The sequence below is a fragment of the Castellaniella sp. genome (genome assembly GCF_049651205.1).
In the GTDB taxonomy this organism is placed as follows: Bacteria; Pseudomonadota; Gammaproteobacteria; order Burkholderiales; family Burkholderiaceae_B; genus Castellaniella.
On sequence record NZ_JBASBR010000017.1, the window covers coordinates 1 to 47,193 of the forward strand.

Annotated in this window: 41 protein-coding genes, 1 tRNA gene and 3 pseudogenes; 35 read left to right on the forward strand and 10 right to left on the reverse strand. The window is 57.0% G+C overall.

Going from position 1 to position 47,193, the window contains the following annotated elements:
• The 7 genes and pseudogenes from WA928_RS11245 to WA928_RS11275 all read left to right on the forward strand — a co-directional run.
• Positions 1-501: OB-fold nucleic acid binding domain-containing protein (locus tag WA928_RS11245; protein WP_424303509.1), on the forward strand; the 501-nt coding region annotated here is incomplete at its 5' end.
• A gap of 189 nt (positions 502-690) precedes the next feature.
• Positions 691-2,175: a nucleobase:cation symporter-2 family protein gene (locus WA928_RS11250; protein WP_424303512.1), complete on the forward strand. Its 1,485-nt coding sequence runs from the start codon at positions 691-693 to the stop codon at positions 2,173-2,175.
• Positions 2,176-2,373: 198 nt separating this feature from the next.
• Entirely contained in the window at positions 2,374-2,946 is a 573-nt protein-coding gene (locus WA928_RS11255; protein WP_350380961.1) for a Panacea domain-containing protein, read from the forward strand.
• A gap of 3 nt (positions 2,947-2,949) precedes the next feature.
• Positions 2,950-3,144, forward strand: a complete 195-nt coding sequence (locus WA928_RS11260) for a hypothetical protein (protein ID WP_424303515.1) — start codon at positions 2,950-2,952, stop codon at positions 3,142-3,144.
• A gap of 3 nt (positions 3,145-3,147) precedes the next feature.
• Positions 3,148-3,654, forward strand: a complete 507-nt coding sequence (nusG, locus tag WA928_RS11265; protein WP_424303518.1) for a transcription termination/antitermination protein NusG — start codon at positions 3,148-3,150, stop codon at positions 3,652-3,654.
• Positions 3,655-3,823: 169 nt separating this feature from the next.
• Positions 3,824-4,165, forward strand: coding sequence for a type II toxin-antitoxin system HicB family antitoxin (locus tag WA928_RS11270; protein WP_417277144.1), 342 nt, complete (start codon positions 3,824-3,826; stop codon positions 4,163-4,165).
• Positions 4,166-4,425: 260 nt separating this feature from the next.
• A pseudogene (locus WA928_RS11275) lies at positions 4,426-4,809 on the forward strand (hypothetical protein); the annotation flags it as partial.
• Between the two features lie 454 nt (positions 4,810-5,263).
• Here the strand turns inward: WA928_RS11275 and WA928_RS11280 are convergent.
• A tRNA-Asn gene (locus tag WA928_RS11280) sits at positions 5,264-5,364 on the reverse strand.
• 123 nt (positions 5,365-5,487) lie between these two features.
• Between WA928_RS11280 and WA928_RS11285 the strand changes: the two genes are divergently transcribed.
• On the forward strand, positions 5,488-6,681 hold the full coding sequence (locus WA928_RS11285; protein WP_424303612.1) for an autotransporter outer membrane beta-barrel domain-containing protein: 1,194 nt from the start codon (positions 5,488-5,490) through the stop codon (positions 6,679-6,681).
• Here WA928_RS11285 and WA928_RS11290 read toward each other — a convergent pair.
• Positions 6,678-7,943, reverse strand: coding sequence for an O-antigen ligase family protein (locus tag WA928_RS11290; RefSeq protein ID WP_424303521.1), 1,266 nt, complete (start codon positions 7,941-7,943; stop codon positions 6,678-6,680). The two genes, WA928_RS11285 and WA928_RS11290, sit on opposite strands and share 4 nt — an antisense overlap.
• A 277-nt stretch (positions 7,944-8,220) precedes the next feature.
• Between WA928_RS11290 and wbpD the strand changes: the two genes are divergently transcribed.
• From wbpD to WA928_RS11395, 21 genes and pseudogenes are all read left to right on the forward strand, one after another.
• The gene (gene wbpD, locus WA928_RS11295) at positions 8,221-8,796 is read left to right on the forward strand and encodes a UDP-2-acetamido-3-amino-2,3-dideoxy-D-glucuronate N-acetyltransferase (RefSeq protein WP_424303524.1); all 576 of its coding nucleotides are present in this window, start codon (positions 8,221-8,223) and stop codon (positions 8,794-8,796) included.
• Positions 8,797-8,814: 18 nt separating this feature from the next.
• Positions 8,815-9,906, forward strand: coding sequence for a DegT/DnrJ/EryC1/StrS family aminotransferase (locus WA928_RS11300; protein ID WP_424303527.1), 1,092 nt, complete (start codon positions 8,815-8,817; stop codon positions 9,904-9,906).
• 37 nt (positions 9,907-9,943) lie between these two features.
• Positions 9,944-10,888: a Gfo/Idh/MocA family protein gene (locus tag WA928_RS11305; RefSeq protein ID WP_424303530.1), complete on the forward strand. Its 945-nt coding sequence runs from the start codon at positions 9,944-9,946 to the stop codon at positions 10,886-10,888.
• Positions 10,885-11,217, forward strand: a complete 333-nt coding sequence (locus WA928_RS11310; protein WP_424303533.1) for a MarR family EPS-associated transcriptional regulator — start codon at positions 10,885-10,887, stop codon at positions 11,215-11,217. The genes WA928_RS11305 and WA928_RS11310 overlap by 4 nt, the downstream gene beginning before the upstream one ends.
• 13 nt (positions 11,218-11,230) lie before the next feature.
• Positions 11,231-13,123: an acyltransferase family protein gene (locus WA928_RS11315; protein WP_424303536.1), complete on the forward strand. Its 1,893-nt coding sequence runs from the start codon at positions 11,231-11,233 to the stop codon at positions 13,121-13,123.
• Between the two features lie 209 nt (positions 13,124-13,332).
• Positions 13,333-14,574: a lipopolysaccharide biosynthesis protein gene (locus WA928_RS11320; RefSeq protein WP_424303539.1), complete on the forward strand. Its 1,242-nt coding sequence runs from the start codon at positions 13,333-13,335 to the stop codon at positions 14,572-14,574.
• Positions 14,575-14,631: 57 nt separating this feature from the next.
• Positions 14,632-15,909, forward strand: a complete 1,278-nt coding sequence (locus WA928_RS11325) for a hypothetical protein (RefSeq protein ID WP_424303542.1) — start codon at positions 14,632-14,634, stop codon at positions 15,907-15,909.
• A 60-nt stretch (positions 15,910-15,969) separates the two neighbouring features.
• Positions 15,970-17,526, forward strand: a pseudogene (locus tag WA928_RS11330) (IS3 family transposase).
• 197 nt (positions 17,527-17,723) lie between these two features.
• Positions 17,724-18,917, forward strand: a complete 1,194-nt coding sequence (locus WA928_RS11335) for a D-glucuronyl C5-epimerase family protein (RefSeq protein ID WP_424303545.1) — start codon at positions 17,724-17,726, stop codon at positions 18,915-18,917.
• A gap of 122 nt (positions 18,918-19,039) precedes the next feature.
• The gene (locus WA928_RS11340) at positions 19,040-19,402 is read left to right on the forward strand and encodes a hypothetical protein (protein WP_424303548.1); all 363 of its coding nucleotides are present in this window, start codon (positions 19,040-19,042) and stop codon (positions 19,400-19,402) included.
• Between the two features lie 126 nt (positions 19,403-19,528).
• A complete protein-coding gene (hisH, locus tag WA928_RS11345) occupies positions 19,529-20,137 on the forward strand; it encodes an imidazole glycerol phosphate synthase subunit HisH (RefSeq protein WP_424303551.1) in 609 nt (202 codons plus the stop codon).
• Between the two features lie 2 nt (positions 20,138-20,139).
• A complete protein-coding gene (locus WA928_RS11350) occupies positions 20,140-20,907 on the forward strand; it encodes an AglZ/HisF2 family acetamidino modification protein (protein WP_424303555.1) in 768 nt (255 codons plus the stop codon).
• A complete protein-coding gene (locus WA928_RS11355) occupies positions 20,904-22,049 on the forward strand; it encodes an N-acetyl sugar amidotransferase (RefSeq protein WP_424303558.1) in 1,146 nt (381 codons plus the stop codon). The genes WA928_RS11350 and WA928_RS11355 overlap by 4 nt, the downstream gene beginning before the upstream one ends.
• Positions 21,965-23,188: a glycosyltransferase family 4 protein gene (locus WA928_RS11360; RefSeq protein WP_424303561.1), complete on the forward strand. Its 1,224-nt coding sequence runs from the start codon at positions 21,965-21,967 to the stop codon at positions 23,186-23,188. The genes WA928_RS11355 and WA928_RS11360 overlap by 85 nt, the downstream gene beginning before the upstream one ends.
• Positions 23,189-23,205: 17 nt before the next feature.
• Entirely contained in the window at positions 23,206-24,300 is a 1,095-nt protein-coding gene (gene wecB, locus WA928_RS11365) for a non-hydrolyzing UDP-N-acetylglucosamine 2-epimerase (RefSeq protein WP_424303564.1), read from the forward strand.
• The gene (locus WA928_RS11370; RefSeq protein ID WP_424303567.1) at positions 24,300-25,526 is read left to right on the forward strand and encodes a glycosyltransferase family 4 protein; all 1,227 of its coding nucleotides are present in this window, start codon (positions 24,300-24,302) and stop codon (positions 25,524-25,526) included. The genes wecB and WA928_RS11370 overlap by 1 nt, the downstream gene beginning before the upstream one ends.
• An 11-nt stretch (positions 25,527-25,537) precedes the next feature.
• Positions 25,538-26,131 (forward strand): sugar transferase, encoded by a 594-nt coding sequence (locus tag WA928_RS11375; protein ID WP_424303570.1) that lies wholly within the window; start codon positions 25,538-25,540, stop codon positions 26,129-26,131.
• A gap of 5 nt (positions 26,132-26,136) precedes the next feature.
• Complete coding sequence (locus WA928_RS11380) at positions 26,137-26,763, forward strand: acetyltransferase (RefSeq protein WP_424303615.1); 627 nt, start codon at positions 26,137-26,139, stop codon at positions 26,761-26,763.
• A gap of 12 nt (positions 26,764-26,775) precedes the next feature.
• Complete coding sequence (locus WA928_RS11385; RefSeq protein ID WP_424303573.1) at positions 26,776-27,951, forward strand: DegT/DnrJ/EryC1/StrS family aminotransferase; 1,176 nt, start codon at positions 26,776-26,778, stop codon at positions 27,949-27,951.
• A gap of 19 nt (positions 27,952-27,970) precedes the next feature.
• Positions 27,971-29,788 (forward strand): polysaccharide biosynthesis protein, encoded by a 1,818-nt coding sequence (locus tag WA928_RS11390; protein WP_424303576.1) that lies wholly within the window; start codon positions 27,971-27,973, stop codon positions 29,786-29,788.
• A gap of 44 nt (positions 29,789-29,832) precedes the next feature.
• A complete protein-coding gene (locus WA928_RS11395) occupies positions 29,833-30,897 on the forward strand; it encodes a Wzz/FepE/Etk N-terminal domain-containing protein (RefSeq protein ID WP_424303579.1) in 1,065 nt (354 codons plus the stop codon).
• Positions 30,898-31,083: 186 nt separating this feature from the next.
• On the opposite strand, the gene WA928_RS11400 is transcribed toward WA928_RS11395, so the two are convergent.
• Together WA928_RS11400 and WA928_RS11405 are read right to left on the reverse strand one after the other, a co-directional pair.
• Positions 31,084-31,431 carry a GFA family protein gene (locus tag WA928_RS11400; RefSeq protein ID WP_424303582.1) on the reverse strand — a complete coding sequence of 116 codons (348 nt, stop codon included), beginning with the start codon at positions 31,429-31,431 and terminating at the stop codon, positions 31,084-31,086.
• 206 nt (positions 31,432-31,637) lie between these two features.
• On the reverse strand, positions 31,638-32,489 hold the full coding sequence (locus WA928_RS11405; protein ID WP_424303585.1) for an SDR family oxidoreductase: 852 nt from the start codon (positions 32,487-32,489) through the stop codon (positions 31,638-31,640).
• A gap of 89 nt (positions 32,490-32,578) precedes the next feature.
• Here WA928_RS11405 and WA928_RS11410 point away from each other — a divergent pair, with 89 nt between their 5' ends.
• The 3 genes from WA928_RS11410 (at position 32,579) to WA928_RS11420 (ending at position 34,413) form a co-directional block, all read left to right on the forward strand.
• On the forward strand, positions 32,579-32,992 hold the full coding sequence (locus tag WA928_RS11410) for a winged helix-turn-helix transcriptional regulator (RefSeq protein WP_424303588.1): 414 nt from the start codon (positions 32,579-32,581) through the stop codon (positions 32,990-32,992).
• Between the two features lie 212 nt (positions 32,993-33,204).
• Positions 33,205-33,381: a hypothetical protein gene (locus WA928_RS11415; RefSeq protein WP_424303591.1), complete on the forward strand. Its 177-nt coding sequence runs from the start codon at positions 33,205-33,207 to the stop codon at positions 33,379-33,381.
• A 54-nt stretch (positions 33,382-33,435) separates the two neighbouring features.
• Positions 33,436-34,413, forward strand: a complete 978-nt coding sequence (locus tag WA928_RS11420; RefSeq protein ID WP_424303594.1) for an Rpn family recombination-promoting nuclease/putative transposase — start codon at positions 33,436-33,438, stop codon at positions 34,411-34,413.
• Between the two features lie 555 nt (positions 34,414-34,968).
• On the opposite strand, the gene WA928_RS11425 is transcribed toward WA928_RS11420, so the two are convergent.
• The gene (locus WA928_RS11425) at positions 34,969-36,141 is read right to left on the reverse strand and encodes a type II toxin-antitoxin system HipA family toxin (RefSeq protein WP_417277379.1); all 1,173 of its coding nucleotides are present in this window, start codon (positions 36,139-36,141) and stop codon (positions 34,969-34,971) included.
• A complete protein-coding gene (locus tag WA928_RS11430; protein WP_424303597.1) occupies positions 36,138-36,407 on the reverse strand; it encodes a helix-turn-helix domain-containing protein in 270 nt (89 codons plus the stop codon). Before WA928_RS11430 ends, WA928_RS11425 begins: the two co-directional genes overlap by 4 nt.
• A gap of 100 nt (positions 36,408-36,507) precedes the next feature.
• Here WA928_RS11430 and WA928_RS11435 point away from each other — a divergent pair, with 100 nt between their 5' ends.
• A complete protein-coding gene (locus WA928_RS11435) occupies positions 36,508-37,680 on the forward strand; it encodes a hypothetical protein (protein WP_424303600.1) in 1,173 nt (390 codons plus the stop codon).
• 2 nt (positions 37,681-37,682) lie between these two features.
• Here WA928_RS11435 and WA928_RS11440 read toward each other — a convergent pair whose 3' ends face one another.
• Both WA928_RS11440 and WA928_RS11445 read right to left on the reverse strand, forming a co-directional pair.
• Entirely contained in the window at positions 37,683-38,180 is a 498-nt protein-coding gene (locus tag WA928_RS11440) for a DUF1854 domain-containing protein (protein WP_417277382.1), read from the reverse strand.
• Positions 38,177-40,450: an ABC transporter ATP-binding protein gene (locus WA928_RS11445; RefSeq protein ID WP_424303603.1), complete on the reverse strand. Its 2,274-nt coding sequence runs from the start codon at positions 40,448-40,450 to the stop codon at positions 38,177-38,179. Before WA928_RS11445 ends, WA928_RS11440 begins: the two co-directional genes overlap by 4 nt.
• A gap of 228 nt (positions 40,451-40,678) precedes the next feature.
• On the opposite strand from WA928_RS11445, the pseudogene cphA (WA928_RS11450) reads away from it, so the two are divergent.
• Positions 40,679-42,826: pseudogene (gene cphA, locus WA928_RS11450) on the forward strand (cyanophycin synthetase); the annotation flags it as partial.
• Positions 42,827-42,948: 122 nt separating this feature from the next.
• Positions 42,949-45,531, forward strand: coding sequence for a cyanophycin synthetase (gene cphA, locus WA928_RS11455; protein ID WP_424303606.1), 2,583 nt, complete (start codon positions 42,949-42,951; stop codon positions 45,529-45,531).
• A gap of 18 nt (positions 45,532-45,549) precedes the next feature.
• On the opposite strand, the gene WA928_RS11460 is transcribed toward cphA (WA928_RS11455), so the two are convergent.
• Complete coding sequence (locus WA928_RS11460; RefSeq protein WP_424303609.1) at positions 45,550-46,809, reverse strand: type II toxin-antitoxin system HipA family toxin; 1,260 nt, start codon at positions 46,807-46,809, stop codon at positions 45,550-45,552.
• Positions 46,810-46,814: 5 nt separating this feature from the next.
• Complete coding sequence (locus WA928_RS11465) at positions 46,815-47,060, reverse strand: transcriptional regulator (protein ID WP_417277386.1); 246 nt, start codon at positions 47,058-47,060, stop codon at positions 46,815-46,817.
• Positions 47,061-47,193 lie beyond the last annotated feature (133 nt).

Consider the following 47,193-nt stretch of genomic DNA (forward strand, 5'->3'; position numbering starts at 1 on the left):
GCCGTGCCCCCGCAAGGCTTGCTGCGCGACGCCCTGCAAGACGATCCCATTCCCACCTTGCCCGAAGCCACCGAAGGGCAGGGCATTGCCAGCGATTACCGCGCCCTGGGCCTAAGCCTGGGCCGCCATCCCGTGGCCTTGTTGCGTGCCCGCCTGCAGGCCGGCCAACTGCTAAGCGCCGCGCAGCTGGCGGGCCTGCGCAACCGCCAGCTGGCGCGCGCCTGTGGTTTGGTCACTGTGCGCCAACGTCCGCAAACCGCCAAGGGCGTGGTGTTTATCACGCTGGAAGATGAAACCGGCCCGGTAAACGTGGTGATTTGGCCGGATGTTTTTGCGCGCCAGCGCCAGCCCGCGCTGCAGGCCACCTTGCTGGCGGTATATGGCGTCTGGCAAACCGATGGCCGGGTGCATCACCTGATTGCCCGCCGCCTGGTGGATCGCAGCGATTGGCTGGCCCAGGCGCTGGATGGTCTCACTGTGGGATCCCGGGATTTCTGTTGATCCATCCATGCGTGCAAAAAGCGCTTGGGCAGCCCCGTGTTTACCCTGATTAGCCGCCCCGGCACCCGTCTCCTTCAAGGGTTATCCCGGAATTATGCGTGAAGCTGAAACCGCCTTATGGGAGATTTCCTATAGCCCTTGCCCGTGCGCTTCTGTACATTGCCACACAGAACTATTCTGGAGACAACCATGAACAATGCCGTCGCCCCAGTAGATGAGATGTTGCCCATGGGCAAACTTACTGCGCTGGGTTTGCAACACGTGCTGGTGATGTATGCGGGCGCCGTGGCCGTGCCGCTGATCATCGGGCGCGCGCTTAACCTGGATGCCCACGAGGTCTCGCTGCTGATTGCGGCCGACCTCTTTGCTTGCGGCCTGGCCACGATTATTCAATCGCTGGGGGCCACGCAGTGGTTTGGCATCAAGCTGCCCGTGATCATGGGCGTCAGCTTTGCACCCGTGGGCCCGATGATCCACATCGCCACCACCAACCCCGGGCACGAAGGCGCCCAGTTATTATTTGGCACCATTATCGCGGCGGGGATCATCACCATCATCATCGCCCCGTGGATCAGCCGGCTGTTAAGGTTTTTCCCGCCCGTGGTTACCGGCACCATCATTGCCATCATCGGCATCACCCTGATGCGCGTGGGCATCAACTGGATCTTTGGCAACCCCTTTGGCCCCACCGCGCCATCCACGGTAGACCCCAGCTATGTCGAGTGGCTTAAAAGCGCACAGGTAGCGGCCTCGGCGCCGGGTTCGCCCCTGGCCACCGTGCCCCAGGGCTTGTCGATTATGCCCACCGTGCCCAACCCCCGGTATGCCAACCTTACCGGCGTGGGCATCGCCGCCATCGTGCTGGTGTCCATCCTGCTGATTGCCAAATTCAGCAAGGGCTTTTTGGGCAATATCGCCGTGTTGCTGGGCATTGTGGTGGGCGCCATCGTGGCCACCAGCATGGGCATCATGAACTTCGACAAAGTGGCCAAGGCCGCCTGGGTGGACGTGGTGCTGCCATTTCACTTCGGCATGCCCAAGTTTGATTTCTGGATGATTCTCACCATGACTCTCGTGATGATCGTCATCCTGATCGAATCCACGGGGATGTTTTTGGCCTTGTCGGACATGACCGGCAAGAAGATCAGCCAAAAAGACCTGGCCCGTGGCCTGCGCACCGATGGCCTGGGCACCCTGATTGGCGGCATCTTCAATACGTTTCCGTATTCCAGCTTCTCGCAAAACGTAGGCCTGGTGGCCGTAACCGGCGTGCGCAGCCGCTTTGTGTGCGTGGCCAGCGGGGTCATCCTGCTGATTTTGGGTCTGCTGCCCAAGCTGGCCGCCTTGGTAGAATCCTTGCCCACCGTGGTGCTGGGCGGCGCCGGCATCGTGATGTTTGGCATGGTTACCGCCACCGGCATCCGCATCCTTAGCGGCGTGGATTTCAAAGACAACCGCCACAACGCCATCATCGTCGCTATTGCCATCGGCATGGGCATGATCCCCATGGTGGCCCCGCACTTCATGCAATGGATGCCCAAGGCCATCCACCCGCTGATCGAATCCGGCATCTTGCTTACCTCCTTGTCGGCCGTGCTGCTTAACCTGTTCTTTAACGGCGCCCCGCACGACACCCAAGGCGCGGTAGAAGCCGCCAAACACGCCGAAGCGTGATCTGGCAGCCGGGCTCTGCCTCTCTAAAAAAGAGACGAGTTCCGGCTAATCGTTTATTGGAAACCATCGCCTGAAGCATCGGCGGTGGTTTTTTGGATGTGATTGAATTGCCCACGTAATGTCGTGCTCAGGGTGGTGCCTTTCGAGAGCAGATGCGATAATGTGTATCTCTGGTTTCTGCACAGAGAGGCCCTTTAGATGATCCACAGACGACGCCTACTCAACGCAATCGTGTTCTTTGCTCAGAACACTCAGTATTGCGGAAAAATCAAACTCTTCAAACTGCTGTATCTGCTCGATTTCGAGCATTTCCGGCAAACAGGCAAGAGCGTAACCGGCTATGCCTATCAAGCCTGGAAATTCGGCCCAGTTCCTGTCGATCTCATGGAAGAATGGGAGCAACTGGAAGCCGATTTAAGCGCTGTGATCGAGATTGTTCCAGAAATCGTCATTGATTATGTGCGCCAAACCGTAAAACCGCGCAATGGTGTCGCGTTTGATGATCAGGATTTTTCCCCACGTCAGCTGCGCATCATGCAGCGCCTTGTCGACCAATACCACGATACGCAGTCTCCTCCCATGATCGATGTTACGCATACTCAAAATGGCGCGTGGGATCGGGTGTGGCGTGGTGGCGCGGGCGATCGTGATCTCATCCCCTACGAATTAGGGATCCCGGATGATGATCCCAATAAGCCGGCCATTTTGGACATTGCACGAGAGCAAGCCATGTTCCAGGCAGCTCGTCATCCCGATCTCCAAGTCGGCTGATCCGTGCCGCGTTTTCAGGCCAACACCTTATGGCGGGATGCTCACTACTATCGGCATCCTGAAACGGGTGCATTCATGCCAAAATATGTGTTGATCCTGGCGGCCAGCCTTGATGCTGAGGATGCTGTAACGGCAGTGCTGACATCAAAGCCAAATGGTTTGCGCGAAAGCCCACCTTGTCAGCTTGGGGAAGCCTGAGATATGGCGCAATCCGGCCCCTGGTACGTGGCCCACACCAAACCGCGTCAAGAATCCACCGCCTGCCAGCAACTGCTGCGCCAGGATTTCGAGGTGTACCTGCCGCTGTTCAAAGTGTTTAAAAAGCGGCGGGGTGATGCGCTCACCGCCCACGAGCCCATGTTTCCCCGCTATCTGTTTTTGCGCCCCACGCGCGCCACGCAATCCTTATCCGTGGTGCGCTCTACCGTGGGCATCAGCCGCCTGGTGATGTTTGGCAACCAGCCCGCCACCCTGGCCGATACCGCCGTGCAGGCCATCCGCCAGGCCGAGGCCCTGCGCGAAACAGCCAACGATGGCCAGGTAAGCCCCTTTAAACCCGGCATGCCTGTGCAGATCCAGGATTCTCCCCTGGCGGGCCTGCAGGCCCTGGTGCAGGCGGTATCCAAAGACCGCGTCACCTTGCTGCTTACCATCCTGGGCCGGCCCCAAACCGTGCAAGTCGGGCTGGGGCAGATTATGCCCCTGTGATAAAACCGCCTATCCGTAGAACATCGTCTGTACCGGTTTGGACGCTGCCTCCAAAGTAGTGCCTCATTCTCGAGCTCATATTCGAGTGCATGGCATTAGCAACTAAACATTAGTTGCTAATACTAAAAAACTGAGGCAAGATTCATAGGCTGAAAGAATGGGGGTTTCTATGAGTAATGTCCTGGAATACAAAGGATACCTGGGCACTGTCGAGTTCAGTGTTGAGGACAACTGCCTGTGCGGCAAGGTCGAGTTCATCAACGATCTGATTCTGTTTGAAGGCACCTCTATCAAAGAAATCCAGCAGGCGTTTCGGGACGCCATAGATCATTATTTGCAATCTTGTGCGGCACGCCAAGTGCCGCCAGAGCATCCTTTCAAGGGCAGTTTCAATGTTCGGGTGGGCCGCGATCTGCACCAAAAAGCCGCCTACGAAGCCCGCCGCCGAGGCGTTGCCCTGAACGAACTGATCATCCAGGCACTAAAAAACGAAATGCGCGTCAGCGGTTAACGATTAAAGCTCATCTGGCGTTACCGTCACAGGCTGCTGTCCTTTGCCGGTTTGAGCGTGCGTCATCACGTATCACCCGGGCTAGTGTCAATCAAACAAAAATCAAATTTTCAATAAATTGCTTTAAAAATCAACTAATTGCCAGGTAAAAAAATCCCCCAAATCTGCTATTTCTGACAGTTACAAATTAGGCACAGCTCCTGTAAAAAGCACATAGGTCAAATGTGACCAGATAAAACTACAGGAGACAGAACATGTCGATGTCCATCCGACAAACTGCTGTGTTGTGTGCTTGTTTAGGTTTACCGCCCCCCGCCGCGCTGGCGGCGCCACCCGAGGCACCGTGGGATTCGTCCCCGGTGCCTTTTATTTTGTCTGGCGATCTCTACACGCCCGGCACCAGCCTTGCCACCGCCCGCAAACAAATCCTGCAGGCCACCAGCGGCTTTAGCGTGGCGCCGGGCCTTACCCTGCAGCTGCAAGGCCCTATCTGCCCCGCTGGCAGTACCAGCAGCCAGGCTGGGCAGTGCCTGGACCCCGCCAGCCCGCCGCCGCCTTATGCGCCCACCGCCTTGATCAAACTGGGGCAAGGCCACTTGCAGCTATCCGGGGCCAATGCCTGGCAAGGCAGCCTCTTGCTGGCCGAAGGCAGCCTGGGCCTGGCCGATGGGCAATCGCTGGGGCATGCCCAAAACACCCTGAACATGGCCCCCGGCACACGCCTGCAACTGGCCGATGGCCTATTGGCCGACCAAAGCCTGCAGGTGCAGCCCTTTGCCGCCGTGGCCGCCGCGGTGGCAACTGTGCCTGCCGCCTGGGGCGTGCCGCCCCTGATGCCCAGCGGCCCCGAGGCCATCTTTGATGTACCCGGCGGCGTGGCCAGCTGGCGCGAGCTGATTACCGCCATGGCCCCCCTGCGCAAAACCGGTGCCGGTACCTTGCGTTTGCTGGGCACCAGCTATGCCTTTGGCCAAACCTTTACCCTGCAAGAAGGTGGCCTGCAGGTGGGTGACGGCACCGCACCCCTGGGCCAGTTCTGGTTTGGCGATATCAACGTATTGCCAGGCACCGTGCTCTCGGGCATTGGCCTGATGGATGTGGCCCGGGTGGCCGGCCAGCTACAGCCCGGCACCCCCACGCAAACCGGCACCCTGCTGTTTAACAGCCAGCTGCTGCTGGCCGATAGCGCCCACACCCGCATCCGCATCGATGCCCAGGGCCAGGCCGATAAGCTGTGGTCTTTTGGCACCGCGCGCCTGGCAGGCAGCCTGCTGGTAAGCCCCACACCCGGGCAATGGGCCCCCAGCCAGCGCTGGACAATCGTGCAGGCGGACGGCGGCCTGGACACCACCTTGCTCAAGCCAGGAGACCCAGCCGCCACCACCCCCGTGGGCCTAAGCACCGGCCTTGGGCGCTTTAGCCATGTGGCCAGCATCTTGCCCTATCTGGATCCCGTGCTGCAATACAGCGCCACCACCGTTACCCTGGGCCTGAGATACAACGACCGCGGCCTGAACACGGCCGACGCCAGCTGGCGCAGCGCCTTGCTGGAAGACAGCCGCTTTGCGCGAGAATCCGCCCTGCAGCACACCGGCAGCGGCCAGGGCTGGGTGCAAACCTGGGCCGCCAATACCCAGCGCCACAGCCAGCACGGCCTGCCAGGGGATGACCGCGACACCCAGGGCCTGCAGCTGGGCATCAGCCGGGCGCTGGGGGCAGGGGCCGATGCGCCGGGTGCCACCGGCCTTGCGGCCAAGCGCGCAGTGTCCCGCCTCTATCTGGCCGCTTTTGCCGGTATCCAAAGCACCCGCCAGCACACCCAAAACGGCGCCATACCAGTATCCCCATCTGCACAACAATACGATGTGCATGATGAGTCGGCCCATTTTGGTTTGGCGGCCGAAGCCCATCTGCGGGATATCGTGCTAAGTGTTGGCGCAGCGCAGTCTGCCCATCGGGCACAACTGACGCGCCCGCTGCCCTGGGGCGAGGCTGCCTTGCACAGCCGCGCCCGTGCCCGCCTAAGCCAGCTTTGGCTGCAACTGCGCCCCAGCCAAGGCTGGGCGCTGGGCGATTGGGAAATAGCCCCCTGGGGCCGCCTGGTGTGGCTACGCTTAAACCGGGGTGCCTACACCGAGACCGGTGGCCTGGCTGCCACGCAGCTGCCCGCCACCACCGTATCGCGCACCCTTGGCCAGCTGGGCCTGCGTGCCCAGCGCTTGTGGCCGGGGCCTTATGGCGATGCGCAGATGTTTGCGCAAGCAAGCCTGCGTACCCTGTGGGGTGACACCACAGTAAGCAGCCCCCAGGCCTATCGGGCCGAGCCCGATGTGCTGCGCCAGGCCAGCGGCCTGCCACTTGCCCGCCATGCCTGGCAGCTGGATCTGGGTGTGCAGGCGCCGATCTCCCAAAGAGCCACGGTAAATCTGGCGTATACCGGGCAGCGCGGGGCAGGGGTGTGGCAGCATGGGGTTTGGTTGGGGGTAAGGGTAGCGCTGGATGGCAAGCTGCGCTAGGTAGGTGAGGAAGATGCGGCGTTGGCCTCGGCCTGCCGCATCGTTGCCCACCAGATGGCCAGCGAGATCAGGAAGAACATCACGCCGTTGTTACGGCCCAAAATTACCTGTGTAAGGCCAAAGGCCGCAAACCCCGCAGGCAGGCTGGCCCCACAGCAGGCCAGCACCCGTACGGTGATGTCGGCGTGGAACAACCGTTGGGCAAAATACCAAAAGCTGGTGATGAGCAGTGCCAAAAATGCGATAAGGCCCAAAGTGCCCTGGTGTAGCCAGATCTCGATAAACTGGTTATGCGTATTCGCCAGCGTGGCCACAAAAGGGGGGGTTTGGCCGGTGCTTACCAGCTCTTTTAACTGCGCATCGTAATCTGCGTGCCCCCAGCCTAATAAAGGTTTTTTGGGGATGCTAATAAGGGCGGCTTTCCAGGCCTCAAGGCGTGACCCCACGTTATTGGTGGCATCGCCTTGCTGGCTGTAGGCCTGCCATTCGGCAAAGGCCTCGTTTACGCGGCGCTCGGCTATCTGCCCAGCGGGCAGCAAGGCCACCACAAATACAAGGGCGGCAAGTAGTACTACCAGTGCCGGTATCAGGGTGCGGGCATGCTGCCGGCGCACCAAACACAGCCCTGCCAATACTAACAATACGGGCACGGCCACCAACCCTCCGCGGGTGGCAGCCGCTGCAAACGCGTACACGCCTGCTGTAGCCCCCAGCAGCAGCAGGGCTGCCCAGATCCAGCGCTGTTGGGCCGTAAACAAGGCGGCCCCCAGCACACACCAAAACCCCAGCAGCAGGGCGATGTCGCCAAACGGAATGGCGCTGGTGAGAAAGCCTGCTGCCCGGGGGATCCCCCAAACATGCAACTGCCACCAAGCCACGGCGGCTGCTCCCAGGCATCCAGCGACAAGCCCCAGCCACAACCAGTGTTGGCGTAGCCGCACTTGTCGTAGTCCCCAAAGCACAGGGATGGCCAGCAAGTACCGCGCGCCTTGATCCAGATACTTACCAGAATCTGCGTGCCAGACCACCGCCACCGCATTAAGCAAAAACACAGCCAGAAACAGCGTGGTTAAGGTTTTATCCTGCACATCCCAATGGCTGGTGTGGGCTGAAGCGGTATTTCCATTCCAGTGTGATCGATTGCAAAACCGCATTGCCAGCCAGCAACCAGCTCCGCCCAGCAGCAACAGGCCGCCGCCCCAAGAGTAGCCGCCAGGCACAGACAGCGTTAACGCAAAAAAAAGTGCTGCGCAGGCAGACATCCATAAAGATGCTGGATGCGTAAGGGTTGGCGTATGGTGCACGAGAGGATATGGATAAAGGAACTAAACGGTGTATTTTACGGTGCCAATTTGCTGGCAAAGCACTGAATTACGCGGGTAAATCTGCGTGCTGTATTGTGAATGGTGTTATTTCGTCGGCCTACCCTTTTAGGGATCACCTTCGATGGTGTATTATCGCGTTCACGCCTTGAACATCAACAAAGCGCTTGCTGACCGTGTCACAGCACGGCGGTAGCGTGTCTGAAGATCTCGAACAATGTCCCATACCCAACACGAAACCGCCATCGTCGATCCCGGCGCGCAGATTGGCGAAGGATCCCGCGTCTGGCATTTTGTCCACGTCTGCGGCGGCGCTCGAATCGGCGCCGGGGTGTCCCTGGGCCAGAACGTCTTTGTCGGCAACAAGGTCGTGATCGGCGACCGCTGCAAGATTCAGAACAACGTCTCCGTCTACGATAACGTTACCCTGGAAGAGGGCGTGTTCTGCGGCCCCAGCATGGTGTTCACCAACGTATACAACCCCCGATCCCTGATCGAGCGCAAGGACGAGTACCGCGACACCCTGGTCAAAAAGGGCGCCACCCTGGGCGCCAACTGTACCGTCGTGTGCGGCGTCACCATTGGGGAATATGCGTTCGTTGGGGCGGGCGCTGTCGTCAATAAAGACGTCAAGCCCTACGCCCTGATGGTTGGCGTGCCCGCCCGCCAGATCGGCTGGATGAGCGAACACGGCGAACAACTGGCCCTGCCCCTGAGCGGCGATGGCGAAGCCATCTGCACTCATACCGGCGCCACCTACCGTCTGACCGACGGCCGCTGCGCCCGCCTTTGAACCCACTAAAGCGAAACCATGCAATTCGTCGACCTGCACGCCCAGTATCAACGCCTGAAATCCGATATCGATGCCGGCATCCAGCGTGTGCTGGCGCACGGCCAGTTCATCCTGGGGCCGGAAGTGGCACAACTGGAAGAACACTTGGCCAACTACACCGGCACCAAGCACTGCATCACCGTCGCCAACGGCACCGATGCCCTGCAGATCGCCCAGATGGCGCTGGGCATCAGCCCGGGCGACGAGGTCATCACCCCGGGCTTCACCTACATCGCCACCGCCGAGACCGTCGCACTGCTGGGCGCCAAGCCTGTCTACGTCGACATCGACCCGCGCACCTACACCCTGGATCCAGCCAAACTGGAAGCCGTCATCACCCCCCGCACCCGCGCCATCATCCCCGTGTCTCTGTACGGCCAGTGCGCCGACATGGATGCCATCAACGCGGTTGCCGCCAAACACGGTTTGACGGTCATCGAGGATGCGGCTCAAAGCCTGGGTGGCAGCTACAAAGGCCGCAAGAGCGGTAATCTATCCACGATTGCTTGTACCAGCTTTTTCCCCAGCAAGCCCCTGGGCTGCTACGGCGATGGCGGTGCGATCTTCACCAACGATGATGCCCTGGCCACCGTGCTGCGCCAGATTGCTCGCCACGGCCAGGATCGTCGCTATCACCACATCCGCGTCGGCGTGAACAGCCGCCTGGACACCCTGCAGGCCGCCATCCTGTTGCCGAAGCTGACCGTGCTGGATGACGAGATCGCCGCCCGCCAGCGCGTGGCGGACACCTACACCCGGCTGTTCAATGCGGCAGGTGTCCAGGCCACACCGGTCATCGAAGCCCACAACGTCTGCGCCTGGGCGCAGTACACCGTGCAGATCGATCAGCGCGATGCCGTGCAGGCCGCGCTGAAAGCCGCCGGTATCCCCACCGCAGTGCATTACCCCATCCCCCTCAATCGCCAGCCTGCCGTGGCGGACGACAGCGCCTCGCTGCCTGTCGGTGATGCTGTCGCCGAACGCGTCATGAGCCTGCCGATGCATCCGTATCTAGACGATGATGCCATCAGTCGCGTCGTCGATGCCGTGGCACAGTGCCTATCGGCCTGAGCTGGAATCCCTTTTTCATCCAACCTAAACGAGAGACATGAAGAACTTCGCTCTGATCGGCGCCGCCGGCTATATCGCCCCGCGCCATATGAAAGCTATTAAAGACACCGGTAATCGCCTGGTGGCGGCCCTGGATCCCAATGATTCCGTAGGAATTATTGACAGCCACTTCCCGGATGCGGAGTTTTTCACGGAATTCGAGCGCTTCGACCGCCATATCGACAAGATGCGCCGGTCCGATAAGTCGGAAAACATTGATTATGTCTCCATCTGTTCGCCCAACTACCTGCACGATTCGCACATGCGTTTCGCCCTGCGATCCGGGGCGGATGCCATCTGCGAAAAGCCGCTGGTCCTGAATTCCTGGAACATCGATGGTCTGCAGGATATCGAGCGCGACACGGGCCGCAAGGTCAATACCATCCTGCAATTGCGGGTGCACCCGGCCATCGTGGCGCTGCGAAACCAGGTGGCCGCCCAGAAAAAGGATGCCAAACACGAGGTCGACCTGACCTATATCACGTCTCGCGGTCATTGGTACCTGCAGTCCTGGAAGGGCGATGTGAAGAAATCCGGCGGCATTGCCACCAATATTGGCGTGCACTTCTTCGATATGCTGCATTACATCTTCGGCGAACTGCAAGCCAATGTGGTCCACGCTAATGCGGAAACCCATGCGGCCGGCTATCTGGAATATGAACACGCACGGGTGCGCTGGTTCCTGTCCGTGGATTATGCGGATGTACCGGAAGCGCAAAGGGCTGTGGGCCAGCGCACGTACCGGTCCATCACTGTGGATGGCCAGGAAATCGAGTTCTCGGGCGGTTTCACCGACCTGCATACGCGCAGCTACGAGGAAATTCTGGCTGGTCGTGGCTTCGGGCTGGAGGAAAACCGCACGGCCATTGAAACCGTATCGGCGATCCGCAATGCGTCGTTGGCTCCCTTGACAGGGGACTATCACCCCTTCCTGAAAAAATGACTGCCGGCGTCTACGAAGAAAGCCACCTGAAAGTTCTGCGTCTCCTGGAATCCGACCCGGGATTGAGCCAGCGCGACTTGTCCCAGGCGCTGGGCATCAGCCTGGGCAAGACCAATTACTGCGTGCGCGCCCTGTTGGACAAAGGTCTGATCAAGATGCAGAACTTTCGCAATAGTGACAGGAAGCTGGGGTATGCTTACTTGCTGACCCCGGCTGGCATCGCAGCCAAAGCGGATCTGACCCGGAGCTTCCTGAAAATCAAGATGCAGGAATATGAAGCTCTGAAGCAGGAAATCGAGCAATTGAAGTCCGAAGCCGAACACTATTGAAGCGGCCGAAGACGTGAATCACCAGGTCATAAGATACCGGGCGGACATTGATGGGCTGCGTGCCGTCGCTGTCCTGTCCGTCCTGTTGTTTCATATCAACTTCAACTGGGTGCCAGGAGGGTACACCGGCGTCGATATTTTCTTCGTCATTTCCGGTTATCTGATCACCGGGATCATCGGACGAGAAATCGAGCAGGGTCGATTTTCCCTGCGGGCATTCTACGTTCGCCGGATCCGCCGCATTCTGCCGGTGTTCTACGTGGTGTTGGCCTGCTCTGCCGCGGCGGGGGCAGTCCTGTTGCTGCCAGCGGATCTTCATGCGTTCCTGGCATCTCTTCGACGCGCCTTGTACTTCACGGCGAACGTCTATTTTTCGAAGGATAGGGGATACTTCGACATCGCGGCAGATGAAAAGCCATTGCTGCACACTTGGTCTCTGTCGATCGAGGAGCAGTTCTATTTCATCTGGCCTTTGACCCTGCTGCTGTTCTATGCAATAGGTACACGGTTTTTCAAGCAGCGCAGGGTAGTGAACCAATCGGCGACGATTGCGCTGACCGCTTGTCTGGCCGTGGCGGGGATCGCCTATGCGCAGTGGATGCTGGTTCAGCATCCCGGCGAGACGCGCTGGTATTTCCTGCTGCAGACGCGATTCAGTGAATTGATGATAGGTGCGCTGATAGCTATCGTGCCTTTCAGATCGTCCAGCGCTGCATGGCGGCGAGCCATGGCTTGGTTGGGTGGTTTGCTAATCGCGCTGGGTTTGTTCGCTTTGACGAAGAATTCCTTGTTTCCGGGGCTCAATGCGCTGTTGCCATGCACTGGGGCTGCTCTGCTGATCTATTCCGGCCAAGGTGTGGAGACGCCGACGTGGCCGCACGAGCTGCTGGCGCACCGGGCCATGGCCGGCCTGGGCCTGTTATCCTATTCCATGTACCTGTGGCACTGGCCTGTTCTGGCCTATATGCGGTATGTCTATGGCAGCTATGCTTTGCCATGGCTGTGGGTGGTGGGCGTCGTCGCGTCGACCATCGCGTTGTCGCTGCTTTCCTACCAATATGTGGAATGCCGCACCAAATCTCTGGCAGTGACGTTTCCCAGGGCATTTCTTGGAATCTTCCTGATTCCAGCTGCATTGCTGGCCGCATGCACCTATTGGGTGCAGGCTGTCAGGCCTGTCACGCCGCAGCCTGCGGAGCTGACCTCGTATGGAACTGACGTCTGCCATGGGAACTTCAGCAAGCGTTGTGTGCGGGGGGCTCCCGGAAAACAGCCGACCGTGCTGGTCATCGGGGATTCGCACGCAGCCGCCTTAAACGAGTTCATCGATGTGGTGGGACGCCATGAAGGCTGGGCTGCCCGAGTGCTGACCGCCAGCTCCTGTTCTCCAATGTTTGGTTATGACGAGAAAGTATTGCCATCGTGGGCGCAAAAGCCATGTGTCGATCTGAAGGCATATGTCTCCGACCACTATGCGGAGTATGACGCTGTCGTCATCGCATCGTTCTGGGCGTATCAGCTTGGGATGACGGAAATCCAGGCAGATCCGCATTACTTGGATAGGTTGACGGAAACACTGCACAAGATATCGGTGTCAGTACCTGTGTATGTGGTTTCGGATGTGCCCAGACTGTCTGTGTCGCCATTCAGAGAGATATATTTTCAGCGGTTAGGGCTGAATGTGAAAAGGCCGTCTTCGAGAGTGACTATGCGCGCCAACAGCATCGTTCGTAACGTTGTTGAGAAGGTGGCAAATACACGGTGGATCGATTTGGGATCCACATTGGCCAATTTTCAGCGAGGGGGCTATCAGGGCAAACCCACGTATTTCGATGAGCAGCATTTGAATGTATATGGGGCAAGGGAGTTGGGCGCACTATTTGTTAAAGATCATCGATTATTCTGACGTAGCGATCACACCTTTCAAGTCAGGCGCCAGTGTGCTCCAAGGCCGCGCGCTAGGTGCAGGCGGTGAGTAGTGCTGTTGTAGCCTTTGATGTCAGTGAATGCGGCTCGGAAACAGCCCTTTTCGGTTCGCTCGTTTTGGGTAATCGGAGCATCACTAAATCTATGCCTGAACTTGGTTTCTGAAAAATTAGTAAAGGATGAATGATCTTGGAAGCTGTTGGGAAGAGCTATTGGCGCCAAGTTACATCAGTCTTCATGGGCGCCGCTGCAGCGCAAACAGTGCCGCTCGCTGGCTCCCTGGTTATTGCTCGCCTCTATGCTCCAAATGAGTTCGGGCTATATTCCACTTGGCTGGGTATTTCCTTAATACTGACAGTATGTGTTACTTGTCGCTTTGAGCATGCACTTGGTCTAGAACCTGATGGGGCTCCGCGCGAGAAGCTGGTTGTCTCAGCGCTATTTTTGATAGTTGCAACGGCATTAGTGTTCCTACTAATAGCTACGCTACTCGCCACTTCTGGAAATGTGCCATATTGGAAGTTGCCTGCAGGGCTTACATTGCTGCTGGTTCCTATGACCATGGGTGCTGGGTTCTCATCGGTATGGCAATCGTGGGCTGCGAACAATGGCGACGTCCGTAGCCTTTCCTATATTCGTATCTGGCTTGCTATCTGCGTTACTGTGCTGCAGATTGTGGTGGGTTGGCTCAGGCCAGACGCGACGGCGTTGGCGGCAGCCCAGGTTCTAGGCACTTGGGTAGCCGGTGTAATAAGCTATCGCCGCCTTTCTATTCGGCATGGATTTCCTCGTAGCGCATCTCAAGCTTATTTGTGGATCGCCCGTTCGTTCAGACGCTATAAGAGATTCGCAATGTTATCGCTTCCCGCAGATCTCATCAGCGCGGCCTCCGCACAGCTACCTGTCATTGTCTTAACGAGCCGATTTGGCCCGGAGATTGCTGGGTTTTATGCATTAGCTGCCCGTATGATGGGGGCGCCAGTTTCAACATTGGGCGGTGCTATAAGAGATGTCTTCAAGCGTTTTGCCAATGAAGAATATCGGTTGAGTGGTAATTGCAGGGGTACTTATTCGAGAACGTTTTTCTTGTTGTTGGTAGCGTCGGTGTTGATGGTGTTGGTTCTCTATCCTTTTTCTGAGGATTTGTTTTCAATTTTTTTTGGTGATAATTGGCGCATGGCAGGTACTGTGGTGACTTGGCTGCTGCCAATGTTTGCGTTGAGATTTATTTCCAGTCCGCTAAGTTATACATTTTATATTGTCCAAAAACAGAACGTAGATTTGATCTGGCAAATTTGTCTATTTTCGATGACGGTTAGTGCATTGACGTCTTTTGATGGCTATAAGGATTCTTTGATTTATTATAGTGTCGGATATAGTGTTTTATATATATTCTATGTAGGATTATCCAAAAAATACAGTAAGGGCTAATTCTTTCTTGTGCCTTATTAGTGAAATATAAGTTGCTTAATGACTATATATAAATTCATGGCGCGATATCTGTTGATTTCTTCAGCTGGCGGCTTGTTGTTTTTTTTGTATGTGAGTTTTATCCAGCCTAATAATTCTTACATGGGTATGGTGCCGCTTTCGTTGGATGCCCCATGGGTTTTCTTATGGACACTATGGAATGCGATTACGGCAATGCTCATGCCACATCGTTTGCGTAAACCATCAGACTGTTTTCCAATGATTTATTCATTGTTTGTGCTGATGACTGGTGCGGTGACATGGGGTGCCTCCGGAGTATTAAGTATTGAGGATGGAGTGATACTTCTGACCTTTCTCGTGGCCTCGATAGTAGTGTATAAATTGTTTGTTGTTGGATGTGGCTATTTTATAAAAACCTGTTTTCCCATACCCTATCTTGCAAATATATCATCGTATGCTGTTCCCGCGTTCGTGTTGCTGATGATTGGGGTTATGGCGGGCATTGCCTCCGGTCAGGTTGGTTCGTTTGGAATACAAGATTCATACGCACGGAGAATTTTAGGAAGAGAGAATTTTCCTGTTGGGGCTCCAGTTTCATACATATTCACAATGGTTTTAAATGGTGTAGCTCCATTTATCGCATTTTTTGGTGCCAGTAAAAAGAGATATTGGCTTCTGCTGCCAGCCTTTGCCTTCAGCATATATGCATACTGGTTGATTGGTACAAAAGCACCCGTATTGTCGGTGGCCTTGTTGGCCTATGTGGGCTATTATTTTCGCACATCGAGTAGGAGTCGCATTCCTATGGGGGTGCTATTATGCATATTTTTATTGTTCCTAGTCGCTTCTGCGGAATATGTAATTACTGGCTATTCTTACATTGCAGACTATTTCGTCCGCCGGGCCTTTGCTGTCACGGGTCAGTTGCAGGGTGTTTATGCCAACTATATATTGCATAGTATGGATTTCGCCGAGTGGATGATTGGATCTTCCTCATTGAAAGGCCAGGCGGTTAGTTTGTTCATTGGTCAGCTGTATTTTAGGAATGAATATACAAATGCCAATACAAACATGCTGCTATATACGCTGGTTCAGCAGGGGGTGATAGGCTGGGCAGTGGCGTTGTTATTTATCGCCGTGGTTTTTTCTATACTTGATCGTCTTTATATCGTACGAAATGCGCGTGAGGCGATGGGGGTTGGATTCCTTTATGCTCTCTTGTTAGCAGAGCAGAGTTATTCCACTGCTTTTGTAAGTTCCGGTGTAGGTGTAATTCTGGTGTTGATAATTTTTTTCCGATTAAAAAAGAAGGGATTCCCCTCTCTGTCAGCATAGTTGGAACCTTTACTGATGTTAGAGTTTGAAGACCAACCCTGGGGCAGACAGAAGGTTCCCATGAAATACCCACCAGAACGCCGCGAGGCGATCCTTGCCAAGCTTGAAGCGCCCTACAACCGCACCGTGAATGATGTAGTTGCCGAAGAAGGCATCTCCACGGCCACCCTGTACGACTGGCGCAAGAGCGCCCGTGGCCGTGGTCGGTTGCGGCCAAACGCCGCACCGACCCCCGAGGGCTGGAATTCCCAAGAGAAGTTCCTGGCTGTCCTGGAGACAGCAGCCATGACCGAAGAAGACCTGGCTGAGTACTGTCGTCGTCTTGGCCTGTATCCGGAGCAGATCCGTCGCTGGCGAGCGAGCTGCGAACAGGCCAATGATCGTAGCGATATGGCCGAGGCTCGCACAAACACAGTCTCCAAGGCCGAACGCAAACGCATCAAGGAGTTGGGGCGTGAGTTGCGCCGCAAGGATGCCGCGCTTGCCGAGACCACGGCGCTGCTGGTCTTAAGAAAAAAAGTCCAGGCGATCTGGGGGGGGGCGAGGAAAAATGACCAATGCCACAGATCGCCGCCGAATCCTTGAATTGGCCAACGGAGCATTGGAGGCAGGCGCACGCCTGCGCAGCATCTGCGCCGAGCTTGGGATTGGCCAGAACACTTACCGGCGCTGGACGCAGGGTGGCTGTGATGGCCGCCCACAGGCTGCCCGCCCAGTCCCGGTCCACGCGCTGACACCCGCAAAGCGCCAGGCCGTGCTCCAAGTTTGCCACCGACCACAGTTCGCCAGTGTGCCACCCGCACAGATCGTGGCCCGACTCCTGGATGATGAGCGGTTGTATCTGGCCAGCGAATCGAGCTTCTACCGCATTCTGCATCAGGCCGGGGAACAACGGCGCCGTGGCCGTCAGGCTGCGCTCCGCCATAAGGAGCCGCCACGGCGCCACCAAGCTGATCGTCCCAATATGTGCTGGACATGGGACGTGACCTACCTGCCCACCCAGGTGCGCGGTCAGTTCTTCTATCTGCATCTGATCGTGGATATCTACAGCCGCAAGGTCGTGGGCTACGAGGTGTTCGACATCGAAAACATGGCCAATAGCGCCGCCATCATACAGCGTGCCGTCTTGCGTGAGCAGTGCGGCCATCGTCCTCTGGTGCTGCATGCCGATAATGGTTCGACCATGAAGGGATCGACCATCCACATCAAGCTCGAAGAGCTGGGCATCACCGCGCATCGCATAGCCGACCCAGGGTGTCGAACGACAATGTCTACTCCGAGACACTGTTCAGAACCTGCAAATACCGGCCCGAGTATCCCGCCGATGGCTTCGCCGATATGACGGCCGCCCGCCGCTGGGTAGCGTCCTTCGTTCATTGGTACAACGATATCCATCGTCACAGCGAGATCCACTGTGTCACGCCGGCACAGCGCCACGTCGGGCTTGATGGCGAGATTCTGCGCAGGCGCCATCACGTGCTCTCTGAGGCCAAGGCTCGCCATCCCGCCCGCTGGTCGGGTGCTGTACGCAACTGCCAGCCCGTCGGTGCTGTATGGCTCATTCCTGATAAGGACATGCTCGCCAGTCATGACCAAAAAGAGTTAGAAGCAGCATGACTCATGTTCCAACTACCTTGACAGACACCGATTCTCCGTTCGTAATGTATAAATTAATCCTATGATTGCATAAATTTGAGAACATAAAGCTTCCTAAGAATGTGCTGATTTTAATGATGTTCATTATTGAATATCATTGGATGTTCATTTAATTAAATATGTTTTCATGAACAAATAATTTTTGTTAGAGCCAAAGAATGAACGACCTTGTCTGTAAAGCCCCTTGTGTGGTTGAAATAAAAAAATGTGCGATCATATCTGTTTTTTTCTATTTGACTATAGGGGCTTCTGTTGTTTACGCTGATACCTGTGTGAAATATTCTATTGCGCCACGAACTATTAGTGCCCCTGCTTCATCGTATGCCTCATCTGGAATGTTCAGCTTGGATGAGAAGGGTATATTGGTATATGACTATGGTATAGCTTATGGTGATCTTGGAAAATTTAGAAATCCATACTTTATATCCAACTATGCTAATGCGCTATATCGAGATTTTATAAATAGTGATTGTAAGAATGAGAGCTATAAGAGGGCCTTTTTAAAGCAAGCAGACTATTTGGTCAGATCTGCTGACTATGAGAACGGGATAGCTTCTTGGCGCTATCCATTTCGCAATGAAGTCTTTGATTTGCCTCCGGGATGGATCTCAGGAATTGGGCAAGCGCGTATTGCTGCGGTTCTGTTGCGAGCCTGGGGACTCACGGGGAACGAGCTATACAGAGGGGTTGCTCATGATGGGATGGAAGCTTATAAACATACCTTAGTGGAGGGAGGGGTCATAACAAAAGATAATGATGTGACTTGGATCGAAGAGGCTCCTAGCCATGATGGACGGAGCTATAAGATCCTGAATGGACATATCACTGCTTTGTCCGGCATCATTGATTATGGGGGACTAACTGGGGATCAGCAATGGGGTGATCTGGTTCGTCGTGCTGTGGCTGCTGTGAGGCGAGATCTACCGAAGTTTGATGCTGGCTTTACTTCCTATTATTCTCTTGGGCAGCCTGGCCCGGATCGTATTATTGCTCCGCGTGAGGACTATAATGCACTTCATGTGGAGCAGCTGCTCTGGCTATACGATCAAACTAGCGATAGCGAGTTCCTGGTATGGGCGAGTAGGTTTCAGGCGTATGAGCTTAATGGCTATAAATATGCTGCTAAAGGATCTGTGGATCCGATTAATCATGGGCCCGATCAAGCAGCAGGGCTTTATGGAAGTCGCTATTGGTCCCATGCGGATTTTCCAACGTGGGTTGAAGTAGATCTAGTTGAAGCTAAGCCTGTGTCGGGCGTTTGGATTGATGGGAATAGTCAGAAAGCCTCACCTAGAAGCTATTCTGTTGATGCGTTTGTGGGGGGGGGCATTGGGAGAGGGTTTATGGTATAAATGATGACGCTAAGAAGCGAAAAATCATAATTTTTGACAGACCAATAGTAACTGACAGAATTCGATTAAATATATATCAAGATAATGGCAATAAAAACACCGCCTTGCAAGCAGTGATTCCCATGCTTGTTAATCCTGAGTATGCGCCTATTACTAATGCATGTAATTATAGGATAAGAGGTAATTTCGATTATAACGTTAGTTCCGTTTCGGATGGGGATCCTTCGACAGGTATGAATGTGTACTGTTCAGGTTGGGTCATTTTTACAAACCCAAAGAAAAACACTCGCCTGTCAGTGAAATATAAAAAATCAAATGATACGGGAATCAAAATAGAATATGCCCAAAAAATTGGACATTGGAATCTCTTGGGAAATTTCTCCGAGCAAGAGATAAGTGATTTATATGTTCCGCCGAGCTTGTTTGTGAGAGTGAGCTTTAATAAAGATATTCAAGAAATAAACGAAATTTCAATGACACATTAAACTCGTCATCTATTGAAAAAAGAAGGCTTGCTTGTTCCTTTTTCTCGTTCCTCTTCCTCGATTTCCTCGCTGGAAAAGTAATGATTTTCGATGGTGCTTCATAAGTGAGGAGAGAAGGATAGTTTCATGATCGGTATTATTGACTATGATATAGGAAATATCGGAGCGGTTGCTAATATGCTAAAGCGACTCGGGTTTCCTTGCGGGATTGCGACTACTGCGGAGGATGTAGAGCAGGCTGATCATATTATTCTCCCTGGTAACGGCGCATTCGATGCATGTATGAGGAACTTGCATGCTAGTGGCTTGATTCCCGTATTGGAGCAGCAAGTGCTGAAGCGGGGTGTGCCATTATTGGGTATCTGCGTAGGAGCACAAATGCTGGGGGTGGGTAGTGCTGAAGGGGCAGAACGCGGGTTAGGGTGGGTGAACATGCAGGTCAAACGCTTCCCACACATGCCAGGCTTGCGCGTGCCTCATATGGGCTGGAATAGAGTCTACCCAGCGATGCCCAAACATCCATTAGTTCAAGAGATGGCACCTGATGCTCGGTTTTATTTTGTCCATAGTTATTACATGATGACAAATGACCCGCATGATGTACTCTTATCATCAGATTACGGTGTAGAGTTTGCGGCTGGAATCGTGAAAGATAATGTTGTTGGCGTCCAGTTTCATCCTGAAAAAAGCCACCGCTTTGGTAAGCAATTTCTAGCTGCTTTTGTGCGAGGATAGCGATGTACCAACCTCGTGTTATACCTTGCCTACTAGTGAGGGGCAATGGTTTGGTTAAAACGAAGAAATATAAGAATGCCGTGTATATTGGAGATCCTGTCAATGCGGTCAGGATATTCAGTGAGAAAGAAGCGGATGAGATTATTGTTCTAGATATCGATGCATCTCGTTTAGGAAGAGAGCCTAATTATGGCCTGGTGGCAGAAATGGCCGGCGAGGCTTTTATGCCTATGGCATATGGGGGAGGAATACGTAGTGTGTCTGAGATCCGGAAGTTGATCCGATCGGGGGTTGAGAAGGTGGTGATCAATACGGAGTTGACGAAGTCTGTCGATGTGGTTCGAGCTGCTGTGGATATATTTGGTAGTCAAGCTATCGTAGGCGCAGTCGATGTCAAACGTAAGTTATTTGGCGGCTATAGCGTAATGGCTCAATCCGCCACTGTGGAAACGGGGATCGATTTAAAAAGACACATTGATAATCTCGTGCAGGCTGGCGTGGGAGAGGTGTTTATTAATGATGTGGACCGCGATGGTGTGATGGAGGGGTATGATCTGAGCTTGGTACGCAGTGTGGTTCAGCAAACTCCCGTGCCAGTAGTAATATGTGGTGGGGCCGGCTCCATGGAACATCTTGTACAGGCTATAAATGATGGCGGTGCGTCAGCGGTGGCTGCGGGCAGTATGTTCGTATTTCATGGGAAACATCGTGCCGTATTGATTAGTTATCCCAAGGCTGTGGAATTGAAAAGAGCGTTTTCTAAATCATGAATCAAAATAGTTACCAATGTTGTGCGCGATGCGTGATGGATACCTCGGATCCTGAAATTATTTTTGATGAGGGTGGTGTGTGTAATCATTGTCATCAATTTGATGAGCGGGCGGGCCGAGAGTGGTTCCCAAACGAAAGTGGACGCCATCAATGGGAGGATATAGTAAAGAAGATTAAAGGGCACGGTCGAGGACAAGAATACGATTGCATCTTAGGATTGAGTGGTGGGGTAGATAGTTCCTATCTGGCTATCAAGGCACATGAATGGGGGTTGCGGCCATTAGTCATGCATGTGGATGCCGGTTGGAATAGCGAGCTTGCAGTCTCCAATATTGAGTCTATTGTTCGGCATTGTGGCTATGATCTCCACACTCACGTAGTGGACTGGGAGGAAATGCGCGATTTGCACTTGGCGTATTTGCGCGCTGGAGTAGCGAATCAAGATGTTCCTCAGGACCATATCTTTTTCGCTAGTTTGTATCATTTCGCCACGCATAATGGCATTCGCTATATCCTGTCTGGCGGGAATTTAGCCACTGAGGGTATTTTCCCCTCGTCATGGCATGGTAGCGCTATGGATGCGATCAACTTGAAGGCTATTCATAGTAAATATGGTAATGATCGGTTATCGCAATACCGCACCATAAGCTTCTTTGATTATTATGTGTGGTATCCATTCTTTAAGAAGATGCGTACATTGAGGCCGTTAAATTACATGCCTTATGATAAGGGAGCAGCTTTGATCGAGCTGGAAGATAGAGTTGGATATAAACCTTATCCTCGCAAGCATGGTGAGTCTCTGTTCACGAAGCTTTTCCAGAACTATTATTTGCCTACTAAATTCGAAATGGATAAGCGTCGTCCACATTTTTCCAGTCTTATCGCCTCCGGGCAGATGGATCGCGATGAGGCGTTGAGGAAATTGGAAGAGCCGCTATATGATCCGATCGAATTGGAAACGGATATTTCCTATTTTTGTAAAAAACTCCGCATTTCCCGTTCTGAGTTCGAGCAATTTATTGACGCACCCATACATCGCTACGATGATTTTCCCAATTGGGACAGCCGCCGCGCTTTGCTGAAGCGCGTTCAATCCTTGGTGGCAAGAAGCCTTGGCCGTACTATCAAGGTGTATTCCTAATTTGTCGATTGGCTCACGAGTTTCATATTTTTTTATCGATGAAAATTACACATCTGACCTCTGTTCATTCGCGGTACGATACCCGTATTTTTCTTAAGGAATGCTCATCGTTATCCAGCCACGGCCATGTCGTGAGCTTGGTTGTGGCCGATGGTAAAGGTGACGAAATTAAAAATGGAGTCGCGATTCATGATGTCGGTGCCTCTCGGGGGCGGCTTGCTCGAATTAGATATGCGCCTGGGAGAGTGTTGAGGAAGGCGCTGGAATTAGATTCCGACGTATACCATATGCATGATCCAGAGCTGCTGCCTATCGGTACCAAGCTTAAAAAGCGTGGTAAAGCAGTGATTTTTGACGCTCACGAGGATGTGCCCAAGCAGTTGTTGAGTAAGCCATATTTAAATCGAATTGCCAGATGGGGGCTATCGCACGCTTTTGCCGCATACGAGCGATCAGTATGCGGAAAGCTGGATGCGATAGTAGCTGCTACGCCATATATTCGTGATAAGTTCTTGGCTATGGGCATGCGCTGTGTGGATGTTAATAATTATCCCCTGCTGGGGGAGCTGTCTATAGATGCATTGGATTGGTCGGTGAAGCGCTGCCAAGTGTGTTACGTGGGCGGCATTGGCCGTATCCGAGGCATTTTGGAAGTAGTGCAGGCGATGGAAAAGGTGACTTGTGGGGCGCGTCTACAACTAGTTGGCCGCTTCTCTGAACCGGCTGTGCAAGCTCGGGTAGGTGCTGACGCAGGCTGGAGTCAGGTGGATGAGCTCGGCTTTCTCGACAGGCGAAAGGTGGCTGAGGTGTTGGCAATGGCAATAGGTGGAATCGTGACTTTCTTACCTCTGCCCAATCATATAGATGCGCAGCCTAATAAGATGTTTGAATATATGAGTGCGGGCGTGCCAGTGATTGCCTCGAATTTCCCTCTATGGCGGCAGATTGTCGAGGGCAATGAATGTGGGCTGTGCGTGGACCCGTTAGACCCAGCAGCGATCGCCCAGGCTATTGACTACCTAGTGGCCAACCCTGTAGATGCAGAACGTATGGGGCACAATGGCCAGAAGGCCGTGCAAGCCTCTTATAACTGGGGCGTTGAAGAGCAAAAATTATTGCAACTTTATGCATCCATATAAGCCATTATCTTAGTGCTATGAAAAAAATCTTGACTGTTTTGGGTGCACGCCCGCAATTTATTAAGGCGAGTGTGGTCTCGCATGCTATTGCCAAGCGACAAGGCCTGACGGAAGTGCTTGTCCATACCGGCCAACACTTCGATGCCAATATGTCAGATGTGTTTTTTGCCGAACTTGGCATGAGCAAACCTGATTATTTTCTCGATATTCACGGGAGCAGTCATGGCGTCATGACGGGCCGGATGCTAGCCGAGGTCGAGAGCGTTCTACTGCGGGAGAAACCCGATGCCGTGCTGGTCTATGGTGATACCAATTCCACTCTGGCTGGCGCACTGGCTGCTGTCAAGCTGCACATCCCAGTGGCGCATGTCGAAGCGGGCCTGCGCAGCTTTAATATGGAGATGCCCGAAGAGGTGAATCGCATTCTTACCGACCGGATTTCGCGTTGGTTATTTACTCCTACGCGGGTCGCTGCTCAGCATTTGACGCGCGAGGGGTTTGCATCCGAACATCTTATAACCGTGGGTGATGTTATGTTTGATGTCGCGTTGCACCATGGCGCTCGCATACAGGCTGGATGTGGGTTGATGAGCCGGCTTGGCTTGCAGCAGAAGAATTATCTGTTGGCTACCGTCCATCGTGCTGAGAACACGGATCATCCTCAGCGTTTGAACGCCATTGTCGACGCACTTGTCGCTACTGCGCGTCGCTTGCCTGTTGTGTGGCCACTTCATCCGCGTACCCGTGCTGTTCTGGAGAAATGTGGACGTCTGGAACAATTGGCGAAGCAGGTGTGCTTGATTGATCCGGTCGGGTACCTGGATATGGTGCAACTGGAGAAATTTGCAGCATTGATTACCACCGATTCGGGTGGAGTGCAGAAAGAGGCTTTCTTTTATCAGGTGCCTTGTGTCACTCTGCGTGATGAAACTGAATGGGTGGAACTGGTGACGGCGGGATGGAATCGCCTTGCCCCACCTGTCGACGATGGTAGCGTAGCACGGGCCATTGATGCTGCCTTGGGAAGCCATGGGGAGGCTTTGCAGCCGTATGGGTCGGGGGATGCAGCGCAGCGGATTGTAGAGCGGCTGGCCAAGGATTTAGGCGTCTGATGAAACAGGTCTGGATACTGAATCACTATGCCAAAGACCCAGGTGGGGCTGGCGGCACACGGCATTTTCACTTGGCAGAGCATTTGCAGGCCTATGGTTGGCAAGCCAGCATCATTGCGGCTAGTGTGGACCACGCCTCGGGCCTGCAGCGTCTGGCTGCGGATGAGACTCAACGCCTAGAAACATTGCAGGGCGTACCGTTTCTGTGGATCCAGACACCGGCTTATAGCGGGAATGGCGGCGCTCGCGTGCGCAATATGTTGGCTTATACGTGGGCCGTGCTTCGTCGGCACACCACGGCTAAGTTGCCGCGTCCAGACGTGGTGATCGGATCCAGTGTGCATCCTTTCGCTGCTGTGGCCGGGGCGCTGTTGGCGCGACGCTATCGGGTGCCATTCATTTTCGAAGTGCGTGACCTGTGGCCGCAAACTTTGGTGGATATGGGACGTTTGAGTGAAAAGTCGCTGTTGACGTGGGGGCTGCGCAAGTTGGAGCGCTGGCTCTACCGTCAAGCGGCGCGCACTATCGTGCTGTTGCCTCGTGCTTGGGAATATATCGTGCCCCTTGGCGTGGCGCGTGAGCGTGTAGTGTGGATTCCTAACGGAGTGGATCTGTCACTGTTTGATCAGATCGCCCCCGCTGGCGAATTGGGTGATGATGGCTTCACGCTGATGTATTTTGGTGCGCATGGGCAGGCCAATGGCTTGGACAATGTGCTGCAGGCTATGGCGTTGGTGGAGCGTATGCCTGATGCACCTCCAGTTCGCTTGCGATTGATAGGGGATGGGCCGCTTAAATCTGCCTTGCAAGAGCAGGCGCGGGCGCTGGGTTTGGGCTGGGTGCGGTTTGAGGCGCCTGTGCCCAAAAGCCGGATACCAGCCTTGGCTGCGCAGGCGGATGCCTTTGTATTCAATCTGATTGATGCCCCCGTCTTTCGCTATGGCATCAGTTCCAATAAGCTATTTGATTTTATGGCAGGCGCCCGCCCGATCATTTTCAGTTGTGATGCGTCAAATAATCCCGTTGAAGATGCACAGGCGGGTCTGACCGTGGCGCCGGGCCATCCCCGTGATCTGGCAGAAGCCATCGTGCGAATTGCCAGTATCCCGTTGGCTGAGCGCCAGCGCATGGGCTGCGCTGGGCGCGCATATGTGGAGAGCCATCACAGTTTTGTACAGTTAGCTCAGCGGTTGGCACAGACGCTGGATGATGTGTGCGCCGGATAGAAGCGACAAGAATGAAACGCCTCTTTGATTTCATGGTGGCCTTGGTAAGCTTGGTCGTGTTGGCATTGCCTCTGCTGATGCTGATGATTCTGGTGCGTTTCAAATTTGGCAGCCCAGTGTTTTTTCGTCAGACGCGCCCTGGGCTGCATGGCCGATCGTTTCAGATGATTAAATTTCGCACTATGACGGATGCTTGCGGGCCAGATGGCGAATTGCTGCCGGATGCCGAGCGCCTGACTCCTTTTGGTCGTTTTTTGCGTGCGACTAGCCTGGATGAATTACCCGAATTCTGGAATGTCCTGAAGGGAGAGATGAGCCTGGTGGGGCCGCGCCCCTTGTTGATGGAATACATGCCCTTGTATACGGCTGAGCAGGCCCGGCGCCATGAGGTGCGCCCGGGTGTTACGGGGTGGGCGCAGGTTAATGGTCGTAACGCGATCAGTTGGGAAGAAAAATTTGCCCTGGATGCCTGGTATGTGGACCATCAATCATTTTGGCTGGATGTCAAGATCTTGTGCCTGACGGTTTTGCGTGTCGTCAACCGCCGTGACATCAGTGCGGCAGGTGAACCAACCATGTCCAAATTTACCGGGAGCAAGCGTTGAAGCGCTTGGGAGTCCTGGGAGCCAGCGGTCATGGGAAAGTGGTGGCTGAGACCGCCTTGGCTGCTGGATGGGAGTCCGTGATCTTCTATGATGATGCCTGGCCCCATAAATCGGCTATTGGTCGTTGGGCCATTGTCGGCGATGGAGATGCTTTGCTTGCGGCACTGGGAGATCTTGATGGGGTGATTGTGGCCATTGGACGCAATGAGATACGGCTTAGCCTGCTGGATCGGCTACGATCAGCAGGTGCTTCTGTGTCCACCATCATCCATCCCGCTGCGGTGGTATCCGGTTCCGTCAGCTTGGGCGCTGGCTCTGTCGTCATGCCTGGCGCTATAGTCAACGCGGATGCACGGATTGGCGACGGTTCCATTTTGAATACGGGGTGCAGCATCGATCACGATTGTGTATTGGGGAATGCGGTTCATGTCAGCCCGGGGGCGCGTCTGGCTGGCGGAGTGTCCGTCGGCGACCGGTCCTGGATCGGCATTGGTGCCGTGGTTCGGCAAGGCCAATGCATTGGCCAGGATGTCGTGGTGGGCGCTGGCGCTGCAGTTGTCTCTGATTTGCCCGATGGTGTCGTTGCTGTGGGCGTGCCCGCCCGACCTTTATCTACTTGTCGTTCGAAATAATCAGGTTTAACTGTGCTGAATACCTCTTTTCCCTGCTGGCCCTCTTTTACGGCTGAAGAAGCCGACGCTGCGCGCGACGTCATTTTGTCCAATAAAGTCAACTATTGGACGGGGCAGGAATGTCGACGTTTTGAAGAAGAATTCGCTGCATGGGCAGGGACCGATCATGCCATCGCGCTGGCGAATGGTACGGTGGCCCTGGATCTGGTACTGAAGGGGCTAGGGATCGGCCCCGGGGACGAAGTGATCGTGACGTCGCGCACCTTTCTGGCATCGGCGTCCTGTATTGTCAATGCGGGGGCGTCGCCTGTCTTCGCTGACGTTGATCCAGATTCTCAGAACGTCACCGCCGATACGATCCGCGCCGTGCTGACTCCGCGTACTCGGGCAGTGATCTGTGTGCACCTGGCAGGCTGGCCCTGCGATATGGATCCCATTATGGATCTGGCGCACGATCAGAACTTGTATGTGATCGAAGACTGCGCCCAGGCGCATGGCGCCAGGTACAAGGGCCACCAGATGGGCTCCATCGGCCATGTCGGCGCTTGGTCTTTCTGCCAAGACAAGATCATGACTACGGGGGGCGAAGGCGGCATGGTCACGGTGAACGACACGGCTCTGTGGAAGCGGATGTGGGCGTACAAGGATCACGGCAAATCCTGGGATGCCGTGTACGAGCGCGAACACCCCCCCGGTTACCGCTGGCTGCATGAGTCTTTCGGTACCAATTGGCGCATGCTGGAAGTCCAGGCCGCCATCGGGCGGATCCAGCTACGGCGGCTGCCGGATTGGCATGCGGCGCGTGCGCGGAACGCCAGCCGTATCTGGGACTGTGCCCGTGCATTACCGGGTCTGCGTGTGCCTGCGGTGCCGGACGGAATCGATCATGCTGCGTATAAATGTTATGTGTTCGTCCGCCCGGAGGCGCTGGCATCCGGCTGGTCGCGGGATCGGATTCAGCAGGCTATTCTGGATCAGGGTGTGCCGGCGTATTCCGGATCCTGTTCCGAGGTCTATCTGGAAAAGGCGTTCGATGGCACGGAGTTCCGGCCGTCCCAACGTCTTCCAGTTGCGCAGGAGTTGGGCGATACCAGCCTGATGTTCCTGGTGCATCCAACCCTGCGGGACGAGCATATCGATCAGACCTGTCGGGCGCTGACTACCGTCATGGCGCAAGCTGCACGTTAAGGGGTGGCCTGTGATCAATGTGCGTTCACTGTTGGTCTTTGCCTTCGACCTGCTGGCCGTGTTGGTGGCGTGGGCGGGGGCGTACCTGATTCGCTTCAATCTGACTTGGCCGCAGACGTTCCATCAGGACATGGTGTATGGGCTCTTGGTGCTGCTGGCGGTTCAACTGATCGCCTGCCGCTGGGCAGGGCTGTATCGCGGTATGTGGAGCTTCGCCAGCCTGCCTGATCTGCGCCGTCTGGTTCGCGCAGTGATGGTCTCTGTTGTGGCTATTTTGGCGCTGGCTCTATTCAGCAAATCCTGGCTGTTGATTCCTCGATCCGTCGTGGTCATATATCCCTTGCTACTGCTGGTGGTGATGGGGGGCGGGCGCATCGCCTGGCGCATCTGGCGGGAGTCCCGGCTGTCTCCAGTCTCGGACGCGGAACGTAAGCCGGTGGTGGTTGTAGGGGCTGGTACGGCGGGGGCGATGCTGGTGCGCGAACTGGCTCGCAGTCCGCAGTGGCAGGTGGTGGCATTGGTCGATGATGACCGGCATAAACGGGGGCTGGAACTGAGCGGCTGCCGGGTTGAAGGCGCCTCGGTGGATTTGCCTGCTGTGCTGCGGCGCCATCAGGCTCGCCATGTGGTTCTGGCCATGCCGTCAGCCCCGGCCGAGGCCCTCCAGGCCGTAACCCATTTGGCCACCCAGGCGGGCGCCACCCTGTTCACCATCCCTGGGCTGGCGGAACTGATGAGCGGCCGGGTGGCCATCAATGTCATGCGCCCGGTCAAGATCGAGGATCTGCTGGGACGCAAATCCGTGCGGATCGATAACGATAATGTGAAGACCATGCTGCACGGCAAGCGTATCTTGGTGACGGGCGCTGGGGGATCCATCGGCAGCGAATTGTGCCGGCAGTTGTCGCGATTCCAGCCGGAATGTATCGTGTTGTTGGAGGCCAGCGAATTCGCTCTGTACATGATCGAGCAATGGTTCGGTGAACACCAACCGGATCTGCCCATCGTGCGCTTGGCGGGTGACGTCAAGGATCCTGCCCGCATGGCCCAGGTTTTTGCGCTGCATCATCCTCAGGTGGTGTTCCATGCTGCAGCCTACAAGCATGTGCCGTTGATGGAAATCGGCAATGCTTGGCAGGCGGTACGCAATAATATCGCTGGTACGCTGACAGTGGCCCGAGCCGCCCGGGACGCGGGCGCGGAGCGGTTCGTGCTGATTTCCACGGATAAGGCCGTCAACCCCACCAATGTCATGGGGGCGACCAAGCGGGTGGCGGAAATGGTCTGTGAAGTCATGCAGAACGGGCCCGGTACAACGCGATTTCATATCGTACGGTTCGGCAATGTGCTGGGCAGCACAGGCAGCGTGATTCCGAAATTTCAGTCCCAGATCGCCCAAGGCGGGCCAGTGACTGTGACGCATCCGGAGATCAACCGCTATTTCATGTCTATCCCTGAAGCGGCCCAACTAGTGCTGCAGGCCGCTGCAATGGGGCAGGGGGGGGAGATCTTTGTCCTGGACATGGGGCAGCCAGTTAGAATCGCCGATCTGGCACGTAATATGATCCGCCTGTCGGGCTATACAGAATCTGAGATCCGGATTGAGTATACGGGCCTGCGTCCTGGCGAAAAGTTGTACGAGGAATTGCTGGCCGATGCGGAGGAAACGCTGCCGACGCCACACGAAAAATTGCGCATCGCCCGACCGCGCTCTGTGCCGGATGGGTTGTATGAAGCGTTGATCGTGTGGCTGGCCCAGGCCCCGCAGGATGACGTGGCAGTACGAACAGGATTGAAGCGCTGGGTGCCGGAATATCGGCCTCAGAATCTGGGTTGAATGGCTGGTATTTTTTTTTGATGTGATACGGTATGCATGATGACATGAATAAAAATGCGGGTTCCTTTGCCGATGAAATCGATCTGAAGGAGCTTTGCTGTTTGCTCTGGCAGGGGCGGCGGCTGATGGGGACTGTGTTCCTGACTGTCCTGGCCTGTTCGGCAGCCTATGCATTTTTGGCAAAGCCGGTATATCAGGCGGAATTTCGCATCCTGCCGCCGGCAGGTGTGCAGCTTTCAGCCTATCATAGCCTAGCGGATCAGCTGGAACGCCTGATGCCAGAGGATGCCAATAAATCAGTTGTTTTGCCTATTCAGACGCAGAGTTCAAACTCATTGCCGGATGATAAGGATCTGTATGATCGGTACACGGAAAATCTACAGTCCAATGTCGTTCAGTCCGAGTTTCTGAGTAAGGTCTTCATTCCGGATCTATCGGGGCGGGCCGGACATGCGGACGCGCAGTGGCAGGGCGTATTGGATAATGCATTGACGATCACCCCCCCGAAGATCAATGGAACGGTGACGACCCTGGCATTCAGTGGTTCGGATCCCAAACAGTTGGTCGATTGGCTGAACCGTTATCTAGAGACGACACAGGATCTGACGCGCCGCCAGGTCCAGGGGGCGTTGACTGCCAGGCAAGGGTTCGTCTTGAAGCTGGTTCGTGAGCATATCCAGGCCTTGCGCAATCAGGCCAAGGCCGATCGCATGTCTTCCATCCGCCAGGCGCAGGATGCTCTATCTGTGGCTAAGGGAATCGGGCTGCAGGATGCGTCGCCTCAGACGCAGTGGTCCGACAATATGTCACGGGGCGGAGGGCTGATGTATCTGCAGGGCACGCGGGCGTTGACTGCGATACTGGCGGAACTGCAGGCCCGTACCGATGATGATGCCTATATCCCCAAGCTGCCGTCTTTACTGGAAAAAGAGCGTCAACTGCAGCAGTTGGACGTGACGACCAATCTGGAATTCGCCTACATCGATCGGCCAGCGTTTCCGCCCAGCCAGCCCGTGAAGCCACGACGGGCGTTGATTATCGCACTGGGGGGAGTGCTGGGCCTGCTGCTGGGGGTGCTGGCTATCTTCCTGCGTCGAGCGCTGAAATAGGCCAGGCTGGGATGGTAATCTCCCCATTTTTAGCGTTTGGCAGAAGTAGGAACGCTATGCGGCCATGGCCAGCCGCTGTTTTGGAGTGATGTTGCCGAAGGCCATGTTTGGGCGTTCATGATTGCAGAACCGCATCCATTTTGCCGCTGTGTGCTGGATCTGATCCAGATCTGTCCACTGATGAAGCTATGCGTTCGCGCCGTCGTAGCGTTGGAGCTCCAGAGCATCCAGGTCGATTGACGGTACGCAACGCAGATTGACCGCACGAACTGCTGATCCGTCTGGATTTGCCCCATAAGCGAACGGCTCAGTACCGCAGTTCCGGCAAAACCGATGTTCGATCTTGTGTGTATTGAACATGTAAGATCCCAGGGATTCTTCACCTTGCGCCAATGTGAATTGCTCAGCTGGGAAAAAAGCCAACAGAAATCCTTTCCGTCGGCAGTGAGAGCAATTGCAACTGATTGCCTTGGTTGGCAGCTCAGCGTCAACTTTGAATTGAACGGCTCCGCAGTGACAGCTTCCTTCAAACATTGGGGCTCCTTAAGGCGAATTTGCGGCCTTCACGGATGATAGTCGGTTTCAAAAGCTCTGGTTGCTGCACTGTAAATGCTACGCTGGGGCGTTGTTCAGCGCTAGAAGCTTCTTGCGTAATCTGACGCAAATGATGGAAATGCGCCGAAGATTAAGCGGGGGTGGCAGTCCCCGATCGCGATTGGGTTCGGAATGTGATGATAGGGTTAAGTGAGCTGCTCAGCAACCGTTTCAGCCATAGGCGTCGTCGGCCGGCCAATCAGCCTACTCAGCTGATGCTGATCATCAAAAAGCCCACCTTGCGCCGCGCCGCTGTCAGAATCCGAGATCAGCTCCGCAACTGGTTCGGGTAGGCCAAAGCCCATCAGCGCCGATTTGTATTCCTCTTGTGGCAGGTTCACATAGCGGACAGGCTTGCCGGATTGGCGCGAGATTTCGGCCGCAAACTCCGTCAAGGTATAGGCGGCGTCCCCCGCCAGTTCATAAACCCGCCCGGCTTGATCAGGCAGCGTCATTACCTTGGCGGCTGCGGCGGCGTAGTCGGCCCGCGATGCCGACGAGATTTTCCCGTCGCCGGCGCTGCCCATCAGTGCACCATGGGCCAGCGCTGTGGGAATCGCCATCGCGTAGTTTTCGGTGTACCAGCCGTTGCGCAGAACCACAAACGGGATGCCTGATGCTTTAAGCATGGCCTCGGTTTTCTGGTGTTCGTCCACCAATCCTAACGGGGAGGTATTAGCGTGCAGGATGCTTGTGTAGCCGATCAGCTTGATGCCGCAGTGGATCGCCGCATCAATCACGGCCTGGTGGTGGGCAACCCTTTGGCCGACCTCGCTTGAAGAGATCAGCAGCAGCTTGTCTGCACCGGCAAGTGCGGTTTTAAGCGATTCTGGCTGCGTGTAATCAGCCTGACGCACCTGAACGCCAAGCTGCGATAGATCGGCCGCTTTTGCGGGATCGCGTGCCAAGGCGACGATGCTGGAGGCGGGTTCTGTGTGCAAAAGGTTTTTGATAACCAGACGGCCAAGCTGCCCTGTGGCCCCTGTAACAACGATCATAGCCAATTCCTTGGTTTGGTTGGATTCGGTATTCATGATATTTTCTTGCTTTACTTTTAACAAGTACGCACCAAAAGGTTAGTGTAAAGATGACAAGCCCAACAGCCCTGGCCGAATCCGATACGTTTTCCGCACAACTCCGGCGCGGAGACCTTGTGCTGGGAGAGTGTCCATGTCGTGAGGTGCTTAAAGACGTCACCAGCCCCTGGGGTGTGTTGCTGCTGATCGTGCTGATGGGCGGCGTGCGACGTTTCAGCGATCTGCGCAGGATGGTGGGCGGTGTCAGCGAAAAAATGTTGTCGCAAACCCTCAAGCGCCTGGAATCACACGGCCTGGTTCATCGCAAGTCTTACGAGACGGTACCGCCCCGCGTGGAGTACTCCTTAACCCCACTGGGAACGACAGTGGCCGAGAAGGTTGCCGCCCTGGCCGACTGCATCGACGCCATCCTTCCCGATATCCAGGATGCGCGGCATGCGGCGCCTTCTTTTGAACGCGCCTAAGCTGGAAGAGGTCCAGGAGGGTGACTTCAGCACTTTTGCGAGGTGGAGTACCGGGCGCCCGTGCCTGGAAGATTCAAAGCCCAAAGGTGCAAATAAGCAAGCGCCTATCATTACGTACAAAGATAATAATGGTGAACTACGGCATGTCCGCGTAGAGGTCGTTTCTGTAATATAGATTTTGGCTGTTAGGCAATGGGTGGCCGGAGACAATAATGAATATAGCATTGCCGGCAATCATTGCCTTTTTAATTATCTTGCCAGGGTTCGCTTTTCGTTCACGCTGGCAGGTTGTTGATGGTACCAAACTGGATTATTCTCCTTTTGGGCAGGTGGTTGTTAACGCGGTTATCTATGCGGCATTAATCCATAATGACGACCGATACCATTGATCACAGCACCCTATCGCGCTTGGTCGAGGCGGGCGCCTGACGGATTTTTCCGCAGTGGCAAAACGGATCAAAATCCTCGAACTGGCCTGTGTGCTAAGTCCACGCCTGTTTGTCGTACTCGATTGGGATCACATGTTTCCGGTGCCTACCAATCACGTCAGCGACCGACTTCACCAGCGCACAGGTGATTGCGCTTGGCTGATTCCCCAGAAAAAACGGCCTTCCTTCAGCACAGCAGGTGGCGAGAAAGTATGTTCGCCAGAACAGGTGCCGCCTCAAGGGCTATGTATTTTGCTGCTGCTCGAGCCGCAGAGCCAGTCTGATACCACGATGGCTCTGCGCTTGATCAGCTATGCCGGGCTAAGCTATCAGACCCTGCTGAATAGCAAGCTGATTGGCCTGCCACTGCCACCCGTGCTGCCGGTGGTGCTCTACAGCGGCCGACGCCGTTGGCGGGCACCCTTGGATATCAGCGGCCTGCTGGGTGATGTGCCAGAAGATTTGCGGCCTTATCAGCCACGAATGCGTTATCTTCTGGTGCATGAGCGAGAATTATTGAAGGCTGCGGGCTTGCCAGATCGAAATCTGGCTGTGCTGTTGTTTCGTATGGGTAGTAGCCAGGATATTGAGTGTTGGCGCGGTTTGTTGCACACTCTGATTCAAGTGGTGCGAGAACAGCCCGAGCACGAGGAGCTAAACCGCAGTCTGACGATATGGCTGCTGCACATGGCGCAGCGCAGCGCTCCACCAGAAGAAGCGCTACCGCCGGTGAATACTTTACAGGAGCTGGATATGATGACTGCCGAAAAGCCCGGCCTCTGGGCACGTCAATGGTTGCGAGAAGGCCGCAGGGAAGGCCGCGCTGAGGGTCTGGCAGACCTGCTGCTAAACATGATTCAGCGTCGTTTTGGCCCGGTGCCCGACGACGTCACCCAACGCATCCGCGCGGCCCAGGCCTCTCAATTAGAAACCTGGTCGCTGAACCTCTTGGATGCCGCGGTTTTGGATGATGTGTTTCGTCCCGGACAGTAGGCAGTGGTGGCCGACTTAAGCCAAAGGAGGGAGCTTGAGCCCTCTTATAGGCGGATTTGCTCAAATCTACCAGTCCCAAATCTCCATGGCGACAGACGCCGTCCCGCTGGCACGATCCTTTTCACCCGTACCCAAGTCGGAGGCTGGTGCCGATAAAGAAGCGCTTCGGTCACTCTGGGGCCATCAGAAACAGACCGGCTGGGAAGAGCTGGAAAAAGAATTTCGCTGCGTGATCCTGGCCGAGGCGGGCGCAGGCAAAACCTTTGAGATCACGGCGCGCGCAGCACTTGCAGGCGCTGGGCCGTGTGCCCAGGAAAACGAATTCGCAAACCAGCAAAGAACAGATATTCTGCTTCAAAGCCCTGCCGTGTCCTCGCCGGTTCCGATCGAGCTTAAATTGCTGGATAAGGGTTGGACAGGGCCAGCACTGTGCGAACGCTTGCTTAACCAGCTTGCCGGCGATTACCTGCGAGAGCACACCGCCGGCCACGGCATCCTGCTTTTGGTGTGGCAAGGTCGTCTCATCCAACCAGATGCACACAGAAGTGTGATCTCTCAGAAGGCGCTTTCCAGCGTGTGTGCGCTGGCGCGGATGGCGCTGACGATCTCTGGTGCGGTGTCGGCAAGATCCGGGTGGGCGCACAACACCGACTCGATGGCGCCCAGAATGTGCCGAATTTGTTCCGCAGGCTGGTCGATTTTTAGCTTTGCTGCAAAATCCCGTAATCCCAACCGGGCAGAAAAGAAGCTTTTTTGGCCAGCCAACTGTAGCGCCAGCGAATCGTTGGGCAAGTAGGCAGTGGTGTTGAGGATATCGTAGGCGGGCGCCAGCCTGGCGTCTTGTGCTGTCGGGTCCGAATACAGCAGGCCAAAATTTTTCAGATGAGCATCCCCGTTGCCAACCAGGCATGATACGGCAACAGACAGGAACAGCTGCCTCAGTGCGGGCCGAATTTGATCTGGTGCGCAGAACAGCTGGATCGCGCGAGCAATATGTTCGTAGCTGGCATCATATTTTTGATGGGCACCCATGCCCATCAATACTGCCATGTCTTCGAATCCAAGGTGAATCTGGCCGATCCGATCAAAGCGCCGCATGATGAACAAACGGTGGTTGTCAGACAGGTAGAATTCTGGGGTTTCCAGGCCTGCCGCACGTGCGATGGACATGCATAGGAATTCGTTGATCGCCAGGTGTGGCCACACCTGGCCGGCGGATTTGATGATCAGCTCTCGTGTGACGGCCGTTTGGCGGTCTGGTTGCATTTCGGGCACAAGAATCTTGGGCTGCACCCCGGAAATGCCTGATCGCAGGATGTATTTGTCCAGTAGTTCGTTGAATAGATCCTCCGTCCCGTCCCAGGCCAGCAGATCAGCCAAGCGTTCACCGGGTACATTCGATGCCGATGGCAGGCCTTGCATATCGATACGCAGCCGGCCGATGGGTTCGTTGCGGCCAGTCATCGTCAATAGCAGCATGGGGTTGAGGAGGCTGGTCTTTGCAAAACGGTTGCGTAGGGCTTCCAACATGAAGCCTTCGGGCAAGTTCATCTGCAAAATGGGGTGCAGGCCTGTGTGCGGGTAGTCTGCGTAGCGGACGGGCATGGATAGGCAAATGGCTGCACGCTTTGGTGCGGCGGGAGCATACCGAAAAGAAAACTGCTCGGTGCCAAGATCTGTCAGTGTTCCGCTATGCCCCTGAGGGGTGTCTATCGTGACGGTATTCATGGGAAGATACCTTTAAGTTCTTCCAGGGTGGGCATGCGTGCTGGCACGATGTGTAGTTCTGACCCCAAGGCTGCGATGACGCGGGCATAGTGGCCGGCGCCGACGCTATCCGAGCCTTGTTCGATTTCGATGAGTTTCTGGCGGGTAACGCCAGCCAGCTGTGCCAATGCGGCTTGGCTTAGGCCACGATGTTTGCGTAGCTGGCGGATCTCGACGCCCAGGCGTGTCAGAACTAAAAAATTATCCATGTAATGATAATATGACATTTAATCTTCAATGTCATGTATACGTGATATTTTTTAAATAGTCAGCTTGGCTCGATTTGGCAGTAGAATCCTTCACTGGATTTTCCTGTCAGGTGAAATCATGCCGATGCCTACCCCGGCTGTCTCGGTCGCGCCAAGCGCCATTGCCCCTACGTCTGCCCCCCTGGCAGACGCCCCCATTGGCACCCGGCTGCGCACAACCTTGCCGGCTTCGCACGCCCTGCAGTGGTTGGCCACTCATCAGCTGGGTCACCTGATCCAGCACCAAACCGGCACCGATGCGCAAGGCACCTGGCAGCAGTTCTGGGTGCCAGGCCTGCCTGGGGCGGGCACCAGCGCGCAAACCCTGGACACCACCACCCTGGCCCACACCCTGGGCCTGTCTCCCGACACCAGCGACGCCGATCTGGACACCGAAATCCTGGCCGCGATGCTGCTGTCTCCGCTGGGTTTCGAGTTTCCCAGCCTGGCCGAGTGGCAGTCTGCGGTGCGGCTGCGGCGTTTTATCGTGCAGGCGGGCCGGCGCACGGTGCTGGCGTTTGATACCGAGGCAGCCGAGCGCCCGGATTGCTGGCGCTGGGCCGAGGCCACGGGCTTTGTGTTGCTGCCCGGGCATGAACTGATCCCGGCGCTGCAAGAGGCGCTGTGGCCGGATGTCTCGGGGCGTTTGTATTCGTTCTCGTGCTATCGGGCCACAGAGCATGTGGTGTTGCTGGGGCTGGCGCAAGAGCTGCAGATCAGCAACCCTGCGGCCCTGGCGGCGCTGCAGGCGCAGTGGCAGCGTAAGGCGATTCAGTCAGAGGCGTTTCAGGATGCATTTTTGTACGAGTACGGCTCGCTGCAGACACCGCTGCCGTCTCACTACTATGTGCCGGGAGACCGCCTGTGGTTTCGCAACCCGGATGCGGTGTCGGCCGGGATCGAAGGCTACGAGGGCTCTTGGGTGTTTTATCTGGGACAGGGGCGCTTTACCAATTTCTGGAAGCCAAACCAGGCATACACGCTGGTGTCCAAGTGTGTAGAGCTCTACCACTGGCGCCACGGGGTGCGCACGGATGGCCCCAGTGGCCAGCCCTGGATGGACGAGTCCATCATCGAGGCCCGGGTGGCCGAAACCCTGGCGGATGGCCAGGCCACCCAGGCGGTACTGCAACGCATGATGCGCTTGCGAGACCCCGCCGGGGTGTACGCCGAGGGTGGCTGCATCGACGCCTCGCGCGAGGCTGTGCGCTGCGTGCATCCGCAAACCTTTGGTTTGCGGATTGCGGCTTGATATTACAAAAACCGGTCTAGTATCCGCCGGCTGGTGCGATCCAGCGCCTGGATGTCCTGTACCCAGAAATTTACACCGCAGGCATCGGCAATCAGCAGGCCGTTGGCGGGCAAGCGGCGGATGTCGTCCTCGCTTTTCAGTGTCAGCACGGTGGCGCCGCGATCGGTGTCGATATCCCAGCGGCTGGGGGTGGCCCAGCCTGATGCCCGGTGGATGCGCAGGATCTCGGGCCTGAAATCCCGTTGGGCCAGGTCTTCGCTGATCAATCGCTTTTCAGCCTCGGGCAGTTGCGTCAGATCTGGGATCCAGGCGTGCTCTTGCGTCTGGGTGTCCACCAGCGAGATCCCCTCGTCTGGCGCACTGATGGGGAAACTGCGCACGGGCGTTACCAGCACATCCGGCCAGCCGGGGCGCTGCAGCAGCAGGCGGCCAAAAGTATCCCTGGATAACGTAAACGGGATGGTGCCCGCTTCGGATGCGGGCGTCTGGCGCTTGATCATGCCGCGCCTCCTTCATGTTGCGCTTCTTTCGTCGGGGCATCAGCCACGTGCACAGCCTGAGACCGCCCCGCTTGCACGCTTTGCAGCTGTGCCTGGTACAGCCTGGCATATGCCCCCTGGCGGGCCAGCAGTTCATCGTGGCGGCCAATTTCCACGATGTTGCCGCTGTCCATCACCACCAGGCGGTCGGCCTCGCGCAGGGTGCTGAGACGGTGGGCGATGGAGATCGTGGTGCGGCCTTTCACCAGATTGTCCAGGGCTTTCTGGATCTCGTTCTCGGTGGCGGTGTCTACGGATGACGTGGCTTCGTCCAGAATCAGGATGGGCGGGTCGATCAGGATGGCACGGGCAATCGATATGCGCTGGCGCTCGCCGCCCGATAAAGCCTGGCCGCGCTCGCCCACCAGAGAATCGTATCCATGGGGCAGGCGCAGGATGAACTCGTGCGCGTGGGCCGCGCGGGCAGCGGCAATGATGTCAGCCCGGCTGGCATCGGGGCGGCCGTAGGCGATGTTCTCTGCCACGCTGCCGTAAAACAGAAAGGGCTCTTGCAGCACCAGGCCGATGTGGCGCCGGTAGTCGCTGACCGCAAACTGGCGGATGTCGGTGCCGTCCAGCCGGATGGCGCCTTGCGAGACATCGTAAAAGCGGCAAATCAGGTTCACCAGGGTGCTTTTGCCCGATCCGCTTTGCCCCACCAGGCCCACCATTTCGCCCGGCGCAATGTCCAGGCTGAGGTCTTGAATCACGCTGCGGTTGCCGTAGCGAAACCCGATGTGGCTAAGCTCTATGCGGCCGTGGATGGCCGACATGGGGCGCGGCTGCGCGGGCTCTGGTACGTTGGAGACATGATCCAGAATATCAAAGATGCGCTTGCTGCTGGCCGCTGCCCGCTGGGTAACCGACACAATCCGGCTCATGGAATCCAGCCGCACATAAAAGCGGCTGATGTACGCCAGAAATGCGGTAAGCACGCCCACGGTGATGGCCTGGTGCGACACCAGCCAGATGCCCGACACCCACACCACCAGCAGGCCAAGCTCGGTTAGCAGGGTAACCGTGGGGGTAAACAGCGACCACAGTGCGTTTACCCGATCGTTGATCGCCAGGTTGCGGTTGTTGGCTTCTCTGAAACGCGCCACTTCGCGATGTTCTTGCGCAAAGGCCTTGACCACGCGGATGCCGGGGATGGTGTCGGCCAGTACGTTGGTGATTTCAGACCACACGCGGTCGGCTTTCTCGAAGCCGTGGCGCAGGCGGTCGCGCACCCAGTGGATCATCCATAGGATCAGCGGCAGCGGCGCCAGCGTGGCCAGGGCCAGCCAGGGGTTGATGGACAACAGGATCACCGCCGTCATCACGATCATCAGCACGTCGGTGGCAAAGTCCAGCAGGTGCAGGGACAAAAACAGGCAGATGCGGTCGGATTCCGAACCGATCCGGGCCATGAGATCGCCCGTGCGTTTGCCGCCAAAGTATTGCAGCGATAACTGCTGCAGGTGCTGGTAGGTGGTGGTGCGCAGGTCTGCCCCGATGCGCTCGCTGACCCACGCCAGAATGGCGCTGCGCCCCCAGCCCAGGGCCCAGGCCAGCAGGGACGAGGCCAGCAACCCGCCCAGGTACAGGCTTACCAGAGGCCACTCGATGGGCTGGCCGTTTTGAAACGGGATCAGCACATCATCCATCAGGGGCATGGTCAGGTACGGCGGCACCAGGGATGCGGCGGTGGACACCAGCGTCAGTATCAGGCCGATGGACAGCTGGCGCCGGTAGGGGCGCGCAAAGCGCCACAGGCGCAGCAAGGCGCTGGCAGATGGGCGCTGTGGGGCGGCTGCCGGGGCAGGGGTGTCGGGGGGGGCTGTTGCTTGGGACGATTGCGCGGCCTGGCGTAGGGATTCGAACCGCGCGGCCAGCTGCAGGGCCTGTGGGTGCTGGTCCAGCGTATAGCGCCAGCGCGCCAGGCGGGCATGGTTGTCTTGCAGGATCAGGCTGCCCACGCCGGCCTGGTCGTGCAGCACCAGGTTTAGGTCTGGCCGCAGCGGCCAGGATCTGCACTGCTGGGCATCTGTGCTGCACAGCAGCCAGCGGCGCGGGGTAAGCACCAACAAACTGTTGCTGTAGTGCAACTGGGTGTCCAGATTAAGCGCCAGCCAGGCCAGTGCGGTTTCGTCACTGGCCAGTTGGGTGGCTAGTGCGGCCTGCCAGGCGGCAGGAAAATCGGGCGGGCACAGGGGGGTTGGGCGCGCGTCGGCCGCCGCAGAATCAAGCATAAAACCCGGCATGGAGGACGATGGCTGTGTGGAGTAAAGGGCGGCCGGGGCCGCAAAAAGACGATAGACGCGCAGCTGGTGGATGCACTGTTGCGCGGGCGTCACAATTTTCAACTGTTTTTTGATGCTTGGCAACGGCCAGAAGATTAATATTGTGTGCCGCCTGCGCATCTTGCCTGGGCGGTTTTTTGGTCTCTGCCAACCCTCTCTCTGCGCAATGGTCCGGTGATGGAAAATAAAAGTATTGAGTTTCTCAATATGGTGCATTTGCGGGGGCCAAATATCTGGGCGTACCGCCCGGTGATCGAGGCGCTGGTCGATATCCACGATCTCGAAGACTATCCCTCTAATCGCATCCCCGGTTTCTACGAAAGGCTGGGTGCCTGGATGCCCAGCTTGATCGAACACCGCTGCAGCATTGGCGAGCGCGGTGGCTTCATGCAGCGCGTACGCGAGGGCACCTGGCCGGCGCATATCCTCGAGCATGTCACGCTGGAGCTGCAAAGCCTGGCGGGGATGCCCGGAGGCTTGGGGCGTGCCCGCGAAACCCCTTTGCGCGGGGTGTACAAGGTGATTGTGCGCGCCTGGTACGAGGCCCTGGCCCGCGAGGCGCTGTACGCCGCGCGAGACCTGGTGATGGCCGCGATTGAAAACCAGCCCTTTGATGTGGCGGGCACGGTAGAGCGGCTGAAGGATCTGGCCGAATCCCTGGGCCTGGGGCCCAGCACTGCCTGCATCGTGGATGCGGCCGACGACCGCGATATCCCGGCTATCCGCCTGAGTGATGCCAATTTGCTGCAACTGGGTTATGGGGTGCGCCAGCGCCGAATCTGGACCGCCGAAACCAGCCGCACCAGCGCCATTGCCGAGGGCATCTCGCGCGATAAAGAACTTACTCGCCAGTTGCTGCAGGCCTGCGGTGTGCCGGTGCCCGAGGGCCGCCTGGTGGAAAGCGTGGCCGACGCCTGGGAGGCCGCGCAAGAGATGGGCCTGCCAGTGGTGGTCAAGCCATCAGACGGCAACCATGGGCGTGGCGTATTTACCTGCCTGAACACCCAGGCGCAGGTAGAGGCCGCCTACGCAGTGGCGGTGGATGAAGGCAGCGGCGTGATGGTAGAGCGCTTTATCGAGGGCGACGAACACCGCCTGCTGGTGGTGGGCGGGCGCCTGGTGGCCGCCGCCCGGGGCGAGGCCGCGATGGTGGTGGGCGATGGTGTGTCCACGGTGCTGCAGCTGATTGACACGCAATTAAACTCAGACCCTCGCCGTGGGCGCGACGAAGACCACCCCTTGAATGTGGTGCGCCTGGATGCGGCAGCCCGCCTGGAGCTTGAGCGCCAGGATCTGAGTGGTGATGCCGTGCCTGATCGCGGCCGTGCGGTGATGATTCAGCGCAGCGGCAATGTGTCGATTGATGTGACGGATAACGTGCATGCTGATGTGGCCGAGATGGTGTCTTTGGCCGCCCGGGTGGTGGGCCTGGATATTGCCGGCATCGATCTGGTGGTGCGTGATATTGGCCAGCCGCTGGCCGCGCAAGGCGGTGCGATTGTCGAGGTCAATGCCGGGCCGGGGCTGCTGATGCACATCAAACCAGCCATGGGGCAGCCGCGCCCGGTGGGCGAGGCGATTATTGCGGATCTGTTTCCCGCGCCCCAGGATGGCCGCATCCCCGTGGTGGGGGTGAGCGGCAGCCAGGGCATGACACCGGTGGTGCGCCTGGTGGCGCATCTGCTGCAGCTGGATGGCCGCATGGTGGGGCAGGCCTCGGCCGATGGTCTGTGGCTGGGCGCCCAGCAGGTCTTGGCGCAAGACAGCGCGCACTGGGAAGCCGCACGGCGCGTCCTGATGAACAGCACTGTGGATGTAGCCGTGCTTGAAAACGGCGGCCGCGCCATTTTGGGCGAAGGCCTGGCCTACGATCGCTGCCAGGTGGGGGTGGTTACCAGCATCAATCCAGACGTCACCTGGCCCGAATTCCACATGACCGAGCCCGAGCACCTGTTGCGGATTTTTCGTACGCAGGTGGATGTGGTGCTGCCTGCGGGCGCCGCCGTGCTGAATGCCGATGACCCCCTGGTGGCCGGCCTGGCGCCACTGTGCGATGGTGCAGTGATTTTGTTTGGCCTGCAGTCGCAGGGCGCGGCGCTGCAAACGCATTTGGCTGCTGGTGGGCGCGCCGTGCTGCTGCGCGACCACACCCTGGTGCTGGCCGAAAAAGGCGTGGAGATCCCCCTGGCCGATGTGGCCGACTCGGCCTTGATGGCGCTGCAAAGCGATGTGCCTGCCGTGCAGGCCGCGGTGGGGGCCGTGTGGGCACTGGGTGTGCCGGCAGAATCCATCCGTGTGGGTTTGCGCACGTGGGTGGCTGGGCAGGGTGCCAGCGTGTCGGTGGCCGCCGCCTAGGGCAGTGTGGTGGATGGTTATGCAGGCGTCTTTTGCCCGGCCATGGGGCTGGGCAATGTGCGGATTGGGCAATTAACAGGATGAGTCCAATAATGGAAGTTTCTCGCGTGCGGGCCCTGCGTGGGCCCAATATCTGGTGCCGCCAAACGGCTATCGAAGCCGTGGTGCGGTGCACGCCGGCCGAGGCCCTGAGTGCCGGGCTGGATGCCTTTGAAACGCGGTTGCGTGCGCGGTTTCCTGAGGTCGATATCCAGCGCCCGGCAGGGCAAACCGCCAGTGTGTCGCTGGCACAAGCCCTGGCGGCTGCGGCGCTCAGCCTGCAGGCGCAAGCTGGCTGCCCGGTGGCGGTGTGCCGCACGGCGGCAACGCCCGAGGCCGGGGTGTACCAGGTAGTGGTTGAATACGCCGAAGAGTCTGTGGGCCGGCTGGCCTTTGATCTGGCCTGCACGCTGTGCCAGGCGGCCTGGGAGGATCAGCCCTTTGATCTGGCCGCCGCGCTGGCGCAACTGCGCGGCCTGTACGACGATGTGCGCCTGGGCCCCAGCACGGGCTCTATTGTGCAGGCGGCCGTGCGCCGGGGTATCCCGTATCGGCGGCTAACCCAGGGCAGCCTGGTGCAGTTTGGCTGGGGGTGCCGTCAGCGGCGCATCCAGGCGGCCGAAACCGACGCCAGCAGCGCCATTGGCGAGGCCATTGCACAAGACAAGGCGCTCACCAAATCGCTATTGACTTGGGCTGGGGTCTCCGTGCCCCAGGGCCGGGTGGTAATGGATGCTGAAGACGCCTGGGCTGCCGCACAAGAAATCGGCGCACCGGCGGTGGTAAAGCCGCAAGACGGCAACCAGGGCAGAGGCGTGGCCTGCAATGTACAGGGGCGCGAGCAAATCCTGGCGGCCTATGCGGTGGCCCGCGAGCACGGCAGCCAGGTGATGGTAGAGCGCTATTTTCCTGGCCATGATTTTCGTTTGCTGGTGGTGGGCAACCGCATGGTGGCCGCCGCCCGGCGCGACCCGCCCCAGGTGGTGGGCGATGGCACGCATCGCATCCGCGAGCTGGTCGACCAGATCAACCTGGATCCTTTGCGCGGCGAGGGGCATGGCAGTTCGCTGACGCGCATCCAGCTGGACGAAACCGCCCTGAATACCCTGGCCAGCCAGGGCTATCAGGCGGATTCGGTGCCGGCGCCGGGCGTGTGCGTGGCATTGCGCAATAACGCCAATCTCAGCACCGGCGGTTCAGCCACGGATGTCACCGATCTTGTGCATCCTGATCTGGCGGCCAGCGCGGTGATGGCTGCGCGTATGGTGGGTCTGGATGTGTGCGGCATTGATGTGGTGGCGCGCGATGTGTATGGGCCGCTCACCCCCGAAACCGGCTGCATCGTCGAGGTGAACGCGGCGCCGGGTTTGCGCATGCACTTGTCGCCGTCTTACGGCATGGGGCGCGATGTGGGCAGCGCCATGATGGATACCCTGTACGCCCCTGGCGAAGACGGCCGTATCCCCGTGGTGGCCGTAACCGGCACCAACGGCAAAACCACCACGGTGCGCCTTTTGGCACATCTGTGCACACGCCCGGGCGTGTGTGTGGGGATGACCAACTCGGATGGCGTGTATGTGGGTGCGCGCCGGGTGGATAGCGGGGATTGCAGCGGGCCGCGCAGTGCGCGCAATGTGCTGCTGCACCCGGATGTCGATCTGGCCGTTTTTGAAACAGCGCGTGGCGGCATCCTGCGCGAGGGCCTGGGTTTTGATCGCTGCGACGTGGCAGTCGTCACCAACCTGGGGGTGGGCGACCACCTGGGGATGAACTACATCCAGACAATTGAAGCGCTGGCCGCTGTTAAACGCGTGATCGTCGAAAACGTGGCCCCGGGTGGTATGGCGGTGCTAAACGCCCAAGATCCGCACGTGGCGGCGATGGCATCTGTGTGCCCCGGGCGCATCACATATTTTGCACAGGACGCGCGCCACCCTCTGATTGAAACTCACCGCGCCCAGGGCGGGCGTGTGGCGTTTGTGGATCAGGGTGATCTGGTGTTTTCCGAGAGTGGGGCTGAAACCCGTATCCAGCTTAGCGCCGTGCCACTCACGCGAGGCGGTACGCTGGGGTTCCAGATAGAAAACGCCATGGCCGCGGTGGCTGCTGCCTGGGCCTTGGGTATCGACTGGGTGCAGATCCAGCATCAACTGGCCTCTTTTGTCAGTGATGCAGCCACGGTGCCTGGGCGTTTTAATGTGTTTGATTATCGCGGTGCCATGGTGATTGCCGATTATGGCCATAATCCCGACGCCATCCAGGCGCTGATCCAGGCGATCAGCGCCTTGCCGGCAGGCCGGCGCACGGTGGTGATCAGCGGTGCGGGTGACCGCCGCGATGAAGACATCAGCCGCCAGACGGCATTGTTGGGCGAGGCCTTTGATGAGGTGGTGCTGTATCAGGACCAATGCCAGCGCGGCCGCGCGGATGGCGAAGTACTGGCCTTGCTGCGCCAGGGCCTGGGCGCTGCTACCCGCACCCGGCGGATACAGGAAATCCACGGCGAATTTCTCGCCATTGATGCGGCATTGGCCGGTGTGCAGGCTGGTGATCTGTGTTTGATTTTGATCGACCAGGTAGAGGAAGCGCTGGCGTATCTGGCACAACGCACGCAGCAGGCGCAACAGGTGGCGTGAGCTTGCCTGTGTCAGATCTCAATGGTGTTCGATTTCCCAGCGCCGCGCATACTTGCGGGATTCTTGCCGGATTTTTTGATCCAGGCGCTGGATCAGCGTGTGGGGTGTGCCAGCCGGTGTTTGGTCGCTTAGCGTGTGTGCAACCAGATCCAGTGCGGAGGGCAGGGCATGATAGAGCTCTTTGGCCAGTTGCAGCACATAGCCGGGGGTAAGGCCCAGGGCGTGGCTGAGTTGCCGAAGTTGCGTCACACCAATCTGGCCAGGCAAATTGGTATTACCAATCTTAAAGGCAAATTGCCGGGCCAGGCCAGGGTACAAGGTCGTGCACATGAGGTCGTAAAAAGGAGCCAGTTGCCAGCTGTGCGGTGTGGCCAGCACCGAGAGGTTTTTGGCGTGGCTGTCGTGGTTGCCCACAAACAGATTAAAAATAATCCACTGCACCAGGCGTTTAAGGTCTTTGGCGGGGATGCCGATGTCTTGCAACAGACGGCGGCAATCCGCTAGCGACGGCCCGCCATCGGCTTCGTATTTTGTGCCGGAGGGGACGCCGGCCAACTGGCAAAGATCTAGTTGGTGCAGGCGGGTGAGGCTGCCGTTTGGTTCTGCGTGGCGGTCGTAGCGTTGGATTAAGCACGCTTGGGTGTCTGGTTGATACTGCGCCTGGGCGGTGCCTAGCCCCAAGACGGCTGCCAGGTTCATCACCAGGGTTTCGTTTAGGGCCGATGCCCAGACGCCCGGCAAGCCCTGGATGTCTGGCTTGAGGATGTGTGACGAGGGGGCGGCCCCCAACGGAAACGCTGGCTGGCCGTCTGGGAAAATCATTAGTAGCAGTTTGGTTTGAGCCCCAGCCAACGAGATGCGCGTGTCTGGCTGGGATGGGGCGCCCAGCGCCGGGGCCGTCCCTTGGCGTAATTGTTGGCTGATGTGCTGCCAGGTGGTGCGCTGGTAGGCAGGTGGGGCAGGGGTCTCGCCCGGTGGCAGTAAGGTCAGGCTGCCGGCGGTATCACCAGCCACGCTTCGTAGCAAGCCGAAGACGGTGCTGGTATGGCGGCTGGCTTGCAGCAACCGACGTACGGGGCCTTCGGGCAGCAGATTCTCAAAAAAAGCGGTAACGGTGGGGCCCGAGAAATCACCTTCCTGTAGCGGAAACGCTGGGGCAATAGGTTGTGCGTTGCCTGTCTGTAGCCATTGAGGTTGATAACTGAACCGTAGGGGATGTTCGTCGTGCAAGATGCCAATATGCTGCCGGCCCTGGTAAACGTAAAGGGTTTGTGCCATGGGTATCACCTGCGTTTGCGGCGGATGATAACTTCCAGGCCCAGCAGGTCGATCATATCCAGCACCTTTTGCAATTGCATGGTGGGTTTGCCGTGTTCCAGATCGACAATAAAGCGGTTGCCCGTGCCGGATAAGCCGGCCAGGTCGCTTTGCCTCAAGGCCTGTGCCTGGCGGGTGACGCGTATCAACTGGCCAAGATCTTGGGCGGTGCGCACGGGGGTGTCGGGAGGTTGGCCAGATGACGTGGACATAGAGAGGCCTGTGTATTACCGATCAGTAATTTTATGATGAAATCGCTTGAGTTTCAATCAAATATTACTGATCGGTAATTTATCGGGGTGCGAGTTTAAAACTCTGTCCACTCGTCCGTATCGGTGGTGCTGG

Bases quoted from the DNA above. Each gene is read 5' to 3' on its own strand.
- WA928_RS11250 (WP_424303512.1), top strand. From the start codon at position 691: ATGAACAATGCCGTCGCCCCAGTAGATGAGATGTTGCCCATGGGCAAA.
- WA928_RS11255 (WP_350380961.1), top strand. From the start codon at position 2,374: ATGATCCACAGACGACGCCTACTCAACGCAATCGTGTTCTTTGCTCAG.
- nusG (WP_424303518.1), top strand. From the start codon at position 3,148: ATGGCGCAATCCGGCCCCTGGTACGTGGCCCACACCAAACCGCGTCAA.
- WA928_RS11270 (WP_417277144.1), top strand. From the start codon at position 3,824: ATGAGTAATGTCCTGGAATACAAAGGATACCTGGGCACTGTCGAGTTC.
- WA928_RS11290 (WP_424303521.1), bottom strand. From the start codon at position 7,943: ATGTCTGCCTGCGCAGCACTTTTTTTTGCGTTAACGCTGTCTGTGCCT.
- wbpD (WP_424303524.1), top strand. From the start codon at position 8,221: ATGTCCCATACCCAACACGAAACCGCCATCGTCGATCCCGGCGCGCAG.
- WA928_RS11300 (WP_424303527.1), top strand. From the start codon at position 8,815: ATGCAATTCGTCGACCTGCACGCCCAGTATCAACGCCTGAAATCCGAT.
- WA928_RS11305 (WP_424303530.1), top strand. From the start codon at position 9,944: ATGAAGAACTTCGCTCTGATCGGCGCCGCCGGCTATATCGCCCCGCGC.
- WA928_RS11310 (WP_424303533.1), top strand. From the start codon at position 10,885: ATGACTGCCGGCGTCTACGAAGAAAGCCACCTGAAAGTTCTGCGTCTC.
- WA928_RS11325 (WP_424303542.1), top strand. From the start codon at position 14,632: ATGGCGCGATATCTGTTGATTTCTTCAGCTGGCGGCTTGTTGTTTTTT.
- WA928_RS11335 (WP_424303545.1), top strand. From the start codon at position 17,724: ATGAACGACCTTGTCTGTAAAGCCCCTTGTGTGGTTGAAATAAAAAAA.
- WA928_RS11340 (WP_424303548.1), top strand. From the start codon at position 19,040: ATGCTTGTTAATCCTGAGTATGCGCCTATTACTAATGCATGTAATTAT.
- hisH (WP_424303551.1), top strand. From the start codon at position 19,529: ATGATCGGTATTATTGACTATGATATAGGAAATATCGGAGCGGTTGCT.
- WA928_RS11350 (WP_424303555.1), top strand. From the start codon at position 20,140: ATGTACCAACCTCGTGTTATACCTTGCCTACTAGTGAGGGGCAATGGT.
- WA928_RS11355 (WP_424303558.1), top strand. From the start codon at position 20,904: ATGAATCAAAATAGTTACCAATGTTGTGCGCGATGCGTGATGGATACC.
- wecB (WP_424303564.1), top strand. From the start codon at position 23,206: ATGAAAAAAATCTTGACTGTTTTGGGTGCACGCCCGCAATTTATTAAG.
- WA928_RS11370 (WP_424303567.1), top strand. From the start codon at position 24,300: ATGAAACAGGTCTGGATACTGAATCACTATGCCAAAGACCCAGGTGGG.
- WA928_RS11375 (WP_424303570.1), top strand. From the start codon at position 25,538: ATGAAACGCCTCTTTGATTTCATGGTGGCCTTGGTAAGCTTGGTCGTG.
- WA928_RS11395 (WP_424303579.1), top strand. From the start codon at position 29,833: ATGAATAAAAATGCGGGTTCCTTTGCCGATGAAATCGATCTGAAGGAG.
- WA928_RS11400 (WP_424303582.1), bottom strand. From the start codon at position 31,431: ATGTTTGAAGGAAGCTGTCACTGCGGAGCCGTTCAATTCAAAGTTGAC.
- WA928_RS11405 (WP_424303585.1), bottom strand. From the start codon at position 32,489: ATGATCGTTGTTACAGGGGCCACAGGGCAGCTTGGCCGTCTGGTTATC.
- WA928_RS11410 (WP_424303588.1), top strand. From the start codon at position 32,579: ATGACAAGCCCAACAGCCCTGGCCGAATCCGATACGTTTTCCGCACAA.
- WA928_RS11415 (WP_424303591.1), top strand. From the start codon at position 33,205: ATGAATATAGCATTGCCGGCAATCATTGCCTTTTTAATTATCTTGCCA.
- WA928_RS11425 (WP_417277379.1), bottom strand. From the start codon at position 36,141: ATGAATACCGTCACGATAGACACCCCTCAGGGGCATAGCGGAACACTG.
- WA928_RS11430 (WP_424303597.1), bottom strand. From the start codon at position 36,407: ATGTCATATTATCATTACATGGATAATTTTTTAGTTCTGACACGCCTG.
- WA928_RS11435 (WP_424303600.1), top strand. From the start codon at position 36,508: ATGCCGATGCCTACCCCGGCTGTCTCGGTCGCGCCAAGCGCCATTGCC.
- WA928_RS11440 (WP_417277382.1), bottom strand. From the start codon at position 38,180: ATGATCAAGCGCCAGACGCCCGCATCCGAAGCGGGCACCATCCCGTTT.
- WA928_RS11445 (WP_424303603.1), bottom strand. From the start codon at position 40,450: ATGCTTGATTCTGCGGCGGCCGACGCGCGCCCAACCCCCCTGTGCCCG.
- cphA (WP_424303606.1), top strand. From the start codon at position 42,949: ATGGAAGTTTCTCGCGTGCGGGCCCTGCGTGGGCCCAATATCTGGTGC.
- WA928_RS11460 (WP_424303609.1), bottom strand. From the start codon at position 46,809: ATGGCACAAACCCTTTACGTTTACCAGGGCCGGCAGCATATTGGCATC.
- WA928_RS11465 (WP_417277386.1), bottom strand. From the start codon at position 47,060: ATGTCCACGTCATCTGGCCAACCTCCCGACACCCCCGTGCGCACCGCC.